Raw genomic sequence first — 56514 nt, forward strand, 5'->3', positions numbered from 1 at the left:
GGCAGCTCCAGGAAGCGGTCGGCCAGCGACAGCCAGGACTGCGAGCCATCGGTCAGCTTGGCCGCGATGACCGTGTCCAGCAGCAGGTTGATCTGCGCCACCGAGGAGCCGAACAGGGTCGGCACCATCAGCGTCATCACCTTGCGCACGCCCGGGTGGCTCCAGCCCCAGCGCGGCAGGGTCAGCAGGTTGATGCCTTTCAGCGAGGGCAGCTGGAACAGCAGCTGCAGGATGCCGGCGGCGAGCACCGCCCAGCCCAGCGCCAGGATCTGCTTTTCCGGGGTGCCGCCCAGCCGCGGCGCCAGCCACAGCGCACCGGCGATCATGCACAGGTTGAGGATGACCGGGGTCAGCGCCGGCATGGCGAAGCGCTGGAAGCTGTTCAGCGCGCCACCGGCCAGCGCGGTGAGCGAGACGAACAGCAGGAACGGGAAGGTCAGGCGGAACAGGTCGACCAGCAGGCCCTGCTTCACCGGGTCGGTATCAACGCCACTGGAGAAGACCGAGGCCAGCTGCGGCGCGAAGATCAGCGCCAGCGCGGTGACCAGCATCAGCACCCCGCCCAGGGTCCCGGCGGTGCGGGCCATCAGTTCACGCAGCTCGGCGTGGCTGCGGGTTTCCTTCACTTCCGTGAACACGGGCACGAAAGCAGTGGCGAAAGAGCCTTCGGCGAACAAACGCCGCAGGAAATTGGGTACCCTGAAGGCGACCCAGAAAGCATCAGTGATGGCGTTGGTGCCGAACGTGGTGGTCACCACGAAGTCCCGGACAAGTCCGAGAACGCGCGAGACCATGGTCATGCTGCTGAACGACAGCAGGCCCCGCAACAACTTGGGTGAACTCACTCAGCGTCCCTCTTGACAATCGACTTGACGTGCATTTCTTACGCCATCATACTAGCTAGCTTGCTGTTCCCATAACACCGATTTTTTCAGGAAACCACCACCGTGGCCAATATCAAGTCCGCCAAGAAGCGCGCCAAGCAGACCGTCGTGCGCAACGCGCGCAACGTGGCTCAGCGCTCGATGCTGCGCACCGCTGTCAAGAAAGTGATCAAGGCGCTGGACGCCAACGATGCCGCCGGCGCCGAAGCCGCCTTCGCCGTTGCCCAGCCGATCCTGGATCGCTTCAGCGCGCGTGGCCTGATCCACAAGAACAAGGCTGCTCGCCACAAGAGCCGCCTGAACGACCGCATCAAGGCCCTCAAGGCCGCCTGATCCGGCGTTGCCGCCCTGCCCCTCGGGGTTGGGCAGCAGACAAAAGCCCGGCCCTGGCCGGGTTTTTTGTTGCCTGCAGTTTCCACCCTGTAGAGCCGAGCCCATGCTCGGCTGGCCGCGCGAACAGCGGCCGAGCATAGGCTCAGCCCTACAGAAGAGCGGCAACCAACAAAAAACCCGGCCGAAGCCGGGTTTTTCGAGCGGAACCACAACACCATTACTGGGCGTCGCGGGCTTCCTGCTCTTCTTCCTTCTGGCGATCGAAGAAGGCCATGATCCGGCTCATGATCGGGAAGGTGCCTTCACGACCCAGCGCGGAGACCAGGAACCACGGCTCCTTCCAGCCCAGCTCGGCGACGATCTGCTCGGCCGCGGCCTTGGCCTCGTCCTCGAACATCAGGTCAGCCTTGTTCAGCACCAGCCAGCGCGGCTTGTTCAGCAGTTCCGGATCGTGCTTTTCCAGCTCGCGCTCGATCGCACGCACCTGCTCCACCGGGGAAATGCCTTCCACGCCACCTTCCATCGGCGAGATGTCCACCAGGTGCAGCAGCAGGCGGGTGCGCTGCAGGTGGCGCAGGAACTGCGCGCCCAGGCCGGCACCGTCCGCCGCGCCTTCGATCAGGCCCGGAATATCGGCAATCACGAAGCTGCGGTAGTTCTCCACCTTCACCACACCCAGGTTCGGGTACAGCGTGGTGAACGGATAATCGGCCACCTTCGGGGTCGCCGCCGAAACGGCGCGGATCAGGGTGCTCTTGCCGGCATTGGGGAAGCCCAGCAGACCGACGTCGGCCAGCAGCTTCAACTCCAGCTTCAGCGTGCGCTCTTCGCCCGGCTCGCCCGGCAGCGCCTGGCGCGGCGAGCGGTTGGTCGAGCTCTTGAAGTGCATGTTGCCCAGGCCGCCGCGGCCACCCTTGGCCACCAGCAGGCGATCGCCGTGCTGGGTCAGATCGCCGATGACTTCATCGGTGGCGACGTTGATCACCACGGTACCGACCGGCACAGTGATGGTCAGGTCTTCGCCGCCCTTGCCATAGGCCTGGCGACCCATGCCGTTCTCGCCGCGCTGCGCCTTGAAGATGCGGTCATGGCGGAAGTCGACCAGGGTGTTCAGGTTCTCGTCGGCGCGGATGTACACGCTGCCGCCCGCACCGCCGTCGCCGCCGTCCGGGCCGCCGAGCGGAATGAACTTCTCGCGACGGAAGCCAATGCAGCCGTTGCCGCCGTTGCCGGCGAACACTTCGATTTCTGCTTCGTCTACCAGTTTCATTGTTTCGATGCCTGCGATGGGCGCGGCCTGCCTGCCGTCGCCTTGAATGTCACGCCGGCCGCGGGCCGGCAACCCGGCACAGCCGGTCTTGCGTTCACTCTAACGAAAAGCCCCGCCGAAGCGGGGCTCTCCATGCAGCGTGCTCTTCATCCAGCACGGCCATGCCGGGGCATGGGTGCCGGCGATGCCTGGATCAGGCGTCGGCCGAGACGATGCTGACGGTACGACGCTTCTTGGCGCCCTTGACCGAGAACTCCACCTTGCCGTCCACGAGGGCGAACAGGGTGTGGTCACGGCCCAGGCCAACGCCCGAACCCGGGTGGAACTGGGTGCCGCGCTGACGCACGATGATGTTGCCGGCTTCGATGGCCTGGCCGCCGAAGATCTTGACGCCCAGGTACTTCGGGTTGGAGTCGCGACCGTTGCGCGAGGAGCCTACGCCCTTTTTATGTGCCATGACTGCTTCTCCTGATGCTTAGCCGGCGATGCCGGTGATCTCGATTTCGGTGTAGTACTGACGGTGACCCTGACGCTTCATGTGGTGCTTGCGGCGACGGAACTTGATGATCCGGACCTTGTCAGCACGACCCTGGGACAGGACCTTGGCGGTGACGGCAGCGCCCTTCAGCGCATCGCCCAGCTTCACGCCATCGCTGTCGCCCAGCATCAGGATGTTGTCAAACTTGATCTCGCTGCCGACTTCGACTTCGAGCTTTTCGACGCGGAGCTTTTCGCCCTGCGCCACGCGGTATTGCTTACCGCCGGTGACCAGTACTGCGTACATGACCAGACTTCCTCTGTAGTTATTGTGGTCTATGGACTGCCGCCGTCGAGGGCGGACAGGAGCGGGATTGTACGCAGATCAGCGGGCGCGGGTCAAGTCAACCCCTGAACGGACCGGGCGCGCGAGCCGGACCGGGGTCAGATCCCTTTTCACAACGTGAAAAGGGATCTGACCCCTGCCTGTCGGCCCGTCTCACAAGGTGAGACACCGGGCTGGCATTGTCGCCCATTGCCCCCATCTGGTCACCTCGGTAGGCTGACCGATTGCCGTTCCCTGCTGGCCCGGCACCCAGCCAACGCCCCCACAACCGGATTCCCCATGGCGATGGATTTCATCCGCATCCGCGGCGCGCGGACGCACAATCTCAAGAACATCGACCTCGACCTGCCCCGCGACAAGCTGATCGTGATCACCGGCCTGTCCGGTTCGGGCAAGTCCTCGCTGGCGTTCGACACCATCTATGCAGAAGGCCAGCGCCGCTACGTCGAGTCGCTGTCGGCCTATGCGCGCCAGTTCCTGAGCGTGATGGAAAAGCCGGACCTGGACCACATCGAGGGCCTGTCCCCGGCGATCTCGATCGAGCAGAAGTCGACCTCGCACAACCCGCGTTCGACGGTGGGCACGATCACCGAAATCTACGACTACCTGCGCCTGCTGTACGCCCGCGTCGGCACCCCGCGCTGCCCGGACCACGGCTACCCGCTGGAAGCGCAGACGGTCAGCCAGATGGTCGACCAGGTACTGACCCTGGACCCGGAACAGCGCTACATGCTGCTGGCGCCGGTCATCCGCGACCGCAAGGGCGAGCACGCGCAGGTGTTCGACCAGCTGCGCGCGCAGGGCTTCGTGCGCGTGCGCGTGGACGGCGAGCTGCATGAAATCGACGCGGTGCCGCCGCTGGCGCTGCGCCAGAAGCACACCATCGAGGCGGTGATCGACCGCTTCCGCCCGCGCGAGGACATTAAGCAGCGCCTGGCCGAGAGCTTCGAGACCGCGCTGAAACTGGGCGACGGCATGGCCTCGGTGCAGAGCCTGGACACCGCCGATGCCGCGCCGACCCTGTTCTCCTCCAAGTATTCCTGCCCGGTCTGCGACTACTCGCTGCCGGAGCTGGAACCGCGCCTGTTCTCGTTCAACGCACCGATGGGCGCCTGTCCCGGCTGCGATGGCCTGGGCATGGCCGAATTCTTCGATCCTTCGCGCGTGGTGGTGCACCCCGAGCTGTCGCTGGCCGCCGGTGCGGTGCGCGGCTGGGACCGCCGCAATGCCTACTACTTCCAGCTGATCGCCTCGCTGGCCAAGCACTACAGGTTCGACGTCGACGCGGCGTGGAACTCGCTGCCGGAGAACGTGCAGCAGGCCGTGCTCTACGGCAGTGGCGATGAAGCGATCACCTTCACCTACTTCACCGAAGCCGGTGGCCGCACCCAGCGCAAGCACCGCTTCGAAGGCATCATTCCCAACCTCGAGCGCCGCTACAAGGAAACCGAATCGCCGGCGGTGCGCGAAGAGCTGTCCAAGTACATCAGCGAACAGCCGTGCCCGGAATGCCATGGCGCCCGCCTCAACAAGGCGGCACGCAACGTGTTCGTGGCCGACCGCCCGCTGCCGGACCTGGTGGTGCTGCCGATCGACGAGGCGCTGAAGTTCTTCAGCGAGCTGAGCCTGCCGGGCTGGCGTGGCGAGATCGCCTCGAAGATCGTCAAGGAAATCGGCGAACGCCTCGGCTTCCTGGTCGATGTGGGCCTGGATTACCTGACCCTGGAACGCAAGGCCGACACCCTGTCCGGTGGCGAGGCACAGCGCATCCGCCTGGCCAGCCAGATCGGCGCCGGTCTGGTCGGCGTGATGTACGTGCTCGACGAGCCGTCCATCGGCCTGCACCAGCGCGACAACGAACGCCTGCTCGGCACCCTCACCCGCCTGCGTGACCTGGGCAACACGGTGATCGTGGTCGAGCATGACGAGGATGCGATCCGCCTGGCCGACTATGTGCTGGACATCGGCCCGGGCGCGGGCGTGCATGGCGGCGAGATCGTCGGCCAGGGCACCCTGCAGGATATCCTGGAGGCACCACGTTCACTGACCGGCCAGTACCTGTCGGGCAAGCGCGCGATCGAGATTCCTGCGCGCCGGCACAAGCCGAACCCGAAGATGACCCTGCACCTGCGCGGGGCCAGCGGCAACAACCTGAAGGGCGTGGACCTGGCGATTCCGTCGGGCCTGCTGACCTGCGTGACCGGCGTGTCCGGATCGGGCAAGTCGACCCTGATCAACGACACCCTGTTCTCGCTGGCCGCCAACGAGATCAATGGTTCCTCGCACCCGATCGCCCCGTACAAGGAGATCGATGGCCTGGACCTGTTCGACAAGGTGGTGGACATCGACCAGTCGCCGATCGGCCGCACCCCGCGCTCGAACCCGGCCACCTACACCGGCCTGTTCACCCCGCTGCGCGAGCTGTTCGCCCAGGTGCCCGAAGCGCGTGCGCGTGGTTATTCGCCGGGCCGTTTCAGCTTCAACGTGCGTGGTGGCCGCTGCGAGGCCTGCCAGGGCGATGGCCTGATCAAGGTCGAGATGCACTTCCTGCCGGACGTGTACGTGCCATGCGATGTCTGCCACGGCAAGCGCTACAACCGCGAGACGCTGGAGATCCTGTACAAGGGCTTCAACATCAACGACGTGCTGGAAATGACCGTCGAGGATGCGCTGAAGCTGTTCGAGCCGGTGCCGTCAATCGCCCGCAAGCTGGAAACACTGGTGGACGTGGGCCTGAGCTACATCAAGCTGGGCCAGAGCGCGACCACGCTGTCCGGTGGTGAAGCGCAGCGCGTGAAACTGTCCAAGGAGCTGTCGCGCCGCGATACCGGCCGTACCCTGTACATCCTCGACGAGCCGACCACCGGCCTGCACTTCCACGACATCGAAGCGCTGCTGGGCGTGCTGCACAAGCTGCGCGACGAGGGCAACACGGTGGTGGTGATCGAGCACAACCTCGACGTGATCAAGACCGCCGACTGGATCGTCGACCTGGGCCCGGAAGGCGGCCATCGCGGTGGCACCATCCTGGTCACCGGCACGCCGGAAGACGTGGCGGCCTGCCCGCAGTCGTACACCGGCCAGTTCCTGGCCCGCATGCTGCCCTCCACCAGCGCGCGCCCGGAACAGCCGGCCGCGGTGGCCAACAAGCCCGATGCCCGGCCGCCGCGCAAGGTGAAACCTGAGAAGCCGGCGAAGAAGGCGGTGGCCGCCAAGAGCACCGGCAAGGCCAGCAAGAGCACGACGAAGAAGAAGGACGCCTGATGAGCAGCGAACACAAGATCCTGGCCCGCATCCCGATCAGCGTGCGCTGGCGCGACATGGACAGCATGGGCCACGTCAACAACGCCAAGTACATTTCCTACCTGGAAGAAGCGCGCGTGCGCTGGATGCTGGGCGTGGACGGCGTATCGATGACCGACCGCATCGCACCGGTGGTGGCCGCGACCAACGTCAATTACAGGCTGCCGATCGTGTGGCCCAACGACATCCTGGTCGAACTGTTCGTCGAGCGCCTGGGCAACAGCAGCGTGACCATCGGCCACCGCATCGTCGACCAGCAGGACGATTCGAAGCTGTATTCGGACGGCAACGTGGTGGTGGTCTGGATGGATACGCAGACCGGCAGGAGTGCGCCGCTGCCGGAGGCGATCCGCAGCGCGTCGACCTGACGCGCATCGGGGAGTGCCGGCCGCTGGCCGGCAACCTCCAGATGTATCACGGATGCCGGCCAGCGGCCGGCACTCCCGATCCAATTCAAAGGACTGACATGATCCACCAGACTGAACTGCGCGACCTGCTGCCCGGCATGGTCCCTTTCCCCACCGACGTCTTCCCCGCTGACCAGGCGTGGCTCGGCCAGCACCTGCTGCCGCTACTGAAGATCGACCTGGGTGTGCTGCGCCCGGAACTGGCCGGTCAGGTGGCAACGATGCTGTGCCCGATCGAGCCGTATGACGGCTGCATCGGTGAGACCACCGAAGCGCACCACAACGATTTCACCGGCACCAACTGGATCGCCTTCGAACTGACTGCCGACAACGAGATGCGTTTCCTCGGCAACGAGGGCTATTTCATCGGCGACCAGGTGGATGACAAGTACACGCGCGAACACATCGCACAGATGCGCGAAAGCTATGCCAAGGCGCGTGACTACCATGCCGCCCATGGCCGCCTGGCCTGCTACTCGCGCTTCGGCAAGGGCGAGCCCAGCGAGCGTGACTACCTGGATACGCTGGGTGGCCCGATCGGTTTCGGCAACTGGACAGAGACTGCAGAGATTCCTGCCGCCTTCGAGCTTGGCTTCACCGAGGCGGCCGATGACCCCGACGCACCGGACGATGCCGAAACGGTGATCATCACCCGCAATGGCAACAAATTCTTCGCCGTGGCCGACGTAGCCGGCTACAACTGGTGCGCCACCGGTGCCGACGCGATCGTGATGCTCTACGAGCCGATCAGCCGCACGGTGCTGTTCTCGTACGACTGGTCGTAAGCCTGTTTGGTAGTGCCGGCCGCTGGCCGGCATACCCGAGTTGCCGGCCAGCGGCCGGCACTACCATCCCGCTACGGCGTGGCCTTGCGCACGGTCAACGTTGCGCTCGCTTCGCTCCCCCCTTCCAGCTGCAGCCGCAGCGGCAGCGCCTGCCCTTCCTTCAACGCGCCCTTGCCCTGCATCAGCATCAGGTGCAGGCCACCGGGCTTGAGCTCGGCACGGGCGCCCGGTGCCAATGGCAGGCGTTCAATGGCCCGCATCCGGCTGACCCCGTCGACGATCGTGGTCTCGTGCAGCGACACATCTCCGAAGCCACTGCTGGCCGCGCCAGTGATCACCACCGCCTTGCTGCAGCCGTTGTGGATCACGCCGTAGCCGGCGGTCATCGGCATCGCCGGATTCGGTGGCAACCGCGCCCAGCCCTGCTCCACCGTGACGCAGCCAGATTCCGCGGCCGAGGCCGATGCTGCGGCCGCACACAGAACCAACAGTACGCCAACGAATGGTTTGGTTATCATCGCCCAGGTTCCTTCTTCGCAACGAGACCGCAGCATGACGACGCTCATCGAGGTGATCAACCATGGCCCCATCCGCGAACTGCGCCTGGCGCGGCCGCCGGTCAACGCACTGGACACCGAACTGTGCCGGCAGTTGATCCATGCCATCGAGCTGGCCATGGTCGAAGACGCGCACGGCATCGTGCTGTCGGGCAGCGAGCGCATCTTCACCGGCGGCATGGACGTGCCGCACCTGCTCTCGCATGGCGATGACAAGCACAAGCTGCAGGACACCTGGAACGCCTTCTTTGGCGCCGTGCGCACGCTGGCCGAAAGCCGCATCCCGGTGGTCGCGGCGATCACCGGCCACGCCCCGGCCGGCGGCTGCGTGCTGGCCCTGTGCTGCGACTACCGGGTGATGGCGCGCAGCGCCGATCCGTCGCGGCCGTATGCCATCGGCCTGAACGAAGTCCAGGTCGGCCTGATCGCACCGGAGGGCATCCAGCGCCTGTTGCGCCGTGCCGTGGGGGTGCACCGTGCCGGCGTGCTGCTGACCACCGGCTCGCTGGTGCCGGCCGAACAGGCGCTGCAGATCGGCCTGGTTGATGAACTGGCCGAAGGCGACCTGGTGGTGGCGCGCGCCATCGCCTGGCTGCAGAACCTGATCAAGCAGCCGCGCCAGCCGATGCTGCTGACCCGCGCCATCGCCCGCGCCGACCTGCACGAAGCGCTGCACCCGGACCTGATCCAGCTGGACCGCTTCGTCGAGGCCTGGTTCGCCCCGGATGCACAGAACGCGCTGCAGGCCCTGGTGGCGCGCCTGGGCAAGTAAATGTAGTGCCGGCCGCTGGCCGGCAACCGCAGGCGCCCCAAGAGGATCATGAGGCTGGTGGCCAGCGGCCGGCACTACCGATGATCGGCCAGCGCGCGGCATCGGGGGCAGATCCCGTTCGCGAAGCGAAAGGGATCTGACCCCTGACCGGTATAATCAGGCCCTCTTTCACTGCTTTGGCCGCCCCCTTGAACGACACGCCCGAACCCGTCGTCTCCGAGCTGATCGACCTGCTCACGCTGGAGCGGCTGGAGGACAACCTGTTCCGCGGGCAGAGCCGCGACATCGGCACCAAGTACGTGTTCGGCGGGCAGGTGCTGGGCCAGGCGCTGGCCGCCGCGCAGGCCACGGTCGACAACGGCCGCCACGTGCATTCGCTGCACGCCTATTTCCTGCGCGCCGGCAACATCGACCACCCGATCGTCTACGACGTGGACCGCACCCGCGATGGCGGCAGCTTCTCGGTGCGCCGGGTCACCGCGATCCAGCACGGCAAGGTGATCTTCTTCTGCGCGGCCTCGTTCCAGCAGGCCGAAACCGGCGCCGAGCACCAGCACAAGATGCCTGAAGTGCCGCAGCCGGAAGACATCGAACCGAACCGGCCGCTGCCGGCTGAAGTGCTGGAACGGCTGCCTATCAAGGTGCAGCGCTGGCTGTCGCGTGGCGGTCCGTTCGAGTTCCGCCACGTCTACCCGCGTGACGAACTGAACCCGCCCAAGCGCCCGCCCTACCACCAGGTGTGGCTGCGCCTGAGCGAACCGGTTGGCGATGCACCGGAGCTGCACCAGGCGCTGCTGGCCTATGCCTCCGATTTCCACCTGCTGGGCACGGCGACCTTCCCGCACGGCATCAGCTACTACCACCCGCACGTGCAGATGGCCTCGCTCGACCACGCCATCTGGTTCCATCGCCCGTTCCGCGCCGACGACTGGCTGCTGTACTCGCTGGACAGCCCCAGCGCGCAGGATTCGCGCGGCCTGGCCCGCGGCCAGTTTTTCACCCGCAACGGCGTGCTGGTGGCCAGCACCGCGCAGGAAGGCCTGATCCGCGTCGTTCCCGACCAGGCTGCGGCCGCCGCCGTGCCGGCCAAGGAGTAAACCCATGCGCCAGATCTTCAGCAGCCAGCGCGTGGAAACCGTCGAGGGCGTGGCCGAGCTCCTGCGCGAGCACGGCATCGAGGTCAAGGTGACCAACGGGCGCTCGTACAAGACCCGCCGCCGCGGCCAGTTCAGCTATACCGACCTCGGCAACGCCAATGCCTATCCGGCGGTGTGGATCGTGCGCGCCGACGATCAGCCGCGCGCGCGCGAAATCCTGCGCGAGGCGCGCCTGCTCGACACCACCCGCCGCGACCACCCCACGGCCGAGTTCGCCTTCCGCGACGCGCCTGAAGCGGGCAGCGGCGGCCGCAGCTGGGCCTGGCGCATCCGCATCGCGCTGCTGGTGGTGATCGCCGGCGTGGCACTGGTGATCGGCCTGCGCCACCGCGGCGCCCCGGCGCCTGCGGCACCGGCCCCTGCCCCGCAGGCCCAGCCTCAGCAGGCGCAACCGGCCCCGGAGGCCGCGCCGGAAGAGGAAGAAGTGCGGGTCCGCATCCAGCCGTCCAAGTAAGGGGCGGTAGCGCCGGGCCATGCCCGGCGAGCACAGCGACCTGGCAGCGGGGCGGCGATTTCACCGTAACCCGTCAGGATTGGAGCCCCCTTGTTGTTCAAGGGGGTGCGCCAACGGCGCGGCGATGAAGTGGAATGCGCGGACCGCAGATGCATCAGCATCTGCGGTCACATTGGGCGCGCAGCTCCGTCTTGGGACACAATCCCAGCAGGAGTGCCGCCGCCATGACGACGTTCGCCGCATCGATCGACCAGACCCTGGAACGCGAACTGCCGGCCGCCGCCAGCGGTTGCCAGCACGCCTATGGCCGAATCGTTCTGGCCTGCCAGAACACGGTCACTGCCATCGCGCTGGCCATCACCCGCGACCGCCAGGCCAGCGAGGACATTGCTCAGGAAGCCTTCGTGAAGGGCTGGCAGCAGCTGCACCAGCTGCGCAGCTCGACCAGCTTCCTGCCGTGGCTGCGGCAGATCACCCGCAACCTGGCCCGTGACTGGTTGCGTGCGCAACGTGGCCGGCCCCTCTCCGGCGAGGCGGCCGAAGTGGCGCTGGGGATGGCCGCCGATCCGTCGCCGAGCACAGCCGACCGGTTGCAGCGTGTGGAAGAAGAGATCGCCGCCGAGGACATCATCTCCGCCCTGCCCGCCGACAGCCGCGAAGTACTGCTGCTGTACTACCGCGAGGGCCAGCGCTCGCAGCAGGTGGCCGACCTGCTCGGGCTCAGCGACGCGGCGGTGCGCAAGCGCCTGTCACGCGCCCGCGCCCTGGTGCGTGACGGCCTGTTGCAGCGCTTCGGCGAGTTCGCCCGCAGCAGTGCACCGAGCGCCGCGTTCGCCACCGCCGTGGTGTCGATGGTGCTGGTCGCAGCGCCGGGTACGGCCAGTGCTGCGATCCTGCTCAGCACTGGTGTCGGCATCGGTGGCAGCAAGCTCGGCCTGGGCGGCGCCAGCGCTGCCGGCGGGACCGCAATGGGCACGCTGACCGCTACGCTGGGCCAGCTGCACGTGATCCCGGCCGAAAACTGGGGGGCGATCGCCGGTGCCGTCATCGGCGGTGCGATCGGCAGCTACCTCGGTGCGCGCTTCCTGATGTCGTACACCGGGACCGAAGACGAACGTACGCAGGTGCGACGCTTTGTGCGTATCAACACCGGCACCGGCCTGGCCTGGTGCCTGGTAATGCTGGTGGCGACGTTGTTGCAGGTGCCGATGTGGAGCCAGTTGCTGCTGTTGGCACTGGGTCTGGCCGTGGTCAACTACCAGTGCCTGGTGCCGCTGCAGCGCCTGATGGCACCGATGATCGCACGTGATTCAGCGAGGCGCGGCCGCAGTGGAACCAACTGGAAATTCGAATCCCTGTATGGCCGCACCGGCATCATCGGCGCGAACGTGTTCGTGATCGCCCTGGTGGTGTATTCGCTGATGCGCAGCGGAAACCTGTAACGAACAACGCCGGCAGTGCGCCGGCGTTGTCGTGGATCATCGCGTTGAAACTCAGCGCTGCGGCTGCGGCTTCGGCACGCTGCCATCGCGCGGACCGCCATGACGCGGGCCGCCGTGCATCGGGCCCTTGGCTGCGTCGAACTCGGCCTTGCTCAACTGGCCGTCCTTGTTGGTGTCGGCGGCAGCGAACCAGGCATCACGGCGCTGCTTCATGCGCAGCTCGCGGTCGGCCTTGTCGAGGTAGCCGTCCTTGTTGAGGTCGAGCTGGTCGAAGCGCGCGGTCAGGCGCGGATCGGCCTTGGCTTCCTCGCGGCTGATGCGCCCGTCCTTGTTGACGTCCAGCTTGGCCCAGCGCTCGCCGCCGTGGCCACGGCGACCATGCTGCCAGCGCGGCAGTTCATCGCGCGAAAGCTTGCCATCCTTGTTCTTGTCCAGCTGGTCGAACTTCGCGGCCAGACGCGGGTTGACAGCGGCCTCGCTGCGATCGATGACGCCGTCGCCGTTGGTGTCCAGCTTGGCCAGGCGCTGTGTCGGCGCGGCCGGGGTATCGGCCGCCAGCGCGATGCCGGAAGCGGAGGTGGCAAGCAGCAGGGCCAGCAACAGGGGGGTACGGATCATGGGGTCACTCCTGGGAATGGGAATTGCGTCGGGGGTGATCACTTCACCCTCGGGAGACAACAACGCCCGGGCGCGACATCGGTTGACGCCGCGGCCGGTTCCATTCATCCGGCGGACAGTCGCCGCCACTGCGACGGGCTGGGGCTATGCTGTGCCCATGGCGATACACGGCGACAGAGACGACGAACTGCGGCTTTTCCAGACCGGCGAGCACCCCTGCGGGTACTGGTCGGACCGGGTGGCGCGCGACCTGGTGCTGGACCCGCACGATCGCCGCCTGGGCGGGCTGTATCCGCTGGCACTGAGCTGGGGCTTCCGCCGCAGCGGCGACCTGGTCTACCGGCCGCATTGTGCGCATTGCCAGGCCTGCGTGGCGGTGCGCATCCCGGTGGCCCGCTTCGCCCCGGACCGCAGCCAGCGCCGCTGTGCCGCCCGCAATGACGACCTGGAGGTGCGGATCACCGCCGCCACCGCCCGTGACGATCTGTTCGCGCTGTACCACCGCTACCTCACCCACCGCCACGCCAATGGCGGCATGGACGACCACGGGCCGCACGAGTTCGAGCAGTTCCTGATCGGCAGCTGGTCACACACCCGCTTCATGGAGATGCGCCTGCCCGGCCGCGACGGCCAGCCCAGCCAGCTGCTGGGGGTGGCAGTGACCGACGTCACCGAGCATGGCCTGTCGGCAGTCTATACCTTCTTCGACCCGGACCACGCCGCGCGCGGGCTGGGCACCTTCGCGATCCTGCAGCAGATCGAGTGGGCCCGCCGCGAGGGGCTGCCGCACGTGTACCTGGGCTACTGGATCCGCGGCCACCAGAAGATGGACTACAAGCGCCGCTTCCATCCGCTGGAGGCGTACGACGGCCGCCGCTGGCACGATTTCGACAACGAACTGGACGGGCGCTGACAAACCGCTGACACCGGGCCGGGTGCAGAATAGGGGGATGAACGCCAAACCCCTGATCTTCGCCCTGGCCCTGCTCTGCGGCGCCACCGCCCCCGCCTTCGCCACGTCCCCCGCGATGACCGAAAAGCCGTCCACTGCGCTGCGCCTGGCCACCTACAACACTTCGCTGTACTCCGACGACGCCGGCGGCCTGATCAAGGAGCTGGAAGGCGACAGCGAACACGCGCGCAAGATCGCCGCGGTACTGCAGCAGGTGCGCCCGGACCTGGTGCTGCTGAACGAGTTCGATTTCGACGACGCCCACCGCGCCGCCGAGCTGTTCCAGAAACGCTACCTGGAAGTGGCCCAGCCCGGCGGCGGCAAGCCACTGCACTTCGCCTACCGCTACCTGGCCCCGGTCAACACCGGCGTGCCGAGCGGCCTGGACCTGGACAACAACGGCGTGGTCGGCGGCGAAGGCCGCAGCCGCGGCAATGACGCCTGGGGATACGGCCTGCACCCGGGCCAGTACGGCATGCTGGTGCTGTCGCGCTACCCGATCGATGAAGCCAAGGTGCGCAGCTTCCAGCTGCTGAAGTGGAGCGCGATGCCCGGCGCAATCCGCCCGGTCGATCCACGTACCGGCCAGAGCTTCTACAACGACCACGTGTGGTCGCAGCTCCGCCTGTCCTCGAAGTCGCATTGGGACGTGCCGGTGAAGACCCCGGCCGGCGTGGTGCATGCGCTGGTATCACACCCGACCCCGCCGGTGTTCGATGGCCCGGAAAAGCGCAACGCTGCGCGCAACCACGACGAACTGCGCCTGTGGCAGGAGTACCTGTCCAGCGGTGACAAGCCGTGGCTGTGCGACGACAAGGGCCAATGCGGTGGCCTGGCGCAGGACGCGCGCTTCGTGATCCTCGGCGACCTCAACAACGACCCGGTCGATGGCGATGGCCGCCATGAGGCGATCGTCGAGCTGATCGAGAACGCCCGCGTGCTGCGCTACCCCACCCCGCGCAGCGTCGGCGGCGAGCAGACCAGCCTGGCTTATGCGGCCAAGGGCATCGAGCGCAAGGGCGCGCCGTTCCACGCCACCGGCGATTTCGGCCCGAAGTCCGGCACCATGCGCCTGGATTACGTGCTGCCCTCGACCGGTTTCGAGTATGTGGGCAGCGGCATCTTCTGGCCGGCCAATGAAAGCCCGGAGGCGAAGATCGCCGACGGCAGCGACCACCACCTGGTGTGGGTGGATGTGAAGCCGTAAGGCAGATTGCGCTGTAGAGCCGAGCCCACGCTCGGCTCCCGCGCGCGGCGCGGATTGAAAAGCGGCCGAGCGTGGGCTCGGCTCTACAGAAGAATCGCTCAGCGCAGGGAAAGCCGCCGGGCGTGGCCCGGCGCTACCGCTTTATGGACGCAGTTCGACGCCGATGGCGTCGGCGGCATCACGCGCGATTGCTCGCGCTTCGTCGATGGTCTCGGCGCGCGCCAGGGTCACGCCCACGCGGCGATGACCATGCACGCTCGGCTTGCCGAACAGGCGCACCGCGGTATCCGGCACCTGCAGCGCAGCTGCGACGTTGTTGAAGTACGGCACGCCCTCACCGTGCGCCAGCAGCGCGCACGAGGCCGACGGGCCGCTCTGGCGGATCACCGGGATCGGCAGGCCGAGGATGGCGCGCGCATGCAGCGCGAACTCACTCAGCTCCTGCGATACCAGGGTCACCAGACCGGTATCGTGCGGGCGCGGCGACACTTCGCTGAACCACACTTCGTCGCCCTTCACGAACAGCTCGACACCGAACAGGCCCCAGCCACCGAGGTCGTCGGTGATCGCGCGCGAGATCTCTTCCGCGCGCGCCAGTGCCGCGCTGGACATCGGCTGCGGCTGCCAGCTTTCGCGGTAGTCACCGTCCTTCTGCAGGTGGCCGATCGGTGCGCAGAACGACGTCCCGCCAGCGTGGCGCACGGTCAGCAGGGTGATCTCGTAATCGAAATCGATGAAACCTTCGACGATGCAGCGGCCAGCACCGGCACGGCCACCGGTCTGCGCGTAGTCCCAGGCCGGGGCGATGTCCGCCTCGCTGCGCAGGGTACTCTGGCCCTTGCCCGAGGACGACATCACCGGCTTGACCACGCACGGCAGGCCAATGGCGGCCACTGCGGCGCGGTACTCGGCCTCGGTATCGACGAAGCGGTACGGCGAGGTCGGCAGGCCCAGGGTCTCGGCGGCCAGGCGGCGGATGCCTTCGCGGTCCATGGTCAGGCGCGCGGCGCGCGCGGTCGGGATCACCTGCAGGCCCTGCTCCTGCTCCAGCTGCACCAGGGTCTCGGTGTGGATGGCCTCGATCTCCGGCACTACCAGGTGCGGCTGTTCCTGGGCGATCAGCGCGCGCAGCGCCATCGCGTCCAGCATGTCGATCACGTGCGCGCGGTGCGCAACCTGCATGGCCGGCGCATCGGCGTAGCGGTCGGCCGCGATCACTTCCACGCCCAGCCGCTGCAGCTCGATGGCCACCTCCTTGCCGAGTTCGCCCGAGCCCAGCAGCAGCACGCGGGTGGCGGAGGGGGACAACGGAGTTCCAAGCTTGGCCATGGCGGTTCCGGCAGCGATGTGAAGGCGGGTGGGCATTCTAGCTGGCCGGGCACCCGGACCATGGCATCCGACGGACGGTAGTCGACAAGTGATATCACTTTGATATCTTAATTCCGAACCCTCAAGGACGTACCGCCATGAAAGAGAAGTCGCTTGCCTCCCTCAACGGTCTCGGCACCCTGGCCGGATCCCTGCTGGCCGCGCTGGCCGGCGGCGCGCTGTTCGTGCTGGGGGTGGCGGCCAAGGCCAGCACCGGCTCGCCCAACCTGCTGCTGATGCTGGCCGGCGTGCTGGTGGTCGCTGCCGCAGTCTTCATCCTGGCCGGCCTGTACACCATCCAGCCCAACCAGGCGGCAGTGCTGAGCCTGTTCGGCAAGTACGTCGGTACCGTCAAGGACAACGGCCTGCGCTGGAACAACCCCTTCTACGCCAAGCGCCGGGTCAGCCAGCGCGTGCGCAACTTCGAGAGCGGCAAGCTGAAGGTCAACGAGCTGGACGGCAGCCCGATCGAGATCGCCGCCGTGATCGTCTGGCAGGTGGTCGACGCCTCCGAAGCGGTCTACAACGTGGACGACTACGAGAGCTTCGTACACATCCAGTCCGAATCCGCGCTGCGTGCGATGGCGACCAGCTATCCCTACGACCAGCACGAGGACGGCCAGCTGGCACTGCGCAGCCATGCCAGCGAGATCTCCCAGCACCTGAAGAACGAGCTGGCCGAACGCTTGGCCGATGCCGGCGTGCAGGTGATCGACGCGCGCATCAGCCACCTTGCCTACGCCGCCGAGATCGCCCAGGCCATGCTGCAGCGCCAGCAGGCCAACGCGGTGATCGCTGCACGCACGCGCATCGTGGCTGGTGCCGTCGGCATGGTCGAAATGGCCCTGGCCGAACTGCAGAAGAACGGCGTGGTTGAACTGGACGAGGAACGCAAGGCGCACATGGTCAGCAACCTGCTGACCGTGCTGTGCTCGGACCGCGGCACCCAACCGATCGTCAACGCCGGTTCGCTGTACTGAACCACCCTCGCAACGGGCGCCCCACCGACCCGCCAGGAGTTTTCATGAGTGAGAAGAAGGCCTATCCGCTGCGCATCAACGCCGAGGTCCTGGCCGCGGCACAGCGCTGGGCTGACGACGAACTGCGCAGCCTCAACGCGCAGATCGAATACGTGCTGCGCGACGCACTGCGCAAGGCAGGACGCCTGCCAAAACCCACGCCATCGCCGGAGGACAAGGAATGAGCACGCGCTGGAGTTACCAGACGATCGAAGTGAAGACCACGATGATGGGCACCCTGAAGGCCGAAGACATCCAGAGTGAACTGACCCGCCAGGGCCAGCTGGGCTGGGAACTGGTCAACGTCATCATCCCGGCCCCGATGCGCCCGGCCATGCTGGTCTTCAAGAAGGAGCAGTAGCCATGTCCCGTCATCGCAGACTGATCATGTTGTCACTGGCTCTGCTCAGTGCCCCGGCCTTCGCCGCTGAACCACAACAGGTGGCCAATCGGCTGCTTGACCACCTGCAGGCCGGCCAGATCGCCGACGCAGAGGCGATGCTGACCACGCAGATGGCCGAGGCCGTTCCCGCCGACAAGCTGGGCGCGCTGTGGAAGTCACTGGGTGACCTGCAGGAGCGAGGTGCCCCCGAAGTCAGTACGCAGCAGGGCATGCACCTGGTGGTAGTGCCACTGAAGTTCGCCAGCGGCCGCGTCAATGCGCAGGTAGCGGTGGATGCACAGGACAAGGTGGCCGGCCTGATGCTGCGGCCCGCCGCGGCCGACAAGGCACCACCGCCACCGGCCGATGCCCGCTACAGCGAAGTGGACTTCAGCGTGCCGCAGGCGCGCGGCGCCCTGTCTGGCACCCTGGCACTGCCGAAGGGAGAAGGCCCGTTCCCGGCGGTGGTGCTGGTGCATGGCTCGGGTCCGCAGGACCGCGATGAGACGATCGGTGGCAGTCGCCCGTTCCTGGATGTTGCCCGCGGCCTGGCCGCCCAGGGCATCGCCGTGCTGCGCTATGACAAGCGCACCTTCGCCCGCCCGCAGGATTTCGCCAATGACCGCTTCACCGTCGATGACGAGACCACGCTGGATGCGGAGGCTGCACTGGCCAGCCTGGCCGCCGACCCGCGCGTCGACCGCAAGCGCGTGTTCGTGATGGGCCACAGCCAGGGTGGCATGCTCGCCCCGCGCATCGCCAGCCGCTGGCCGCAGGCGCGCGGCGCGATCCTGTGGGCCGCACCTGCACGAACCCTGCTGGAACTGCTGCCGGAACAGAACCGCTACCTGATGGCACTGGACGGCAGCATCAGTGCGCCCGAGCAGGCCTTCCTCGACCGCCTTGACGCCCAGATCGCCGCAGCACGCAGTGATATACCGGCGCCAGCGAGCGAACTGCCACTGGGCGTTCCTCAATCGTTCTGGAAGAGCGTGGAGGCGGTCAACGCACGGGCCGATGCACAGGCCCTGCACAAGCCACTGCTGATGCTGCACGGCGGCCGCGATTTCCAGGTACCCGATGCCGACTGGGTGCTGTGGCAAAAGGCGCTGGCCGGCCGCGGCGACGTGCAGTGGCAGGCCTATCCGGCGCTCAACCACATCGGCATTGCCGGCAGCGGCCCCAGCTCGCTGCAGGAATACGCGCAACCGGGCCATGTCGATGCGACGCTGATCGATGACGTGGCCACCTGGATCAAGGCGCAGCGATGAGCGGCAGCGACCCGAAGCGCTTCGACGTGGCGGAGAGCTCGCCGTTCCGCGTGCTGTGGGTGGTCCTGCCGCTGCTGCTGGCCTTCGCCATCAGCGTCTACGCGCAGCTTCACACCGCCCGCGCCAACGCGCCGTGGGTGGAAGTGACCCTGTCGCCGCCGTGGTTCCGCATGGGCGGCAGCGCGGCATGGAGCCTGGCGGTGATCGCCGCGCTCGGCATCGGGCTGGGCCTGGCCTTCTTCAGGCGCCGGGTTGAGTTCGATGGCGACATGCTGGACGTGCGTTCAACGATGTACCGGCGACGGGAGCCGGTGGCGCAGCTGCGCCTGGACCAGGCCGAGGTGGTCGACCTCGGCCACGATCGCCGCTACGGCATCCGTTTCAAGACCAACGGCTATTCGATGCCGGGCTTCCATTCCGGTCATTTCCGCCTGCAGGGCGGTGGCAAGGGTTTTGCGCTGGTCACCGACCGCAGCCGCGTCCTGGTGCTGCCGGTACGCGATGGCAGCACCCTGCTGCTCAGCCTGGACCGGCCACAGGCGCTGCTGGAGGCACTGCGCAAGGTGGCCGCACCGGCACCGCAGCAGTAAGCTGGGGCGATGCAACGACGCCCGCCCCTGCTGATCAATACCGAAGCCATCGAGCTGTGGCCCGCCGATCTGCTGCGCGCACGCAGCAATGCCGATGCACGCCTGCTGGCACAGGCGCAATGGGTGCTGCGGCGCAAGCGTGATGGCCGTTACCTGGCGGCAGTGCTGGCGCGTGGCGTGCATTCGCTGGTACCGCGCCTCCCGCGCGAGCCCGGTGTCGAGGACGCTCTGGCGCTGCTGGATGCACGCAATGCGCGGCCGTTCGCCACGTCACTGGAAGATCAATGGCTGCCACTGGCCGGGCTGCAGCAGCGCCTGCAGCAGCTCGGCCTGGACCCGCAGCGTTACGCCGACGACAGTGGCCTGCCGCTCGAACCCGAACCCTGCCTGCTGCACTTCGCCGGCCGTGATCGTTTCGCTCGCCCCCTTTGGCTGCGCCGCGACGCCGCACAGGGCTGGCGACGCATGCGCCTGCACGCAGCGCAGGATGGCATCGCACTGGATGCCATCTCCGGCTTCCGCAGCCACGCCTACCAACTGGGCATTTTCGAACGGAAGCGCGCGCGCGGCCTGAGCGTGGCGGAGATCCTGAAGGTCAATGCGGCGCCGGGCTTCAGTGAACATCACAGCGGCTACGCGCTGGACATCGGAACACCGGGCGATGCGCCGGCCGAGGAATCGTTCGAAGTGACCGCCGCATTCGCGTGGCTGCGGTCGCACGCGGGCGGTCATGGCTTCCAGCTGAGCTATCCTCTCGACAACCCGCACGGCATCGTCTACGAACCGTGGCACTGGTGCTGGAAGCCGGCCAAAGGCTGAGCTCCTCGCGGCGGTCGGAAGGCGAAATTCATGGAGCTGTCCGGGTGGGTGGGCTGCGCAGGGTACGCCGCAAGCACGTCCCTGCAGGCTCGGTTGACGCATCCATGCGGTTCATGCCCCCGTCAGCGGACCCAACCCGCCTTCGACAGTTTTCCGCGGCCTGTTGGGACGACCGTGGGGTCGGATACGTTTATCGAAGGAAAACCGATCCGACACCATTCTTGTTTGTCGATACCTGACAGATGTGTCGACCAAGGTCGACACCTACCCACAGCACACGGAATCTGTCGGAGGTGGGGCAGTGTTGCTGTTGCTTCGGCCTTTGCCGTTGCTTGAAGGCCTCTGCGGGTGCCGGGCGCCGCCCGGCCGACTTCCGCCACTTGCGGTGGCAGCGCCTGCCCACTAGCCTTCGGCCGTCGTTCACCACCCAAGGACCGCCCGTGAAACACCGTCATCTCCTGCTGGCCTCGGCAATCGCCGCCGCCACGCTGGCCCTGGCCGCCTGCAAGAAGGAACCCACCCCAGGCACTGATACCGCCAGCAGCAGCGCTCCGGCCGGCGAAACCGCCGACCAGTTCGTGGCCCGCATCAATGCCGAATTCAAGGCCGCCTACCCGGAGATGACCTCGGCGCAGTGGCTGTCCTCCACCTACATCAACAGCGATTCCGAACGCATCGCGGCCAAGGCCAACGAGCGCTCGCTGACCCAGCTCAACAGCTGGATCGAGCAGGCCGCCAAGTTCGATGGCAAGCCGATGAGCGAAGACAGCAAGCGCGCCATCCACCTGCTGAAGCTGATGTCCTCGATGCCGGCGCCGCGCGACCCGGCCAAGCTGGCCGAGCTGACCCAGATCGCCACCCGCATGGAAGGCAGTTACGGTGCCGGCAAGTACTGCACCGATGCCAATGATCCGAACTCCTGCCGCCAGCTTGGCGAGCTGGAGCAGGTGCTGGCACGCAGCCGCGACTACGACAAGCAGCTCGATGCGTGGCAGGGCTGGCACAGCACCACCAAGAGCATGCGCGGCGACTACCAGAAATTCGTCGGCCTGGTGAACGAAGGCGCCAAGGGTATGGGCTTCACCGATGCCGGCCAGATGTGGCGCAGCGGCTACGACATGCCGCCGGAGCAGATCGGCCCGGAAACCGACCGCCTGTGGGAGCAGGTCAAGCCGATGTACGAGCAGCTGCACTGCTACGCACGCGGCAAGCTGGACAAGACCTACGGCAAGGACAAGGCCGAAGTGGGCAACGGCCTGATCGCCGCGCACCTGCTGGGCAACATGTGGCAGCAGGACTGGTCGAACCTGTGGGACCAGCTGGAACCGTACCCGGGCGCCGGTAGCCTGGACATCACCGCGGCGCTGGAAAAGCAGTACCAGACCAACCTGAGCGCGGCGCTGGCCAAGGCCGGCAAGGACGCCAACGTCACCGCGCAGTACAAGGCGCAGCGCGAGGCCGAACTGCGTACCGCCAAGCAGATGACCGAGCGCGCGCAGGACTTCTACGTGTCGCTGGGCATGCCGTCGCTGCCGCAGTCATACTGGGAAAAAACCCAGTTCATCAAGCCCGATGACCGCGACGTGGTCTGCCACGCCAGCGCCTGGGACATGAACATGGAAGGCGATGTGCGCACCAAGATGTGCATCAAGCCGAACGAAGAGAACTTCACCACCATCTACCACGAGCTGGGCCACATCTATTACGACCTGGCCTACAACCCGCTGCCGCCGCTGTTCCAGGGCGGTGCCAATGATGGCTTCCATGAAGCGATCGGCGACACCATCGTGCTGGCGATGACGCCCAAGTACCTCAGCTCGATCGGCCTGGTCGACGCGCCGACCGAGAGCCGCGAGGCGGTCATCAACAACCAGATGCGCATGGCGCTGTCCGGTGTGTCGTTCCTGCCGTTCGGCCTGATGATCGACCGTTGGCGCTGGGGCGTGTTCGACGGTTCCATCACTGCCGACAACTACAACAAGGCGTGGTGGGACCTGAAGGCCAAGTACCAGGGCGTGGCCCCGGCCAGCACCCGTGGCGAGGAGTTCTTCGACCCGGGCGCGAAGTACCACGTGCCCGGCAACACCCCCTACACCCGCTACTTCCTGGCGCGCATCCTGCAGTTCCAGTTCTACAAGGGCCTGTGCGACGCGTCGGGCTACAAGGGCCCGCTGCATGAGTGCACCTTCTACGGCAACAAGGAAGCCGGCCAGAAGTACTGGGCAATGCTGAGCAAGGGTGCCAGCCAGCCGTGGCAGGCCACGCTGAAGGAGCTGACCGGTACCGACAAGCTCGATGCCGGCCCGATGATCGAGTACTTCACCCCGGTCAACGAGTGGCTGAAGCAGCAGAACGAAGGCCAGATGTGCGGCTGGCAGGCCAACGCGGCCCCGGCGGCGAAATGAGGAAAAGGGCGGGTCCGCAAGGATCCGCCCCTTTCCATGTTGTAGAGCCGAGCCATGCTCGGCTGTTTTTCAAGCGTGCTGCATGGCAAGCCGAGCATGGCTCGGCTCTACAGCATGCGTGCGATCAGCTGTTCTTCTTCGCCGCCATCGCCGCGGCCAGCTCGGCCTTGAACTCCTCGAAGGTCTGGCCCTTCTCCTTGGCTTCGGCCTGTGCGGCATCGCGCAGTGCGTCGGAGTACATCAGACGTACTGGCGTGCCATTGCGTTCGTGCAGCTCACCGGCCTGCATGATCAGCGCCAGCACCTGCGCAGCGCTCTCGCTATGGCCGGCAATGCGGCCATCCATGCCCAGCACCCATTCGCCGTCGCGGCGCACGACACCGGCCAGCAGGGTGCGCTGTGCATCGCGCAGTTCCGCATGCGGCTCCACCGGCGAGGCTTGGGCAGCGGCCTTGTTGGCGGCCTGCTTTTCCTGGCGACGGCGCTGGTCGCGGCGGGTCTTGGAGCTGGTGGACATGGTGCGGTACCGCTGCGAAAGGGGGGCGCAAGGATAGCGCACCCCGCCCACCACGCCGCTTCACGCCCCTCAGTCCAGCACTTTGCCGTGCCGCCAGTAGCCCATGAAGGTGATCGCGCGGCGGTCCAGCCCGCAATCGCGGACCAGATGGCGACGGATCGCCATCACCGCTCCCGCCTCGCCTGCCACCCAGGCATACAGCGGCCCGGCCACGCTGGCATCCGCCTGTTCCCAGAGGATCTGCGCGTCGACATCGATCTCCTCCAGTTCGTCACCGACAGACACCGCCGAGACCGCTGCCAGCCGCGCCTGGACCGCCTGCAGCAGCGGTTGGCCGTGGGCCGCCTGACCACGCGGCAACCAGACCAGCTCGGCCGTGGACGGCGCCTTCAGCGGCACCGCGTCGCCGGCCTGCGCCACTTCCAGCAGCGCCAGCGTGCGTGGCGGATCGGCCAGCGCGGCCAGTTCCTCGAGGATGCCAGCCACTGCCGGCAGCGCGGTTTCATCCGCCACCAGCAGCACCTGGCCGACACCCGCCGGCGGTTTCCATTCCCAGCCTTCGCTGCTGTCGGCACAGTCGGCATCGGGGGCCAGCAGCACTACGCGGTCGCCCGGCCGCGCGTGGATGGCCCAGCGCGAGGCCGGCCCCGTCTCGCCATGCAGTACGAAATCAACGTCGACCTCGCCCTGCTCGGCACGCAGCTGACGGATGGTGTAGGTGCGAATGGGCGGGCGCTGATCGTCCGGCAGCGCCCGGTAGCGCGGATACCAGTCCTCGCCGCTGGGCACCTGCGGCACGTCCTGGCCGGGCAAGGGGAAGAACACCTTGATGCGCTGGTCCGGGCCTTCGGTCTTCATCCGCGCCACGTCGGCACCGGTGAACACCATGCGGTCCAGGGAAGGGGAAAGAACGCGGCGCTCTTTCAGCGCCACCTCGAACAGGCGGTAGGTCTGCTGCGCAGCCATGGGAACCTCATGCAACGACATCGGATCGGCTGGCTGTCGTGCATCCACGCACCGGCTGGCTGGAGTCCCCAGCCTAGTCCGGTCATTCCTCGCCGCAAGCCTTTCGGGCATCGCGGCCCGCCCTACCCCTGCGCGCTGCTCAATGGTCCGTGCAGGCTGCCTGCGCCGCGCGTTCACGCTGGTGTTCCCAGTACCAGAACACGAAGCCGGCAGCGAAGAACGCGGCCTGCCCCAGCGCCAGGTGCAGCGGGCTGGCACTGAGCAGCGGCGACACCACGCCCGCCACCACCGTGCTGATCATCAGCTGCACGAAGGCCTGCAGCGACGACGCCAGGCCACGCTGGTGCGGGTACATGTCCAGCACCGCCAGGGCCAGGATCGGGAAGATCAGCGACATGCCCATGCCGCCCAGGAAGATCGGCAGCACCGCCCACGGCAGCACGAACTGCGGCGACAGCGCCACGTAGCCGACATTCAACAGCGCCGACAGCGCGCACAGGCTGAAACCGATGGCGACCTGGCGTGTGGGCGTGGTGTGCCCGGCCATGCGCCCGGACAGGAACGAGCCGGTGGTCATGCCGCCGATGGTGGGGATGAACAACCACGCGAAACCGCCCTCGCCCAGGTGCAGGTGCTGCATCACGAACACCGGCGCCGAGGAGATGTACAGGAAGATGCCGCCGAAACCGATGCTGCCGGCCAGCGCCAGGCGCAGGAAGCGCGGGTTGAAGCCGATGCGCACGTAGTCACGCAGCAGCACGCGCGGCGACAGCGGCACCCGCGCCTCGACCGGATGGGTTTCCGGCAGGAAGCGCGCGGTGGCCGCCAGCAGGACCAGTGCGAACACCACCAGGAACCAGAAGATCAGCGGCCAACCTGCGCCACTGAGCAGGATCCAGCCACCGATGATCGGTGCGATGGCCGGGGCGATGCCGAACAGCATCGACACCTGGCTCATCAGCCGCTGGGCATCGTGGCCGTGGTACAGGTCGCGGATCACCGCGCGGCCGACGATCATGCCGACACCTGCCGACAGGCCCTGCAGCGCGCGGAACGCCAGCAGCGTGCTCAGGTCGGTGGACAGCGCACAGCCGACCGAGGCGCCGACGAACACCACCAGGCCGCCCAGGATCACCCGCTTGCGGCCCCAGGCATCGGACAGCGGACCGTGCGCCAGGCTCATCAGGCCGTAGAACAGCAGGTACACGCTGATGGTCTGCTGCACCGCCACCTCGTCCACCGCCAGGCGCTGGGCCAGCTGCGGGAACGCCGGGAAGATGGTGTCGATCGAGAACGGGCCGAACATGGCCAGGCCGGCAAGCAGCAGGGCCATGCGGCGGGTGGAGGGGGCAACAGCGGCGGTCATGGAGGAAACGTCCGGCAGGGCCATGCGGGGCAAGCACGGCGGGCGCCGGTCCCGCAGCAACGGGGACGGCGCCAGATGAATTCGGGTATCCGCCCATCATAGGTGGGGATTGCGCTTGATGCCATGCAGCACTGCACAAAACGCACGGCCGGGCCATCGGCCATTCAGGCGCGGCGGTCAGGGGGCGGAGGCGGCCGCCGCGCCCGCAACGGGCTATAATCAGCGGGCAACACGGTGGGAGAAGCGGAACACCGCTGCCGAAGGCGCAACGCCCGTAATCGCTCAGGCCCGATACCACCCGTAACACAACTCTGGAGAGACCGGTTCGATCCGGCGCCGAAGGGGCACGAAGCTGCGGTTTTCCGCGCTTTTAAACTCTCAGGCAAAAGGACAGAGGGGCGCCCCGCAGACCGCCGACCGGCGGCTTGTGCCCGTGCGTGTGCCCTTTCCTGACGGATCCTTCGCCATGTCCCAGAACACCCCTTCCCTGCGTGAGCTCGAGCACCACAACGCGTTCGTCGAGCGCCACATCGGCCCCAATGACGCCGAGATCGCGCAGATGCTCGACGTCGTCGGCCACGCGTCGCTGGATGCGATGACCGATGCCATCGTGCCGGCCAAGATCAAGTCGCCGGCGCCGCTGGCGCTGCCGGAGTCGATGACCGAAGTGCAGGCACTGGCGAAGATCCGTGCGATCGCCGACAAGAACACCGTGCTGCGCAGCTTCATCGGCCAAGGCTACTACGGCACCCACACGCCGAACGTGATCCTGCGCAACATCCTGGAAAACCCGGCGTGGTACACCGCCTACACCCCGTACCAGGCGGAAATCTCGCAGGGCCGCATGGAAGCGCTGATCAACTTCCAGACCCTGTGCGCCGACCTGACCGGCATGGAAATCGCCAACGCCTCGCTGCTGGACGAAGCCACCGCCGCTGCTGAAGCGATGACCCTGGCCAAGCGTTCGGCCAAGTCCAAGTCGGACACCTTCTTCGTGCACGACGCCGTGCATCCGCAGACGCTGGAACTGCTGCGTACCCGCGCCGAGCCCATGGGCATCGTGCTGCGCGTCGGCACCCCGGCCGAAGCGCTGGAAGCGGAAGCCTTCGGCCTGCTGCTGCAGTATCCGGATACCTTCGGCCAGGTGGGCGACTACAAGGCGCTGGTCGATGCCGTGCACGCACGCGGCGGCCTGGTGGCCGTGGCCACCGACCTGCTGGCCCTGACCCTGCTGGCCGCCCCGGGCGAATGGGGCGCGGACATCGTGGTCGGCAACAGCCAGCGTTTCGGCGTGCCGTTCGGCTTCGGTGGCCCGCACGCCGCCTTCATGGCCTGCCGTGACGCCTACAAGCGCTCGATGCCGGGCCGCCTGATCGGTGTTTCGGTCGATGCCCAGGGCAACCCGGCCTACCGCCTGACCCTGCAGACCCGCGAGCAGCACATCCGCCGCGAGAAGGCGACTTCCAACATCTGTACCGCGCAGGTGCTGCTGGCGGTGATGGCCTCGATGTACGCCGTTTACCACGGCCCGGAAGGCCTGACCCGCATTGCCCGCCGCACCCATCGCCTGGCCTCGATCCTGGCCGCAGCGCTGCGCAATGCCGGCGTGCAGGTCGGTGGCGATTTCTTCGACACCCTGCATGTCACCGGCGTGCATGCCGATGAGATCCATGCCAAGGCCCGCGCCGCCGGCTACAACCTGCGCGCGATCGACAGCGACTCGGTCGGCATCAGCCTGGACGAAACCACCACCCGCGCCGACATCGTTGCCGTGGCGGCCGTGTTCGGTGCCTCGCTGGACGTCGACGCGCTGGATGCCAGCACCGCCGACGCGCTGCCGGCCGGCCTGCTGCGCCAGTCCGCGTTCCTGACCCACCCGGTGTTCAACACCCACCACAGCGAGCACGAGCTGCTGCGCTACCTGCGTTCGCTGGCCGACAAGGACCTGGCGATGGATCGCACGATGATCCCGCTGGGTTCGTGCACCATGAAGCTCAACGCCACCGCCGAGATGATTCCGGTGACCTGGCCGGAGTTCTCGCAGATCCACCCGCTGGTGCCGGCCGACCAGGCGCTGGGCTACAAGGAACTGATCGACACGCTGGAAGCGATGCTGGTCGAATGCACCGGCTACGACGCAGTCAGCCTGCAACCGAATTCCGGCGCGCAGGGTGAGTACGCCGGCCTGCTGGCGATCCGCGCCTACCACCGCTCGCGCGGCGAGGGCCACCGCGACATATGCCTGATCCCGGATTCGGCACATGGCACCAACCCGGCTTCGGCGCAGATGTGCGGCATGAAGGTCGTGGTGACCAAGACCGACGCCAACGGCAACGTTGACGTCGAGGACATCCGCCTCAACGCCGAGAAGTACAGCGACCGCCTGGCCGCGATCATGATGACCTACCCGTCCACGCACGGCGTGTTCGAGGAAGAAGTTGTCGAGATCTGCGAGATCATCCACAAGCACGGCGGCCAGGTGTACACCGACGGCGCCAACATGAACGCCCTGGTCGGCGTCGCCAAGCCGGGCAAGTGGGGTTCGGACGTTTCACACCTGAACCTGCACAAGACCTTCTGCATCCCGCACGGCGGTGGTGGCCCGGGCGTCGGCCCGTGCGCGGTCAAGGAGCACCTGGCCACGTTCCTGCCGGGCAAGCTGGGTGACAACGGTCCGGTCGGCATGGTCAGCGCCGCCAGCTTCGGCAGTGCATCGATCCTGCCGATCAGCTGGATGTACATCGCGATGATGGGCCGTGAAGGCCTGCGCAAGGCCACACAGGTCGCGCAGCTCAACGCCAACTACATCGCCAAGCGCCTGGCCCCGCACTTCAAGACCCTGTACACCGGCCGCAACGGCCTGGTGGCGCATGAGTGCATCCTGGACGTTCGTCCGCTGGAGAAGACCAGCGGCATCGGCGCCGAGGACGTGGCCAAGCGCCTGATCGACTTCGGCTTCCATGCCCCGACCCTGAGCTTCCCGGTGGCTGGCACGCTGATGGTCGAACCGACCGAGAGCGAGTCGCTGCACGAGCTGGACCGCTTCATCAACGCGATGATCCAGATCCGCGAGGAAATCACCGCGATCGAAGACGGCCGCCTGGACCGCGAGGACAACCCGCTGAAGAACGCGCCGCACACCGCGACCGCGGTGACCGCCAGCGAGTGGACCCATGCCTACCCGCGCGAACTGGCCGCCTTCCCGCTGGCCAGCCTGAAGCAGAGCAAGTACTGGCCGCCGGTGGCCCGCGTCGACAACGTGTACGGCGACAAGAACGTGATGTGCGCCTGCATCCCGGTCGATGCCTACAAGGACGATGAAGTCGAGGCGTAAGCCTTCGACCCATAGGAAATGAGAACGGCCCGCGCAAGCGGGCCGTTTTCATGAGGGCGTGTGGACCAAGGCCCACACCCACAACAAGTCGATCACGGGTCCGGCATCTGCCCCAGGCTCAACTGCCACGACACCCCGAAGCGGTCCTGCACCCAACCGTAGCGGTTGCTGAAGTCATAGTCGCCCACCGGCATCAACCAGTGGCCGCCCTCGCCCAGCACGCGCGCGGCGCGATCGAACTGCTCGGCGCCGGAGCACTCCACGAACAGCGAGATCGATGGCGAGAAGGTGAAATCGTGCACGTCCAGGCTATCGAAGCACAGGTAGTGGGTGCCACCGAGCAGGAAGATGGCCTGGCGGACCTGCCCGGGCACGCCGGCGCCGGCGCCGGCGCCATCAGGATGGCGTTGCAGGGCCAGCAGGCGGAAATCGGCAAAGGCTTCGGCGTACAGGGCCAGCGCGGCCTCGGCCTGGCCGGTGAACATCAGGAAGGGACGGCTGCGCAGCATGCGGTACTCCCGGTCGACGGGCCGGTGACGGCCCACGCAAGCAGGATTACACGCCGAATGTATGCCCTCTGTAGAGCCGAGCCCATGCTCGGCTGACATCTGCCCGAACGGCAGCCGACCGTAGGGTCGGCTCTACGGGATCACGCCTCGCGCATGCGCCGGGCGATGGCACTGCCGGCCGCGATCGTAGCGGTCAGCGCCACCATCGACAGGAACTGCAGGCGGGTGTGCGACTCGCTCAGCAGCAGGCCGAAGATCAGCGCCAGGATCGCCAGCGCGCACACCGTCAGCCACGGGAAACCGGCCATGCGGAACGGCAGGCGGGTGCCCAGGCGGTCGGCACGGCGGCGCAGCACCAGCTGCGAGACCAGCGACAGCGTCCACACCAGCAGGCAGGTGGAACCGACGATGTTGAGCAGCACCGGCAGCACCCGGTCCGGGAACAGCAGTTCCATCACGGTGGCGGCGAAACCGAACAGCACGCTGGCCAGCACGGCAATCACCGGCACCTGGCGCGGATCGGTCCAGCCCAGCACCGCCGGTGCCTCGCGACGCTGCGCCAGCGAATACATCATGCGCGAGGCGCCGTAGAGGTTGGCATTGAGCGCCGACAGCAGCGCGATCACCGCGATCAGGGTGATGGCGGTGCCCGCGCCCGGGATACGGGCGATATCCAGCACCGCAGCGAACGGCGATTTCAGCGCCTCGCTGGTCCATGGCACCACAGCGATGATCACGCTCAGCGAGCCGATGTAGAACACCAGGATGCGCCAGGCCACCGTGCGGATCGCACGGGCAATGCTGCGTTCCGGGTCTTCGGTCTCGGCAGCAGCGACGGCCACGATCTCGGTGCCGCCAAAGGCGAACACCACCACCAGCAGCGCGGCACCGATGCCGGCCAGGCCCTTCGGTGCGAAACCGCCATGTTCGGTGAAGTTGCTCAGGCCCGGTGAGGTGACCTGCGGCAGCCAGCCCATCAGCAGCGCCACGCCGATGGCAATGAAGGCCAGGATCGCCGCCACCTTGAGGATGGCGAACCAGAATTCGAACTCGCCGAAGTTCTTCACCCCGAGCAGGTTGATCGCAGTGAAGAACAGCATGAAGGCCAGCGCCGCCATCGGTACAGGTACCGCTGGCCAGACGGTGGCCAGCAGACCGGCCGCCCCCACCGCTTCGGCAGCGATCACGATCACCAGCTGCACCCACCACAGCCAGCCCACGGTGGCACCGGCGGTGGCGCCCATGGCATCGGCGGCATAGACCGAGAACGCGCCACTGGTCGGTTTGGCCGCCGCCATTTCGCCCAGTGCGTTCATCACGATGATCACCAGCGCGCCAGCGACCAGATACGACACCAGCACCGCCGGACCGGCCGCCTGCACGCCCACGCCCGAGCCGAGGAACAGGCCGGCGCCGATGGCGCTGCCCAGGCCCATCATGATCAGCTGGCGGGGCTTGAGCGAATGCCCGAGGCGGGACGGCGAAGCGGTCGGAATCGAGTTGGGCATCGGCGGGGCTGGCGGCGGGCTACAGGGGCGACACCTTACCCTGTCCCATGCCCGCGGGGATAGGCACAGCGCAGCAGGCCGCTCAGGCCAGTGCAGGCTCGCCGACGTTGCCGCCGATACGGGCACGGTAGGCGCGCGGCGAGAAACCGGTTTCAGCCTTGAACTTGCGGGTGAAGGCGCTCTGGTCGCTGAAACCGCAGGCCTGGCCGATGCTGGCGATGCTCTCGTCACCGTGCAGCAGGTGCATGGCCATCTGGATCCGCAGCCGGGTCAGCACCTGCTGCGGGGTCATCTGGAACACCTTGCGGAAGCTGCGCTCCAGCTTGGACAGCGAAAAGCCGGTGATGTCCAGCAGAGTCTGCATGCGCACGTTCTCGGCGTAGTGCGCGTTGAGGTGGGCCAGTGCCAGCCGCAGCTGTTCGTACTGGGTACCCAGGCTGTCCTTCTGGCCAAGGTCGCGGGAAATGCCGATCAGCCCCTCGATGGCCCCATCGACCACCAGCGGGCGCTTGCAGGTCAGGCACCAGCCCGGTTCGCGGTTGGCGAACAGGTGCAGCTCCATCAGGTTCTCGATGACCTCACCGGACAGCACGCGGGCGTCCTGATCGACGTAGTCCGCACTGAGGCCGGTCGGGTAGATTTCGGCCGCCGTGCGCCCGATCACGTCCTTGCGCGCGCGCAGGCCCAGCCGCCGCAGCATGGTCTGGTTGACGTGGGTGTAACGCCCCTGGAGATCCTTGATGAAGAACAGCACATCCGGGATGGCGTCGAACAGGGCTTCGATGTCGGCGGGCTCGACTCGCATGCCGCAAGCATAGCCGAGGCCCCTTGCCGGTGCGATCACCCTTGCGGGACTTGCGCTTAACGCTGCCAGGTCCACCGTGGGGGCCAGCCCCGACTGGAGAACCGGCCATGCCCCGCGGTGACAAGTCCGCCTATACCGAAAAGCAGAAGCGCCAGGCCGAGCACATCGAGGACAGCGAGCGCGAGCGTGGTGCCAGCGAAAGCGCTGCCGAACGCATTGCCTGGGCCACCGTGAACAAGCAGGATGGCGGCGGCAAGCGCAGCGGCAGTGGGCGCAAGGTGGCGAAGAAGGCAGCGGCGAGGAAGGCCGCCAGCAAGGGCGCTGTGAAGAAAACAGCGGCGAAGACGGCGCCGGCCACGAAAAAGGCGGTAAAGAAAACGGTGGTCAAGAAGACCAGCACCGCCGCCTCACGTAGTGCTGCCGCGAAGAAGGCAGCGAAGACCCGTGCGGCGAAGAAGACCGTGCGCAAGGTAGCGGCGAAGAAAGCGGCACGTACCCGCACCCGCAGTTGAGCGCACCGTTCAGTGCGACAACGTCGTCATCCACGCGGCAACTTCGGCTGCCGCTGCATCAGCGCGCGCCTGCAGCAGCAGATGTGGGCCCTCCAACGACACATGGCGGGCATCGGGCAACAGGGCCTGCAGCTCGGCCACGCTGGGCGGCCACAGCAAGCGGTCCTGCGTGGCGTGCAGGCACAGCGTCGGCAACACGAGTTCCGGCAGCAGTGCACGAACGTCCACCTGCAGTGTCGCCGCAGCACGTTGGCGCAGGGTTGCAGCCGGTACCCGCGTGATTGCCAGGCCCAGCTCGCGCAGGTTCGCGCGCGTCCGCCACTGCCCCAGCAGCAGCCGGGCCATCAACGCGAGTGGCGGCAACGGCCACGCCGGAGCCAGTATCCGTGCGCTTGCCGCAGGCAGCGGCACCGGCCGCCGTGCGAAGGTCGTACTCAGTACCAACCCACGCAATCCAGGCAGCCCGGCCGCCGCCAGTTCAATGGCCAGTGGCCCGGCGAACGATTCGGCCAGCAGCACGAAAGGAGATGCGGGAAGCTGCGGGCGCAGGATCGACGCCAACGTGGTGTAGTCCTGTTGCCCCCGCGCGGGCAACGGCAGCACCTGCATCTGGATGCCTCGCGCCTGCATTGCCTCCACGAAGTGTGCCGACAGCAGGCTGGTGCCATCCAGGCCCGGCAGCATCACGACCGGCAGCATCACAGCATTCATCACGTTGATCACCCTTCAGGTTTCTTCGCACGGCTCCCTGCCTGCAGCTTCACTCATTGGCTCGACCCAAGGAAGTGCACGGCGGCGCACGCGGCGCTACGCTGGTGGTCCCGAGGGAACGGACAAGGCGGCATGCGCAAGCCACGCTGGCTCAGCTGGACCGGCATTGCCATATGCACACTCTATCTCGCGCTGACCGCCTGGCTGGTGCTCGATGCCCAGGCCAACAGCGATCCCAAGAGTGTCTACATCCTCATGCAGCTGCCGGTGATGCTGCAGACCGCAGCACTCGACGTCATCGGCATGGGTGGGTGGCTTTCCGGAAAGACCTGGACGACCGTCTACCTTCTGGTGATGCCCCCTACCCTGGCCGTGCTGTATGCCGTGGGGGCCATGCTCGGCAGTGTTCTTGAACAATGATGACGGTGTGCCCCTCTGTCTGGGCAGGCAATGGAAATACGGCCGCCCAAGGCGGCCGCATTCCTGTCACCGGGTCAGCAGCCTGCTCAGGCTGCGCGACGCGACACGGCTGAAGCCGCTGCGCCTTCCACCCTGAACACCGACACCGACGTGGTCAGTGCATGCGCCTGCTCCTCCAGCGCGCGGCTGGCCGCGGTCGCTTCTTCCACCAGTGCAGCGTTCTGCTGGGTCACCTGGTCCATCTGCACCACCACCTGGTTGACCTGCTCGATACCGGCCGCCTGTTCCTTGCTGGCCGCTGCGATGTCGCTCATCAGCTGGGTGGTGCGCGAGCTGGCCTGGGCCACGCGCGCAATGGCGGCTTCGGATTCAACGGTGACCGCCAGGCCACTCTTCACCTTGGCAGCGGCGTCTTCGATCAGTTCCTTGATCTCTTTGGCGGCCACGCCGGCACGCTGCGCGAGCGTGCGCACTTCGCTGGCAACCACGGCAAACCCACGGCCCTGCTCGCCCGCACGGGCGGCTTCCACCGCAGCATTCAGCGCCAGGATGTTGGTCTGGAACGCGATGCCGTCGATCACCGTGGAGATCTCCGAGATGCGTGCCGATGACTGATCGATCTCGCCCATCACCGATGCCATCTGTGCCATGGCCTGCTCGGTCTCGCGCACTGCGGCACCGGCGGCATGCGCTTCGCTGTCGGCCTGACGGGCCAGCTCGGCATTCTGGCGCACGGTGGAGGTCAGCTCCTCCATCGATGCTGCGGCCTCTTCCAGGTTGGCGGCCTGCTGCTCGGTGCGGCGCGACAGGTCGTTGTTGCCGGCGGCCAGTTCCTGCGCTGCGTTGTTGATGCTGTCGGCGGCCACCTGGATGCCCCGCACGATGCCGGTCAGCTGCGCGGTGGTTGTGTTGGCGTCGTCGCGCATGCGCGCGAACACTCCGTCGTACTCGCCCTCCATGCGCGCGGTCAGGTCGCCGTGCGAGATTGCACGCAGCACGTCGGAGACGTCGGCGATGCTGGCCTGCGAACTGGCCATCATGCCGTTGAGGTGCTCGACCATCGCCTTGAACTGGTACTGGAACGCTGCGGCATCGCCACGCATGCTGAAATCACCGGCGCGTGCGGCGCGGGCCAGTTCATCGATCTGCGCGTTGATCGCCATCAGGCTCTGCTTCACCGCCGCCAGGGTGCGGGTCAGTGTGCCCTTCTCGCCCGGGTAGTCCGGCAGATCACGGCTGAGGTCACCGATGGCGTAGCGCTGCATCACCTCGGCCATCAGCAGCTCAACCTGCACGTGCGATTCGACCAGGCTGTTGGTGGCCTGCACCATGCGGCCGAAATCACCGGGGAACGCACTGGCATCCATGCGATAGCGGATCGCACCGGCCTCATGCTGTTCGGCCATCTGCAGCTGCGCGCCGATCGCCGCCTGCACGCTCTGCCGCACGCTGGCCATCGCCTCGCCCAGCTGGGTCAGTTCGTCACGGCCACCAAGGCGGAACTCCTGGTCCAGTTGGCCCTTGGACAGGCGCTCGGCCAGGTTCACCGCGCGGGCCAGCGGGCCGGTCAGGCTGCGGCCGATCATCACCGAGGCACCGATGCCCACCAGCAGCGCGACGCCGCCCAGCACCAGCAGCTGCAGCAGGCTGCGCTCGCCCAGCCTGATCGCCTCGGCGGCTGCATCGCGGCTTTCCTTCTCTTCGAAGTCCACGCCATCGGACAGCGCCTTGTTCCAGCCATTGGCGGCTTCCTGCACCGGGCCCAGGGTCAGCGCCACGGCGCCCGGGTAGTCACCCTGCTCCATCAGTTCGCTGGTCTGCTTGTTGAGCGGGCGCGCGACGGCACGCTTGGCCGCGATGGTTTCCGCGATGGCCTTGCCCTGGGCGTCGCTGGGCAGCGCCTGGTAGGCGGTCCAGCTGGCCTCGTAGCGCTTGACCAGATCGGCGATGCGCTGCTCGTCGTGTCCGCGATCTTCGCCCTGGCGGATCAGCATCTCGCGGCGCACCACCATCATCTGGTTGTTGGTATCGAGCATCTGCGACAACAGACGCACCTTGGCCACGCTGATGTCGACCACCTTCTGCATCGCGCGCTTCTGCACGACACTGGCGGTGGCGCCGGTGGCCACCACGGCGGCAACCAGCAACAACAGCAGGCCAAAGCCCAGCCCAAGACGCCAGGCAACCCTGACATTCCTCAAGTAGTTCATCGGTACATCCAAAACGGGGGGATGCGCCCCTATCGGCCGCGCCGCCGGCATTCTTGACCGGCAACATGCACGGGCGTCGGCAGCCGTTCACCTTGGTGATGCCACGCACTACGCTTCTGCGACAAGGGCCCGGGCCACGCCAGGGCTACCCTGCTCATGCCGGCATCAGGATGCTTTCACGGGGGCTGCGCAGCCTCTGCGGGCAGGGTGGAGCTGCCATCTGCCGGAGACCTCCATGCCCGTACACCGCCCTGCCCTGCTCGCCCTGTCCTTGCTGGTGTCTCCCGCCTTCGCGCAGGTGCCGCCGCCGGCCCAGCTGCCGGAGCCCATTGCCGAGAAGGCCGGACCCGATACCGCGGCGCGCTCGCCGCTGCACGCCCAGGTGCTTCTGGATCGCGCCAATTTCTCCCCGGGCGAGATCGACGGTGAGGTCGGCAGCAATCAGCGCCGCGCGGTGTCCGGTTTCCAGGCCGCACAGGGGCTGACGGTGACCGGTGAGCTGGACGATGCCACCTGGAAAGCACTGCAGGCCGATGCGACCACACCGCTTGCCAGTTACACATTGACCGCCGATGACGTGGGAGGCCCGTTCCAGCCGGTCCCGAAAGGACCGGCCGCCCAGGCCAAGCTGAAAGCACTGGGCTACAGCAGCGTCGAGGAATCACTGGGCGAGCGCTTCCATGCCTCGCCGGCATTGCTGAAGGCACTCAACCCCGGCGTCGATCTGGCCAAGGCCGGCAACCGCATCCAGGTGCCCAACATCGCACCGGGGGCGTTGCCGAAGGCGGCCAGGATCGTGGTCGACAAGTCCGATTCCACCCTGCAGTTGCTGGATGCGCAGGGCAAGGTGATCGCGCAGGTGCCGGTCTCTTCCGGCAGCCAGCACGATCCGCTGCCGATCGGCGAATGGAAGATTCTCGGCGTGTATCGCGACCCGCCATTCCATTACAACCCCAAGCTGTTCTGGGATGCGCGCAAGGGCGACAAGAAGGCCACGCTGCCGCCCGGTCCGAACAATCCCGTCGGCCGGGTCTGGATCGATCTGTCCAAACCCCACTATGGCCTGCACGGAACGCCGGTGCCTGGCCATGTCGGCAAGACCGAATCGCATGGCTGCGTGCGCATGACCAACTGGGATGCGCTGCGTGTGGCCGATGCGGTGGATACCTCCGTTCCCGTGGTGATGCAGGAGTGAGCCGATGCGTCTTTCGCAGCTGATCGTGCTGGGCGTGCTGCTGGGTGTGGGAGTGGGCTGGTGGCTGCGCCGCGATGTGGGTGAACCGGTGGCCGTTGTGGCGCCCGCATCGCAACCAGCGGTGGCTGCTGCACCGGCGAAGGCGTCGGCAGTGCCGCACGTGAATGCTCCAGCATCCGCATCCTTGCCAACGTCAGCCAGCGCCAGCGATGCACCCGTGGATCTGCTGCTGCCGGTGCAGGGGGTACTGCCCTCGCAACTGCGCGACACCTTCACCGATGCACGCAGCGAGGGCCGCGTGCACGATGCAATCGACATCATGGCGGATGCCGGTACGCCGGTGCGGGCCGTGGCCGACGGCACGGTGGAGAAGCTGTTCGACAGCAAGCGCGGTGGGCTGACCATCTACCAGTTCGAGCCCAGCGGACGCTGGTGCTACTACTACGCGCACCTGCAGCGCTATGCCGATGGCCTGGCCGAAAAGCAGGTGATCAAGCGCGGCGAGGTGATCGGTTATGTGGGCAGCACCGGCAATGCCAGCGCGGAGGCCCCGCACCTGCATTTCGAAGTACACGTACTGGGGCCGGAGAAGCAGTGGTGGAAGGGGGAATCGATCAATCCGTATCCGCTGCTGAAATCGGCTGCTTCGACGCCCGGCGCTGCCAGCGCCGCAAGGTGAACGTGAACACCGCCAACGCGCCCCCAGGAATCAGCAGGAACAGTGCCGCCACCTTCCAGAAGAAGAACGGCCACAGCCAGACGTAGTCCAGGTCGGTCAGCTTCAACAGGTCCAGTGGGGGCTGCAGTTCGATCACGGCCGCCCTGCCCGCCAGCGCCGGGTCCACCTCCAGCACGGTTACCCGCAGCCATGAGCGTCCGCGTGGCAATGCATCGCCGCGGCCATAGCCGAAGTAGGACGCCGTGAGGCCGCTGGATTCAACCGATGCCAGCCTGCGGTTGATGCCCTGCCCGGCCACGCCCGAACGCTCTCCCGCGCGGAAATCTCCATGATCGGTGGGAGTATCGATGCGCAGCAGAACTTCAGGGTCAGCCTGAGTACCGTCTGCGGCATAGCGCAGTCGCAGCCGCAGTTGGTCATCGATGAAGCGGTAGACGGTGACCTCGGCCGTCGCGCCGGGGCTGAGCAGCAGCGGCAGGGTCTGGGTACGCGAGGCCAGATGGTTGGCGATCGCGCCGAGCGCCAGAACCGCGCAGGCGATGCCCCACAGGCTCCACAACACCCACAGGGTGACCCGCACCACGGTCTCGCCTTTCACGCTGACATCCTGGTCATCGCTTCGCTTCCTCGCCGGCACTGGCGACACAGTAACGAAAAAGCCCCGCGTTCGCGGGGCTTCTTCTTTCTGCGACGCCAGGCATGGCCCAGCGCTACCGGTCACTCACTCAGGCGAACGGATCCTGCAGGACCATGGTGTGGTCGCGGTCCGGGCCGGTGGAGACGATGCTGATCGGGCAACCCGCCAGCTCTTCCAGCGACCGCAGGTAGGCACGTGCGGCCGGCGGCAGCTCGTCCCAGTGGGTGATGCCGTGGGTGTTCTCGCTCCAGCCCGGGAACTCCAGGTACACCGGGGTGCACTCTTCCCAGCCCTGCGCGTCCAGCGGCGCGTACTCGGTACGCTTGCCGTTGTATTCGTAGGCGATGCAGACCTTCAGCTTTTCCATGCCGTCCAGCACATCCAGCTTGGTGATGCACAGGCCGCTGATGCCGTTGATGGCCACTGCGCGCTTCAGCGCGACGATGTCCATCCAGCCGCAACGACGCGGACGGCCGGTCGAAGCACCGTACTCGGCGCCGCGGTCACGGATGCCCTGGCCGACTTCGTCGTCCAGCTCGGTCGGGAACGGGCCGCCGCCGACGCGGGTGGCGTAGGCCTTGGCGATACCCAGCACATAGTCGATCGAATCGGCGCCGACGCCGGAACCGGCCAGCGCACCACCGACGGTGGTGTTGGAGCTGGTGACGTACGGGTAGGTGCCGTGGTCGATGTCCAGCAGCGCGCCCTGCGCACCTTCGAACAGCACGCGCTTACCCTGCTTGCGCAGGTCGTGCAGGATGCCGGCCACGTCGGACTTCATCGGCTGCACGTATTCGCCGAAGGCCAGCGCTTCGTCGAAGGTCTTCTGGAAGTCGACCGCATCGGTGTTCAGGTACTTGGTCAGCACGAAGTTGTGGTAATCCAGCGCGGTGCGCAGGAGTTCTTCCAGCTGCTTCGGGTAGTGCAGGTCAGCGATGCGGATGCCGCGACGCGCCACCTTGTCTTCGTAGGCCGGGCCGATGCCACGGCCGGTGGTGCCGATCGCCTTGCCGCCGGCAGCGCGCTCGCGCGCCTGGTCCAGGGCGATGTGGTACGGCATGATCAGCGGCGCGGCCGGGGAGATCTTCAGGCGCGAACGCACTTCCACACCGGAGGCTTCCAGCTCGGCGATTTCCTTCTGCAGTGCGGCGGGCGAGATCACCACGCCGTTGCCGATCAGGCACAGCGCATCGTCACGCAGGATGCCCGACGGGATCAGGTGCAGGACGGTCTTCTTGCCGTTGATGACCAGGGTGTGGCCGGCGTTGTGGCCGCCCTGGAAGCGCACGACGGCGCCGATTTCCTCAGTGAGCAGATCGACGATCTTGCCCTTGCCTTCATCGCCCCACTGGGCACCCAACACTACGACAGACTGACCCATGACGGGCTCCTCGATTTGTTGCGGCCATCGGGGCCGCGGACGGGTAAACCGTGGCGGGGCTGGCCAGCACCTGCAAGGCGGCTCCAAACGGGGAGCGGCCGGCGATGGAAGGCCCAGACACGGAAAAAGCCGAACGGGGAGGCCCGTCCGGCTTTTGTGCATTATCCGGGTTTCCGGGGTCGGGTGCCACCTTTCCGACGGACGGCTTCACCGGCCGGTCAGGCCGGCGTCTCATGTAGAGCCGAGCCCATGCTCGGCTGCCTTTCCGCCGCTGCGCGGCGCCGCCCGAGCATGGGCTCGGACGCTACAGGGCGGGGTTCAGTGCCGTGCCCACCACAGCAGGCTCAGGCCGGCCAGCAGCACCAGCCCGCCGAAGCTGCGCAGCGCCGGGCTCGGCATGTCCAGCAGGCGCTCGGCCATGCGCTTCCAGGCGAACGGTGCGACGAACAGGAACAGGCCTTCCAGCACCGCCACCAGGCAGACGGCGGCGAACAGATCTTTCATGGGGGGGACTCCGGAAAAAACACGGGGCCCGGCATTCAGCCGGGCCCCGTGGGGTAACGCCCTGCGACCTCAGCGGTCGTTCTTCAGGTACTGCAGGAACGGGTCGTTCTTGTCCAGCACGATCACGCCGTTGCCGTCGGTCATGGAGCCACGGTAGGCCTCCAGGCTGCGGTAGAACGCGTAGAACGACGGGTCGGCCGAGCCGGCCTTGCCGTAGATGCGGGCGGCGTCGGCATCGCCTTCACCGCGCAGGCGCTGGGCATCACGCTCGGCCTCGGCGATCAGTACGGTGCTGTCACGGTCGGCCTGGGCGCGGATGGTCAGCGACTGCTCCTCGCCCTCAGCGCGCAGCTTGGCGGCTTCCTGCTTGCGCTGGGCGCGCATGCGCTCGTACACGTCGTTGATCACCTGGCTGTCGGTCGGCAGGTCCACCTGCTTGATGCGCAGGTCGATCATCTGCATGCCCAGGCCGGCCACGGCTTCGTTGATCCCCTTCAGCTGCTCGGCGATCAGCTCGCTGCGGTCGCCGGAAACCAGCTGCTGCAGGGTGCGCGAGTTGATCTGGTTGCGCAGCGAGTCGGTGATGATCGGTGCCAGACGGGCATTGGCGATACGCGGATCGCCGCCGGTGGCACGGAAGTAGTCACCCACGTTGGAGATGTAGCCGATGGCGAAGAAGTCGACGCTGACGTCCTTCTGCTCAGCAGTGAAGTAACGCGCCGGGGCGGTGTCGAGCACCTGGAAGCGGCGGTCGAAGACTTTCACCGTTTCCACCACCGGCACCTTGAAGTGCAGGCCCGGCTTGATGTCCGAACGCACCACCTTGCCCAGGTTCAGCACCATGGCGGTCTGGTCCTCACGGACCACGTACACCGAGCCGAGCAGGCCCAGCACCACCGCCACGATCACGGCGATCCAGATAGGACTCTTCATCGGCTGCCCTCCTCACGGCCGCTCGGTCGCCCGGTCGGGCGGCCCACCGGCCGGCCCGGATCACGGGACTGTTCCACCGCTGCGCCCGGCAGCGACGGCATCACCACCTCCGGGTTGGTCACCCCCGGCGGGGCCGAGGTGGTGGGACGGGTATCGCCGGTCATCGGCACGTAGATCAGCTGGCGGCCATCGCCACCGATCACCTTGCGGTTCTCGCTCAGCACCTGCTGCACGGTCTCCAGCCACAGGCGCTTGCGGGTCACTTCCGGGGCGTCCTTGTACTGGGCCTGCAACAGGCTGAAGCGCTGCGCGTCACCCTCGGCCTTGGACACCACGGCCTGCTTGTAGCCTTCGGCGGTGGTACGGGCACGCGAGGCCTGGCCTCGGGCTTCCGGCACGACCTTGGCGGCGTAGGCCTGGGCTTCGTTGATCAGGCGTTCCTTGACCTGCTGGGCGCCATTGACCTCGTCGAAGGCCGGCTTGACCTCTTCCGGCGGACGGGCGTCCTGCAGGGTCAGGCCGGTCACGGTCAGGCCGGTCTTGAACGCCTTCAGCAGCGCCTGCAGGCGCTCTTCGGCGGCCACGGCCAGCGGGCCACGGTTGTTCAGCACGGCGTTGAGGTCGGCGCGGCCGACTTCCTCGCGCACCGCGCTCTGCGCCGACTGCTCCAGCACCTGGTTGGCATCCACGGTGCCGAACAGGTACTGCTGCGGGTCGTCGATGCGGTACTGGACGTTCAGCGAGACGTTGACGATGTTCTCGTCGCGGGTCAGCACCGGCACCTGGATCGAGAAGGTCTTGATCTCGGTGGCATTGACCTTGGTGACCGATTCGATCGGCCACGGCAGCTTGAAGTTCGGGCCGGGCTGCAGGATGCGCGAGAACTGGCCGAAGCGCAGCACCACGCCACGCTGCTGTTCGCCGATCAGCTGGAAGCTGGAGAACAGCACCAGCAGCACCACGGCCGCCACCACCCAACGCACGATGCCGCCGTCGAACAGGTCCTTCAGTGGTCCGGGCAATCCGCCCCAGCCACCACCATTGCCACCGCCGCGTGACCCGAACGGCCCGCGTCGATTGTCCTCGGGGCCTTGTCCGCCCTTGTTGCCGCCGGGTGTATTCCAGGCCATGCACGCTCCATCAAGATTTGGGCTGCGGCACGGGCCCTTCCCGCACCGCCAGCCGTGAAACCATCACCGATCATACAAGATGGGGCGGATCGGCAGGATCGAAAGGGGGGCTACGGGGTAAGGTGGCGTTTTCCTCGAAGTCAGGCAACGCCGATGGCCCCCACCACCCCGTTCACCGCCTTCCGTATCGAAAACGACGACGCCGGCTACCGCAGCGGCCTGGCCCAGCTGGGTGTCGACGACCTCAACCCCGGCCAGGTGCTGATCCGCGCCCACTGGTCCTCGGTCAACTACAAGGACGCCCTGGCCGGCACCGGCAAGGGGAAGATCCTGCGCCGCTTCCCGCTGGTCGGGGGCATCGACGTGGCCGGCACCGTAGTCGCCAGCGCCGATCCTGACTGGCGTGAAGGCGACGCGGTGCTGGCCACCGGCTGCGGCCTCAGCGAAACCCGCGACGGCGGCTACAGCCAGTACGTGCGGCTGGAGTCGCGTGCGGTGATCGCCCAGCCGGCCGGGCTGACCCCTCGCGAGGCGATGGTGCTGGGCACCGCTGGGTTCACTGCGGCGCTGGCCCTGCTGCGCATGCAGGACAACCGGCAGACCCCGGAACTCGGCCCGCTGGCGGTCACCGGTGCCAGCGGCGGTGTCGGTGCGCTGGCGCTGTCGATCTTCAGCCGTGCCGGCTACGCCGTCCACGCTGTCAGCGGCAAGCCGGACCAGGCCGATTTCCTGCACAGCATCGGCGCCTCCGAGGTACTGCCACGCGAGGCACTGTCCAATACCGGCCCGCTGCAGTCGGCACGCTTCGGCGGTGGCCTCGACAATGCCGGAGGCGACATGCTGGCCAGCCTGCTGGCGCAGACCGTGCCCTACGGCAGCGTGGTCAGTGCCGGTCTGGCCGCCAGCCCGACGCTGGACATGACCGTGATGCCGTTCATCCTGCGCGGTGTCTCGCTGCTGGGCGTGTCCTCGGCCAATGCGCCGCGCGGGCTGCGCGAAGAGGTGTGGTCGCGACTGGGCAGTGACTGGAAACCGCAGCACCTGGACCGCATCTGTACTGCCGAAGTCGGCCTGGATGGCCTGCCCGCCGTGTTCGAGCGGATGCTGGCCGGCGGCTCGCTGGGCCGCACCGTGGTGCGGATCGACTGAACGTCGCAGGCAGGCGACGGACGGCAGGCGGTCCCCTCCCGCCGGTAATGTGCCCGCACTACACTGCGGGCATTACATGGGGAACAACATGGCACGCATTCTGATCGTCGACGACTCACCGTCGCAGCTGTTGGGGATACAGCGCATCGTCGAGAAGCTCGGGCACCAGATCCTGACCGCCACCGATGGCGCCGCCGGGGTCGAAACCGCCAAGGCCGAGCTGCCCGACCTCGTCCTGATGGACGTGGTGATGCCCAACCTCAACGGCTTCCAGGCCACCCGCACCCTCGCCCGCGACGAGGCAACCCGCCACATCCCGGTGATCCTGGTGACCACCAAGGACCAGGACACCGACCGCATGTGGGGCATGCGCCAGGGCGCCAAGGCCTACATCACCAAGCCGTTCTCGGAAGACGAACTGTCCGAAGTGCTGGAACGGGTGTTCGCCGGGCAGGGCTGAAACATTCCGGTGGGTGCCAACCTTGGTTGGCACGCCTTGAACGGCCGAAAAGCGTGTGGCCCCAGGTCCGCCCCCACCAGAATCCACCTCAGATCGTTTCGCCGAACGCCTTGGCCAGGTTCCGGTATGCCTTCTTCTGCGCCTCATCGGTCGCGGCCGGGGCCACGATCTCGATCTCGACGATCTGGTCGCCATCCGGATTGCCCGGCAGGCCACGGCCACGCAGGCGCAGCTTGCGCCCGGCATCGGAATCGGCCGGAATCTTCAGCTCCACCGCACCGCCCAGGGTCGGCACGCTGATGCTGGTCCCCAATGCGGCCTGCCACGGTGTGACCGGCAGCGTATAGAGGATGTTGCGGCCATCGACCTCGAACTGCGGGTGCGCGGCGTACTCCACTTCCAGCAGCAGGTTGCCGCCATGATTGCCCTGCCCGGCCAGCCGTATCACCTGGCCCGGACGGATGCCCTTGGGCACGCGCACGTCCAGCTGCTTGCCGTTGACGGTGATGCGCAGGCTGTCACCGTTGTAGGCCGCCTCCAGCGGTACCGACAGCTTGGCGCGGGTATCGCGATTGGGCGCATGGCCCTGGCTGCTGAAGCCCGGCCCGGGACCAGCGCCGCCACCGCCACGCTGGCGCGCGAACAGGCTTTCGAAGAAGTCGCTGAAGCCGCCGTTGGGGCCGCCGCCGCCGAACACTTCCTCGAAATTGAAGCCCCCGGCGCCGCCGTAGTTCGGCGGCACGTTGAACTCCTCGCCCGGGCGATAGCCCTGCGCGCGCAGCTGGTCGTAGGCCGCGCGCTTCTCCGGATCACGCAGCGCCTCGTAGGCCTCGTTGACCGCCTTGAACTTGTCTTCGGCCCCGGCCTCCTTGCTGACGTCCGGGTGGTACTTGCGTGCCAGCCGGCGGTAGGCGGTCTTGATCTCCGCCTCGCCCGCGCTCGGTTCCACCCCCAGGGTGGCGTAGTAATCCTTGAATTCCATCCATCTACCTCGATTCGCTTCGGCCGCGCCGGTGGCGCCGCCCCGGGTTCATTCTACGCGCCGGCGATGCTACGCCGCCCCTCGTGCGGCCCTGGTGAGGCCGACTGATCCTGCGCAATGCGGCTGCCATCCCCATGCCCCAGGCTGTGACTGGAAGCCTGCCCCGCCAGGCCTGAAGATGGGGCCTGCACGCCGGTTTTCCAATGTCTTGACGCCCCTGTCCCACGCCGGCCTCTAGCCTGCCCCTGCAAGGAGTCCACCATGACCATCCACGTTGGCGACCGCATTCCGGAAGTGACCCTCAAGCGCATCCGCGAGGGCATCGAAACGCTCGATACGCATTCGCTGTTCGACGCGCGCAAGGTGGTGCTGTTCGCCGTGCCCGGTGCGTTCACCCCCACCTGTTCGGCCCGTCACCTGCCCGGCTACGTCGAAAAGTTCGAGGCCTTCCGCCAGCGCGGCATCGACGTCTACTGCGTGGCGGTCAACGATCCGTTCGTGATGAAAGCCTGGGCCACCGACCAGCACGTGCCCGACGGCCTGCTGATGCTGTCCGACGGCAATGCAGAACTGACCCGCGCGCTCGGCCTGGAGCTCGACGCCAGCGCCTCGGGCATGGGCATCCGCTCGCGTCGCTTCGCGCTGTACGTGGTCGATGGCGTGGTGCGCGCCGCCTGGGTTGAACAACCCGGCCAGTTCGAAGTCTCTTCAGCCGAGTACGTGCTGGAGCACCTGCCCACCTGATTCTCCACCGCAAAAGGAAACGGCCAGCCATGTCCAGCAAGCCAGCCAAAGCCCCCAAGCCCGCCGCGAAGGTTCCCGGCATCAGCGACCGCAAGACCCTGCGTGATCGCGCCCGGCGCAACATCGAGGATGGCGCGATCACCGACAGCTACAGCGCCGACCGCAAGGTGGTGATCAAGCTGCTCAACGACGCGCTGGCCACCGAGTACGTCTGCGTGCTGCGCTACTACCGGCACTATTTCATGGCCAAGGGCATGCTGGCCGATGCGGTGAAAGCCGAGTTTCTCGAGCATGCACAGCAGGAACAGGCGCACGCCGGCAAGCTGGCCGAGCGCATCGTCCAGCTCGGCGGCGAACCTGATTTCAACCCCGATACGCTCACCGCGCGTTCGCATGCCGAGTACAAGGAAGGCAGCGACCTGCGCGACATGGTGCGCGAGAACCTGGTGGCCGAGCGCATCGCCATCGACAGCTATCGCGAGATGATCAACTTCATCGGCGACCGCGACACCACCACCAAGCGCATCCTTGAGGAAATCCTGGCGCAGGAAGAGGAACACGCCGATGAATTCGCCGACCTGCTGGATGGGTGGATCGGGGAATAGCGGTTACGCCAAGGGCTCGCGGCCATCTACGGTGTTGTAGGGCCGAGCCCATGCTCGGCTTACCTCTGCATGCACGTCGCAGGAGCAGCCGAGCATGGGCTCGGCTCTACAACAGCGTGGCAGACATACGGGACGTGCCAACCAAGGTTGGCACCTACCGGAGTACGGTGAACCGCACCTGCGTCCACGCGCCGTCGGCCGCCAGTGCGGTCAGGGCATGCGCGCCCGGTTCGGCGAACTCGCGCTGCATCAACTGCGCACCATGAGTCTGCGCGATCCAGCGACCGTCCAGCAGCCAGTCCACCGTCTGCTCGCTGCCCAGCGCGCGCAGCTGCAGGCGTACGCCATGTTCGGCGTTGGGTGCACGCGCCAGTACGGCGCCATCATTGAGGCCATCGATGTGCAACGCGACGCTGGCCTCACGCCCATCATCACGGCAGTCCGGCGACAGCGCCGGCAGCTGGGAGGCCTCGCGCGTGGCCTTGGGCAGCCACGGTGACAGCAACGCTGGCCAGCGCGCGATCTCGCGCGCGACTTCTTCGTGCGGCAAGCGGCAATCGGCTGACACGCGCAGACCGCTGCGGGCGTCTGCCAGGAAACGCTGCCGCCCCGGCTGCCAGCGTCGTGCCTCGCGCTCGGGGAAGGTCGGCGGTGCTGCGCCATCGAGCAGGTAGGCCGACATCCTGCGCTGGCAGAGCGCAGCAGACAGGTCTTCGGCACGCTCACCGGTCGGCCAGCAGACGTCTTCCTGGCTGACGCTGGCCGGCATCGGCGCGGACGCCGAGTCACCGCGTTGGCGTGGCAGGCTGTCCACCACCTCGAACATCAGTGGCAGCGCGGTGACCGCGCCGTACTGGCCCGGCAGAGGCGTGCCGTCCGGCCGGCCCACCCACACGCCCACGGTGTAATGGCGGGTACTGCCGATGGCCCACGCATCGCGGTACCCGTAACTGGTGCCGGTCTTCCACGCCACGCGCGGGCGGCCACCGACATCGAACGTACCGACGCTGTACCCCGGGCGCGGATTCGATTCCAGCATCTCGCGCACGATCCAGCTTGCGCCGGGCGAAGCGAGACGTCGCTCGATCATCGGCTCGTCATCGGTGTAACGCACGCGCCCGGCGATGCCATTGCGGTTGAGCGCGGCGAACGCGCCGACCAGATCTTCCAGCCGCGCGCCGGTGCCGCCCAGGATCAACGACAGGTTGGGCGTGCTGCCCGGCGGAAAGCGCAGCTGGATGCCGGCATGCGACAGGCGTGCGGCAAAGCGCGCGGCCCCGACCCGCTGCAACAGGTCCACCGACGGCACGTTGAGTGACAGCCGCAATGCGCTGGAGGCGCCAACAGGCCCATTGAAGGCCATATCGAAATTGCCCGGGCGATAGCTGCCGAAACTCTGCGGCGCATCGACCAGCAGGCTCTCCGAATGGATCAGGCCATCATCCAGTGCCATCGCGTAGAGAAATGGCTTGAGCGTGGAGCCGGGCGAACGCCAGGCCTGCACCATGTCCACGTGGCCAAGCCGCTGGCGGTCGCCAAAGGACAACGTACCGACATAGGCACGCGCCTGCAGGGTCTGGTTGTCGACCACCAGCAGCGCGGCCGAGGTACGCTCGGGCAGCGTCGAGAAATAGCTGGCCACGCGCTCTTCCAGCGTGCGCTGCAGGCCGATGTCGATGCTGCTCTGGATGCGTGCCTGGCCCGGATGCGCCGAATGCAGGCGCTGCGCCAGCAGCGCGGCATGCAGCGGCGGCCGCAGCGAGCGCGCCACCACGTTCTCGATGCGCGCGTCTTGCACCTCTTCCGGTGTCCACGCGCCCAGTTCGGCCATGCGGGTCAGCACCTTGTCACGCGCCTTCTGCGCCGCTTCCGGGTGACGATCCGGGCGCAGCCGGCTCGGTGCCTGCGGCAGCACCGCCAGCAACGCGGCTTCGGCATGCGACAGCTGCGCCGCCGGCTTGCCCAGATAGGCCCAGCTGGCCGCTTCCACGCCCTCGATGGTGCCGCCGTAGGGCGCGCGCTCCAGGTACAGGGCCAGGATCTGCTGCTTGCTCAGATGCACTTCCAGCTGCACCGCGCGCAGCATCTGCTTGAGCTTTCCCCAGGGCGTGCGCGTATGCGGATCGAGGATGCGTGCGACCTGCATGGTCAGGGTCGAGCCACCGGAGACGATGCGGCCGCCGCGCAGCAGCTGGCCGCTTGCCCGCAGGATCGCCAGCGGATTGATGCCCGGATGGCGCCAGAACCAGCGGTCTTCGTAGGTCAGCAATGCCTGCAGGTACAGCGGCGAGACGCTGTCGATGGAAGCCGGATAGCGCCACACGCCCTCGGCATCGGGGAACGCACGCAGTGGTGTGCCGTCTGCAGCCACCACCAGGGTGCTGGTGTCGCGCTGCTTCGGCAAGGGTGGCGGGAAGGCGAAATCCAGCACCAGCAGCAGCGCCAGCAGCGCCGCGGTACCCCAGCGCAGCCACGGCCACAGCGGCTGCAGCCGGCGGCGCAGGGCCGCCAGCCGGTTTTTCATTGCGTCTTTCATTGCACATTGCCCGCAGGACGGGCCGCGCCTGCGCGGCCCATCCGTGGGATCACGGCTGCACCACCGTGATCGTGGTCGGGTTGCTGCGGCCAACGCCACGCAGCTGCGGCCGGTACATGTCCTCCACCAGCGGCGGCGGCACCGAGTAGGTACCCGGGGTCACCGCACGCACCAGGTAGAACACGTTGGCCTTGCTGCCACGCGAGAGCTTCAGCGCGGCCACGTAGCGATCGTCGCGGAACTCTTCGTGCTTGGTATCGGCTGCTTCACTGCGGTCGCTGATGGTGATGCCATCGACCACCACGTCAGCCCACTGCTTGGCATCACCGAGGTTGAAGTTCTCGATCTCCAGGCCCGCCGGCAGCAGGTCGGTCAGCAGCGCATCCGGCATGGTGGTGTCGGCAGTGACGGTGACGCGCACGATCAGCGCTTCGCCTTCCTTCAGCGGGCGCGGCGTCCACGGCTTGCCATCGGTGCCGAAGTAGCTGCGTTCAACACCCAGCACGCTGTTGTCCGGCGCCGGTGCGCTGCGCGGGATGCCGGCCACGTCGATGCTGGCAAACATCGGCGGCTGGCCCTGCGGGGTGAAGCGCACGCCGCTGGCCAGTTCGGTGGCGCTGAAGTTGCGGCCGAATAGTTTGCGCTCGCCGATGGCTTCGCTGTTGCCGCCGATCACCAGCTCACCGGCCACCAGCGCCTTCTGGTTGGCAGCCAGCGCCTTGCCGAGGCGGGCGATCGCCACCTGTTCCTGCGTGCTCAGCCACATCCAGCCGGCATTGCGGCGCGCATCCAGGCCACGGCCGAGATCGACGGCACGTGCGTCCCAGGCGGGCTTGGCCAGCTTGTTCTCGTGCGTCAGCGCGATCATCAATGCGTCATCGCGGATCGCGCTGCCGTAGTCGCCGAAGTACGACGGGCGCTCGCTGCTGGACTTGGCGAACGCCGCCGCCAGTGCCGCCTGGCCACGCTTGGCATCGCCCTGCAGCGACAGCGCCACACCCAGATGGACCAGCGACAGGCCACCAACCGCCTTGCTGCGCTCGTTGTCATACAGCGTGCGCAGGGTGCCCAGCGGTGCGCGGTTGACCCGCGCCAGCACGTAACCCGAATACGCCTGGTTGGCGAACTTCAGCTTCTCGCGGTCATCCTGGCCGTAGAACTGGTTGCCGCCGGACAGCAGATCCTCGCTCAGGCGGTTGAGCGCCTTCTGCAGCACGTTGTCGGGCACGGCGAAGCCGGCGTCCTTGGCATCGAGCAGGAACTCGGTGATGTACGGGGTCAGCCACGGGTTCACGTAACCGTCGTCACCCCACATCGAGAAGTTGCCATTGGCTACCTGCATCGACGCCAACCGACCGAACGCGCCTTCCATGCGTTCGCGGCGTGTCTTTGCATCCAAGCCATCGGCGCCGAGCATCGACGACGTCGCCTGGTCCAGGATCAGCGCGGCGTAGCCCTTGCTGGTGGTCTGCTCGGCACAGCCGTAGGGGTAGTTCAACGCGCCCTGCAGGGCGCTGGCGAACGGAATCGGCGGCAGCGGGCTGACCAGCAGCCGTGCGTTCACCGACTCGGACATCAGGCCCTCGGTCAGGCTGTTGTCGAGGCTGACCGCGGCCAGCGGATCCAGCGTGCGCACCTGCGAACGCAGCACCTGTGGCCACGCCGCACGTACCGGCAGGTCATAGCGGCGATCGGCCCTGAAACCATTGCCATCGACCCGCACGCGCACCTTGGCCACGCTGTGGCCCTCGCGCGCCGACAGCGGGAAGCTGAGCGTGCTCTTGGCATCGGCGTTCAACTGCACGCTGCGCGTGCCTTCAGCCAGTGCCAGCGGGCCCTCGGTCTCCACCCGCACGTTGAACGCACCCGGCTTGCCGGTGAAGTTCTGCACGTCCAGGGTGACGGTGCTGCGGTCGCCCGGGGCGAGCACGCGCGGCATGCTGGCTTCGGCCAGGATCGGGGCACGCACCACGGTTTCCACATCGCGCTTGCCGTACTGGTCATCGCTGTAGACCAGCGCCGATACCCGCAGCGTGCCGTTGAAGTCCGGCACCTTCAGGCGGATGCGGGCATTGCCCTTGGCATCCAGTTGCACCGGGCCGGAGAACAGGTCCACGGTCTGCACGCGTGCGGTCGGGCGCTTGGCCTGCGGAAGTGCCTGCAGCGCCATGTCGCCGCCGAACTTCAGCTTGCCGGCGCCGCCGTCGAAGCTTTCGATCACCCGGCTGTAGATGTCGTAGGCATCGATGCCGAGGCGACGCTGGGCGAAGAAGTGCGCGCCGGCATCGGGCACCGGGAAACGGGTGATGTTGAGGATGCCCACGTCCACCGCCGAGACGGTGACGTGCGCCATCTTGCCGGCCAACTGTGGTGCGCTGACCGTCACCGGCAGGTCCTGCTCAGGGCGCATCTGCTTGGGCGCCGCCAGGCCGACCGCCACGGTGCGGCCCTTGCGGTCCATCGGCACATGCACCACGCCCACGGCACGGGCCGGGGTGATCTTGCTCGGCGCACTGCCACCACGGAACACCAGCGCGGTGATGTAGACGTCGTGGCGTTCCCAGTCGGCGGTGACCGGGATCTTGAAGGTCGAACCCGGCTTGGCGTCGATGTCCTGCACGTACAGCATGCGGTCGGTCTCGACCATCAGGATGCCCTTGCCGGCATGCGGCGGGGTCACCGTCACCTCAAGCGTGTCGCCTGCCTTGTAGCCGGTCTTGTCCAGGCCCAGCTTGATCTTGTCAGGGCGTGCATCCAGCCCCCGGTTGTCATCCCCCCAGCTCCAGCCCGCACGGAACGGATAGCGGCTGGTCAGACCGGTAGACGGATCGAACACGTCCACCCGGTACTCGCCCCACTCCACCGGGAAATCAAAGGCCACCGCGCTGCCGCCGGCATCGACGGTGCGCGTTTCCTTGTTCTCGAAACGGCGGGTGAAATCGTAGTCCCAACGGTTGTCGTTGAAGGTCCAGTGGTAATCGCGCAGTTCGCGCACCAGGGTGATCTTCAGACCCTTGGCCGGCTGCGGCTTGCCCGCTGCATCCACGCGCATCAGCTCGAAGCGCGCATTGCCGTTGGCATCGGCACCGTCTTCGGGATTGAACAGCGGGCGCACGCCCACCAGCGCATTGGCCGGCCACATCACCCGCTTCAGGGTGCGGGTGACGGTACGGCCGCCGGTCTCGTACAGGCTGCCGGACAGCACCACCGCGATCGGCGCCTTGGCCTTGGCCGCCTCTTCCGGCAGGGCCACGTCCTCGCGCAGCTGGCCATTGGCCGGCAGCGTGGTGTCGATCACATCCTTGGCTTCGCGCGGCAACTGCAGGGTCGGGTCGCCGAAGAAGTAGCCCGGTAGGCCTTCCACCGGCTGCTGCTCGGCGGCCACCGCCATGCGCGCCGTGAAGCGGTTGCCATCGGCGGGCGCACCGTACAGATAGGCGCCATTGGCCTGCAGGCGCAGCTCCTCGCCCGGCTTCAGCGTCTTCTGCGCGCTGTCCAGGTCCAGCTTCATGCGCTCGGGCAGGAACTCTTCGATGCGCAGTGTCATGCCCTGGATCGCTTCCTTGCTGGCCGGGTCGGTACGGAATTCCACCTGCCAGCGCCCGGTCGGCGCCTCAGCGGGGATGACCTGCTCGAAGTTGATGTAGCCCTGCTCGCCCGGTTGCAGGCGGGTCTCGCGGAAGGTCTTGCCGTCGGGCTGCTTCAGGCGCAGGAACACCGGTTGCGCCTTGACCGGCTTGCCATCGTTGTCGCGCAGCAGCGCGGACAGGCGCACGGTCTCGCCCGGGCGGTACAGGTCGCGGCCGGACCAGGCATAGACATCGAACCAGGCGTTGTCGCGGCCGGCCACGGCGAATTCGCTCAGGTCCAGCGCCGGCTGGTTGAACGGCAGGAAGCTGGTGTCCTTGCCGCTGCTGGCGACCAGCACGTGGGTGGCGTCCAGGGTGTAGTTCAGCAGCGCATTGCCGTTGCCGTCGGTGCTGCCCTTCAGCACCACCTCGCCCTTGGCATCGAGCACGCGCAGGTCGATGCCCTTCAGCGGCGCACCGTCCTTCAGGCCGGCGGTGTGCACGAACAGCTTGTCCTTGTACGCCCGGGTGTGCAGGCCGATGTCGCTGACCGAGAAGAACGCGGTATCGAACTCGCCCTCGTAGTCGCCGGTGCGCTTGAGCAGGGCGAAGTACAGGCCCGGCTCCTGCAGTTCCTTGATGTCCTGGGTCGGCAGGTAGGTCAGCACCCGCTCGTTCTGCTTGCCGCCGAGGATGAAGCGGTTGACGTAGACTGGCTCGGCCAGCTTGTTGATCGGGCTGCGCTCGTAATCGCTGCTCAGTTCCCAGCTGCCGCGGCGGCCGCCGCGCTGGTACTGGCTGAAGAAGGTCGGCAGGTCCTTCTCGCGCACGCGCAGGAACTCGACGTCGACCTCCGGCACGTTCACCGACACCACCGGCAGGCCGCGGCTGTCCTTGGCCGGCAGCACGCTGCCCTGCGAAGCGAAGCCGACCACCGGCTTCAGTTCGCCGCTGAACACCTTCTGCTTCAGTTCCTTGCCCAGGCGGCTGCCATCGGCGGCAAGCAGGTCCGGCGAGACCACCAGGCTGAACTCCTTGCCGGCCTCGACGAACGGGTAGCGCAGGGTCAGGCCGTCATCAGACAGCGTCCAGCTGCTGTCGTCGGTGCCGACCTTCTCCTCGAAGCGCACCAGCGTGTCGAAATCCTGGGTGCCGACCAGCGGGCGCGAGAACTCCAGCGCCAGCGACAGGCCGTCATTCTTCTGGTCCGGGTACGCGCGCAGCAGGGTGAACTCCTTCACCTGCTCGGCCTTGGTGGTGATGGCTTCACCGCTGGCCTTGGGCAGCTGCCCGCTGTCGTTGCGGCAGCCGGCCAGGCCCAGCAACAGGCCTCCTGCCAGCACCGCCGCCGCCCATCCCCACCGCTTCCGCCGTGCCGGACCGCTCATGTCGTCACTCCTTGATCGAGGTGGCCATTATAGGCAGGCCGCGTCAAGGTGTTGACGCGGATTCGGCAGGAATGCATCGGAACGGTAGCGCAGGGCCATGCCCGGCGGTCCCGGTAGCCGCCAACCTTGGTTGGCGTTGGGCCCGTGCCAACCAAGGTTGGCACCTACCAAGGCGCGCCCTACCCCGGCAGGTACAGGTCCACGTAGTCGGTCACCGGCATCGCTGCCAGCGCCACCGGGTCCAGCGATGCGGCCAGGATGCGCTGCTGCTGGGCGGTCGGGAAGCGGTGGGCCAGGTGCCGGCGGAACTTGTCCATCAGCAGCGGAATGCCCTCCTCACGTCGGCGCGCGTGGCCCAGCGGGTATTCCACCAGTACCTCGGGCAGCTCGGTACCGTCGCTGAAGCGTACGCTCAGGCCGTTGGCGATGCTGCGCTTGTCCGGGTCCAGGTAATCGGCGCTGAGCTGCGGATCCTCATGACAGGCCATCTTCGCGCGCAGTGCGTCGATGCGCGGGTCGGCGGCGACGTCATCCTCGTAGTCCTCGGCCGTCAACCGCCCGTGCAGCAACGCGATGGCCACCATGTACTGCACGCAGTGGTCGCGGTCGGCCGGATTATGCAGCGGGCCCTGCTTGTCGATGATGCGGATGCAGGCTTCCTGGGTGCGGATCGCGATATACGCGATGTCCTCGACCCGCCGCCCCATCGCGCGCAGCTGCTGGTGCAGCGCAATCGCCGCCTCCACGGCTGTCTGGCCATGGAATTCGGCCGGGTAGCTGATCTTGAACAGCACGTTCTCCATCACATAGCTGCCCAGCGGTCGCCCCAGCGTCAACGCCTGGCCGTGCATGGATACAGCCTCGAAACCCCAGGTCGGTGCACTCAATACGCTGGGATAGCCCATCTCGCCACTGGCCGCCATCAGCGCCAGGCGCACGCCCCGGCTGGTCGCATCACCCGCCGCCCAGCTCTTGCGCGAGCCGGTGTTGGGCGCGTGCCGGTAGGTGCGCAGCGCCTGGCCATCGACCCAGGCCAGCGACAGCGCATTGAGCATGCGTTCGCGATCCAGCCCCAGCAGCTGCGCAACCACTGCGGTGGTCGCGACCTTGACCAGCACCACATGGTCCAGCCCGACCCGGTTGAAGGAATTCTGCAGCGCCAGCACGCCCTGGATCTCGTGCGCCTTGATCATCGCCAGCAGCACGTGGTGCATGGTCGGCGGCGGGCGACGCAGGGCCTGCGCGTTGCGCCCCAGCCAGTCGCAGACGGCCAGGACGCCGCCGAGATTATCGGATGGATGGCCCCACTCGGCGGCCAGCCAGGTGTCATTGAAGTCGAGCCAGCGCACCATCGCACCGAGGTTGAAGGCGGCCTGCACTGGATCCAGCACGTAGTGCGTGCCCGGTACGCGCGCGCCGTTGACCACGCTGATGCCCGGCACCAGCGGCCCAAGCAGCTTGCTGCAGGCCGGGAAGGACAGCGCCTCCAGCCCGCAACCGAGCGTGTCGAGCAGGCAATGGTGTGCGGTCTGGAACGCCAGCGGTGAGTCGATGCGGGCGTCGCGTACGTAATCGACGATGTCCACCAGCAGCGCATCCCACGCTGCACGCCCGTTGGATGGGGTGTGGCTGTCAGACATTGTCGATCTCCTCGTTGCGGTGCGCGGTTACCCACGCACCATGCCAACCAAGGTTGGCATCTACCAAAGCAATCGGTCTCTGCGACCCAGTAGTCGCCAACCTTGGTTGGCGTTTACCGGCGCATCATTCGGCCGGCACCCGCACCTTGCCGTCCATCAGCACACGGGCGCTGCGACTCATGATGGCCTTGGTCACCGTCCACTGGCCGTCAACGAGCGCGGCCTGCGCACCCACGCGCAGCGTGCCGGACGGATGGCCGAAGGTCACCGCTTCGCGTTCACCACCACCGGCCGCGCGATTGACCAGGGTGCCCGGAATCGCCGCTGCGGTACCGATCGCCACGGCGGCGGTCCCCATCATCGCGTGATGCAGCTTGCCCATCGACAGCGCACGCGCATGCAGGTCGATCGCCGAGGCCGGAATGGCCTTGCCGCTGGACGACACGTAGTCCTGTGCCGGTGCCACGAAGGCGACCTTCGGTGTGTGCTGGCGGGTTGCCGCGTCTTCCAGGTTCCTGATCAGGCCCATGCGCAAGGCGCCGTAGGCGCGGATCTTCTCGAAGCGCTCCAGCGCTGCCTTGTCTTCGTTGATCGCCGGCTGCAGCTCGGTGCCGGTGTATCCCAGGTCGGCAGCATTGAGGAAGATGGTCGGGATCCCGGCGGTGATCATCGTCACCTCGAAACTGCCCACGCCCGGCACATCCAGGGTATCCACAAGGTTGCCGGTCGGGAACATCGCGCCGGCATCGCCATCGTCGGATGGGTCGATGAATTCCAGCTGGATCTCGGCGGCCGGGAAGGTCACGCCGTCCAGCTCGAAATCGCCGATCTCCTGCACTTCGCCATCGCGCATCGGCACGTGGGCGATGATGGTCTTGCCGATGTTGGCCTGCCAGATGCGCACGGTGCACAGGCCATCGCGCGGCACGCGGGCGGGATCGATCAGGCCATTGGCAATCGCGAACGGGCCAACTGCGGTGCTGAGGTTGCCGCAGTTGCCGCTCCAGTCAACGAAGGCGGTATCGATCGAGACCTGGCCGTACAGGTAGTCCACATCGTGGTCCGGCACCGAAGAAGTGGAGATGATCACGCACTTGCTGGTGCTGGAGGTGGCACCGCCCATGCCATCGGTCTGCTTGCCATACGGATCGGGCGAGCCGATCACACGCATCAGAAGTGCATCGCGTGCGGCGCCCGGCACCTGCGCGGCTTCGGGCAGGTCCTGCAGGCGGAAGAACACGCCCTTGCTGGTGCCGCCGCGCATGTAGGTGGCGGGAATACGGAGTTGCGGGAGGAATGTCATTGA

General features: G+C 67.1%; 51 protein-coding genes and 1 riboswitch (1 of these 52 only partly in view). Of the genes, 26 read left to right on the forward strand and 25 right to left on the reverse strand.

Annotated elements, in window-relative coordinates; translation table 11 throughout:
- Positions 1 to 830 carry the 5' portion of a murein biosynthesis integral membrane protein MurJ gene (gene murJ / locus AASM09_RS16735; RefSeq protein ID WP_100443650.1) on the reverse strand. 775 nt of this gene lie to the left of the window's left edge, so only the first 830 of its 1605 coding nucleotides appear in the window; its start codon is at positions 828 to 830; the stop codon falls past the left edge of the window.
- A 117-nt stretch (positions 831 to 947) separates the two neighbouring features.
- Here murJ and rpsT point away from each other — a divergent pair, with 117 nt between their 5' ends.
- Complete coding sequence (gene rpsT / locus AASM09_RS16740) at positions 948 to 1217, forward strand: 30S ribosomal protein S20 (RefSeq protein ID WP_005408560.1); 270 nt, start codon at positions 948 to 950, stop codon at positions 1215 to 1217.
- 217 nt (positions 1218 to 1434) lie between these two features.
- Here the strand turns inward: rpsT and cgtA are convergent, their stop codons facing one another.
- From cgtA to rplU, 3 genes are all read right to left on the reverse strand, one after another.
- Entirely contained in the window at positions 1435 to 2487 is a 1053-nt protein-coding gene (gene cgtA / locus AASM09_RS16745) for an Obg family GTPase CgtA (RefSeq protein WP_100443651.1), read from the reverse strand.
- A gap of 193 nt (positions 2488 to 2680) precedes the next feature.
- Positions 2681 to 2944: a 50S ribosomal protein L27 gene (gene rpmA, locus AASM09_RS16750; RefSeq protein ID WP_005415704.1), complete on the reverse strand. Its 264-nt coding sequence runs from the start codon at positions 2942 to 2944 to the stop codon at positions 2681 to 2683.
- Positions 2945 to 2962: 18 nt separating this feature from the next.
- Complete coding sequence (gene rplU, locus AASM09_RS16755) at positions 2963 to 3271, reverse strand: 50S ribosomal protein L21 (RefSeq protein ID WP_006424709.1); 309 nt, start codon at positions 3269 to 3271, stop codon at positions 2963 to 2965.
- A gap of 318 nt (positions 3272 to 3589) precedes the next feature.
- On the opposite strand from rplU, the gene uvrA reads away from it, so the two are divergent.
- The 3 genes from uvrA to AASM09_RS16770 all read left to right on the forward strand — a co-directional run bounded on the left by uvrA (position 3590) and on the right by AASM09_RS16770 (position 7805).
- Positions 3590 to 6574, forward strand: coding sequence for an excinuclease ABC subunit UvrA (gene uvrA / locus AASM09_RS16760; protein WP_343368547.1), 2985 nt, complete (start codon positions 3590 to 3592; stop codon positions 6572 to 6574).
- On the forward strand, positions 6574 to 6981 hold the full coding sequence (locus AASM09_RS16765; RefSeq protein ID WP_049427655.1) for an acyl-CoA thioesterase: 408 nt from the start codon (positions 6574 to 6576) through the stop codon (positions 6979 to 6981). Before uvrA ends, AASM09_RS16765 begins: the two co-directional genes overlap by 1 nt.
- A gap of 98 nt (positions 6982 to 7079) precedes the next feature.
- The gene (locus AASM09_RS16770; RefSeq protein WP_049427656.1) at positions 7080 to 7805 is read left to right on the forward strand and encodes a hypothetical protein; all 726 of its coding nucleotides are present in this window, start codon (positions 7080 to 7082) and stop codon (positions 7803 to 7805) included.
- Positions 7806 to 7876: 71 nt separating this feature from the next.
- On the opposite strand, the gene AASM09_RS16775 is transcribed toward AASM09_RS16770, so the two are convergent.
- On the reverse strand, positions 7877 to 8323 hold the full coding sequence (locus AASM09_RS16775; RefSeq protein WP_049427658.1) for a copper chaperone PCu(A)C: 447 nt from the start codon (positions 8321 to 8323) through the stop codon (positions 7877 to 7879).
- 34 nt (positions 8324 to 8357) lie between these two features.
- On the opposite strand from AASM09_RS16775, the gene AASM09_RS16780 reads away from it, so the two are divergent.
- The 4 genes from AASM09_RS16780 (at position 8358) to AASM09_RS16795 (ending at position 12187) form a co-directional block, all read left to right on the forward strand.
- Complete coding sequence (locus AASM09_RS16780) at positions 8358 to 9134, forward strand: enoyl-CoA hydratase/isomerase family protein (RefSeq protein WP_049427659.1); 777 nt, start codon at positions 8358 to 8360, stop codon at positions 9132 to 9134.
- Between the two features lie 176 nt (positions 9135 to 9310).
- Entirely contained in the window at positions 9311 to 10231 is a 921-nt protein-coding gene (gene tesB, locus AASM09_RS16785; protein ID WP_005408551.1) for an acyl-CoA thioesterase II, read from the forward strand.
- A gap of 4 nt (positions 10232 to 10235) precedes the next feature.
- Positions 10236 to 10745 carry a pathogenicity-like protein gene (locus tag AASM09_RS16790; protein WP_100443652.1) on the forward strand — a complete coding sequence of 170 codons (510 nt, stop codon included), beginning with the start codon at positions 10236 to 10238 and terminating at the stop codon, positions 10743 to 10745.
- A 224-nt stretch (positions 10746 to 10969) separates the two neighbouring features.
- A complete protein-coding gene (locus tag AASM09_RS16795; RefSeq protein WP_049427811.1) occupies positions 10970 to 12187 on the forward strand; it encodes an RNA polymerase sigma factor in 1218 nt (405 codons plus the stop codon).
- 51 nt (positions 12188 to 12238) lie between these two features.
- On the opposite strand, the gene AASM09_RS16800 is transcribed toward AASM09_RS16795, so the two are convergent.
- Positions 12239 to 12805 (reverse strand): EF-hand domain-containing protein, encoded by a 567-nt coding sequence (locus AASM09_RS16800; protein ID WP_049427813.1) that lies wholly within the window; start codon positions 12803 to 12805, stop codon positions 12239 to 12241.
- Between the two features lie 157 nt (positions 12806 to 12962).
- On the opposite strand from AASM09_RS16800, the gene AASM09_RS16805 reads away from it, so the two are divergent.
- Together AASM09_RS16805 and AASM09_RS16810 are read left to right on the forward strand one after the other, a co-directional pair.
- Positions 12963 to 13718 carry an arginyltransferase gene (locus tag AASM09_RS16805; RefSeq protein WP_049427815.1) on the forward strand — a complete coding sequence of 252 codons (756 nt, stop codon included), beginning with the start codon at positions 12963 to 12965 and terminating at the stop codon, positions 13716 to 13718.
- A 37-nt stretch (positions 13719 to 13755) separates the two neighbouring features.
- Complete coding sequence (locus AASM09_RS16810; protein ID WP_049427817.1) at positions 13756 to 14964, forward strand: endonuclease/exonuclease/phosphatase family protein; 1209 nt, start codon at positions 13756 to 13758, stop codon at positions 14962 to 14964.
- Positions 14965 to 15105: 141 nt separating this feature from the next.
- On the opposite strand, the gene purT is transcribed toward AASM09_RS16810, so the two are convergent.
- Positions 15106 to 16293: a formate-dependent phosphoribosylglycinamide formyltransferase gene (gene purT / locus AASM09_RS16815; RefSeq protein ID WP_049427818.1), complete on the reverse strand. Its 1188-nt coding sequence runs from the start codon at positions 16291 to 16293 to the stop codon at positions 15106 to 15108.
- A gap of 137 nt (positions 16294 to 16430) precedes the next feature.
- On the opposite strand from purT, the gene AASM09_RS16820 reads away from it, so the two are divergent.
- From AASM09_RS16820 to AASM09_RS16850, 7 genes are all read left to right on the forward strand, one after another.
- Positions 16431 to 17312: an SPFH domain-containing protein gene (locus tag AASM09_RS16820; RefSeq protein WP_019659308.1), complete on the forward strand. Its 882-nt coding sequence runs from the start codon at positions 16431 to 16433 to the stop codon at positions 17310 to 17312.
- Positions 17313 to 17356: 44 nt separating this feature from the next.
- Complete coding sequence (locus AASM09_RS16825; RefSeq protein WP_005408543.1) at positions 17357 to 17536, forward strand: hypothetical protein; 180 nt, start codon at positions 17357 to 17359, stop codon at positions 17534 to 17536.
- Positions 17533 to 17712: a DUF4177 domain-containing protein gene (locus AASM09_RS16830; RefSeq protein WP_049427821.1), complete on the forward strand. Its 180-nt coding sequence runs from the start codon at positions 17533 to 17535 to the stop codon at positions 17710 to 17712. The genes AASM09_RS16825 and AASM09_RS16830 overlap by 4 nt, the downstream gene beginning before the upstream one ends.
- A 2-nt stretch (positions 17713 to 17714) precedes the next feature.
- Positions 17715 to 19004, forward strand: a complete 1290-nt coding sequence (locus tag AASM09_RS16835; protein ID WP_238378634.1) for an alpha/beta hydrolase — start codon at positions 17715 to 17717, stop codon at positions 19002 to 19004.
- Positions 19001 to 19594, forward strand: coding sequence for a PH domain-containing protein (locus AASM09_RS16840; protein WP_049427823.1), 594 nt, complete (start codon positions 19001 to 19003; stop codon positions 19592 to 19594). The genes AASM09_RS16835 and AASM09_RS16840 overlap by 4 nt, the downstream gene beginning before the upstream one ends.
- Positions 19595 to 19603: 9 nt before the next feature.
- Positions 19604 to 20413: a M15 family metallopeptidase gene (locus AASM09_RS16845; RefSeq protein WP_049427825.1), complete on the forward strand. Its 810-nt coding sequence runs from the start codon at positions 19604 to 19606 to the stop codon at positions 20411 to 20413.
- 440 nt (positions 20414 to 20853) lie between these two features.
- Positions 20854 to 22818, forward strand: coding sequence for a M2 family metallopeptidase (locus tag AASM09_RS16850; RefSeq protein WP_049429959.1), 1965 nt, complete (start codon positions 20854 to 20856; stop codon positions 22816 to 22818).
- Positions 22819 to 22942: 124 nt separating this feature from the next.
- Here AASM09_RS16850 and AASM09_RS16855 read toward each other — a convergent pair whose 3' ends face one another.
- The 3 genes from AASM09_RS16855 to AASM09_RS16865 form a co-directional block, all read right to left on the reverse strand.
- On the reverse strand, positions 22943 to 23335 hold the full coding sequence (locus AASM09_RS16855; RefSeq protein ID WP_008265644.1) for a hypothetical protein: 393 nt from the start codon (positions 23333 to 23335) through the stop codon (positions 22943 to 22945).
- Positions 23336 to 23404: 69 nt separating this feature from the next.
- Positions 23405 to 24301, reverse strand: coding sequence for a siderophore-interacting protein (locus AASM09_RS16860; protein WP_049429960.1), 897 nt, complete (start codon positions 24299 to 24301; stop codon positions 23405 to 23407).
- Between the two features lie 139 nt (positions 24302 to 24440).
- Entirely contained in the window at positions 24441 to 25667 is a 1227-nt protein-coding gene (locus tag AASM09_RS16865) for a multidrug effflux MFS transporter (protein WP_049429961.1), read from the reverse strand.
- 301 nt (positions 25668 to 25968) lie between these two features.
- A riboswitch (glycine riboswitch) is annotated at positions 25969 to 26071 on the forward strand.
- Positions 26072 to 26133: 62 nt separating this feature from the next.
- On the opposite strand from AASM09_RS16865, the gene gcvP reads away from it, so the two are divergent.
- Positions 26134 to 29001: an aminomethyl-transferring glycine dehydrogenase gene (gene gcvP, locus AASM09_RS16870; protein ID WP_343368548.1), complete on the forward strand. Its 2868-nt coding sequence runs from the start codon at positions 26134 to 26136 to the stop codon at positions 28999 to 29001.
- A 92-nt stretch (positions 29002 to 29093) separates the two neighbouring features.
- On the opposite strand, the gene AASM09_RS16875 is transcribed toward gcvP, so the two are convergent.
- The 3 genes from AASM09_RS16875 to AASM09_RS16885 form a co-directional block, all read right to left on the reverse strand.
- The gene (locus AASM09_RS16875; RefSeq protein ID WP_049429963.1) at positions 29094 to 29510 is read right to left on the reverse strand and encodes a VOC family protein; all 417 of its coding nucleotides are present in this window, start codon (positions 29508 to 29510) and stop codon (positions 29094 to 29096) included.
- Positions 29511 to 29650: 140 nt separating this feature from the next.
- Entirely contained in the window at positions 29651 to 31018 is a 1368-nt protein-coding gene (locus AASM09_RS16880; RefSeq protein ID WP_049429964.1) for an amino acid permease, read from the reverse strand.
- An 82-nt stretch (positions 31019 to 31100) separates the two neighbouring features.
- Entirely contained in the window at positions 31101 to 31823 is a 723-nt protein-coding gene (locus tag AASM09_RS16885; RefSeq protein WP_049429965.1) for a helix-turn-helix transcriptional regulator, read from the reverse strand.
- A 107-nt stretch (positions 31824 to 31930) separates the two neighbouring features.
- On the opposite strand from AASM09_RS16885, the gene AASM09_RS16890 reads away from it, so the two are divergent.
- Positions 31931 to 32335, forward strand: coding sequence for a hypothetical protein (locus AASM09_RS16890; RefSeq protein WP_049429966.1), 405 nt, complete (start codon positions 31931 to 31933; stop codon positions 32333 to 32335).
- 9 nt (positions 32336 to 32344) lie between these two features.
- On the opposite strand, the gene AASM09_RS16895 is transcribed toward AASM09_RS16890, so the two are convergent.
- Positions 32345 to 33046 carry a serine aminopeptidase domain-containing protein gene (locus AASM09_RS16895; protein ID WP_049429968.1) on the reverse strand — a complete coding sequence of 234 codons (702 nt, stop codon included), beginning with the start codon at positions 33044 to 33046 and terminating at the stop codon, positions 32345 to 32347.
- 132 nt (positions 33047 to 33178) lie between these two features.
- Here AASM09_RS16895 and AASM09_RS16900 point away from each other — a divergent pair, with 132 nt between their 5' ends.
- Positions 33179 to 33466 (forward strand): hypothetical protein, encoded by a 288-nt coding sequence (locus AASM09_RS16900; RefSeq protein ID WP_049429967.1) that lies wholly within the window; start codon positions 33179 to 33181, stop codon positions 33464 to 33466.
- An 86-nt stretch (positions 33467 to 33552) separates the two neighbouring features.
- Here the strand turns inward: AASM09_RS16900 and AASM09_RS16905 are convergent, their stop codons facing one another.
- On the reverse strand, positions 33553 to 35676 hold the full coding sequence (locus AASM09_RS16905) for a methyl-accepting chemotaxis protein (protein WP_100443653.1): 2124 nt from the start codon (positions 35674 to 35676) through the stop codon (positions 33553 to 33555).
- Positions 35677 to 35911: 235 nt separating this feature from the next.
- On the opposite strand from AASM09_RS16905, the gene AASM09_RS16910 reads away from it, so the two are divergent.
- Together AASM09_RS16910 and AASM09_RS16915 are read left to right on the forward strand one after the other, a co-directional pair.
- Positions 35912 to 36871 (forward strand): L,D-transpeptidase family protein, encoded by a 960-nt coding sequence (locus AASM09_RS16910; protein ID WP_049427622.1) that lies wholly within the window; start codon positions 35912 to 35914, stop codon positions 36869 to 36871.
- Positions 36872 to 36875: 4 nt separating this feature from the next.
- Positions 36876 to 37550, forward strand: coding sequence for a M23 family metallopeptidase (locus AASM09_RS16915; RefSeq protein WP_049427621.1), 675 nt, complete (start codon positions 36876 to 36878; stop codon positions 37548 to 37550).
- Here the strand turns inward: AASM09_RS16915 and AASM09_RS16920 are convergent.
- The 5 genes from AASM09_RS16920 to hflK form a co-directional block, all read right to left on the reverse strand.
- Positions 37486 to 38148: a hypothetical protein gene (locus AASM09_RS16920; protein WP_049427620.1), complete on the reverse strand. Its 663-nt coding sequence runs from the start codon at positions 38146 to 38148 to the stop codon at positions 37486 to 37488. The genes AASM09_RS16915 and AASM09_RS16920 overlap by 65 nt on opposite strands.
- Before the next feature lie 127 nt (positions 38149 to 38275).
- Complete coding sequence (locus AASM09_RS16925; RefSeq protein ID WP_049427619.1) at positions 38276 to 39568, reverse strand: adenylosuccinate synthase; 1293 nt, start codon at positions 39566 to 39568, stop codon at positions 38276 to 38278.
- 318 nt (positions 39569 to 39886) lie between these two features.
- Positions 39887 to 40072, reverse strand: a complete 186-nt coding sequence (locus AASM09_RS16930; protein ID WP_049427618.1) for a DUF2065 domain-containing protein — start codon at positions 40070 to 40072, stop codon at positions 39887 to 39889.
- Between the two features lie 69 nt (positions 40073 to 40141).
- On the reverse strand, positions 40142 to 41005 hold the full coding sequence (gene hflC, locus AASM09_RS16935; protein ID WP_010482785.1) for a protease modulator HflC: 864 nt from the start codon (positions 41003 to 41005) through the stop codon (positions 40142 to 40144).
- Positions 41002 to 42135, reverse strand: coding sequence for an FtsH protease activity modulator HflK (gene hflK / locus AASM09_RS16940; RefSeq protein ID WP_100443654.1), 1134 nt, complete (start codon positions 42133 to 42135; stop codon positions 41002 to 41004). Before hflK ends, hflC begins: the two co-directional genes overlap by 4 nt.
- Positions 42136 to 42288: 153 nt before the next feature.
- Between hflK and AASM09_RS16945 the strand changes: the two genes are divergently transcribed.
- Both AASM09_RS16945 and pilH read left to right on the forward strand, forming a co-directional pair.
- Positions 42289 to 43284, forward strand: coding sequence for a YhdH/YhfP family quinone oxidoreductase (locus AASM09_RS16945; protein WP_049430077.1), 996 nt, complete (start codon positions 42289 to 42291; stop codon positions 43282 to 43284).
- Between the two features lie 88 nt (positions 43285 to 43372).
- A complete protein-coding gene (pilH, locus tag AASM09_RS16950) occupies positions 43373 to 43744 on the forward strand; it encodes a twitching motility response regulator PilH (protein WP_005410644.1) in 372 nt (123 codons plus the stop codon).
- A gap of 88 nt (positions 43745 to 43832) precedes the next feature.
- Here pilH and AASM09_RS16955 read toward each other — a convergent pair whose 3' ends face one another.
- Positions 43833 to 44726, reverse strand: coding sequence for a DnaJ C-terminal domain-containing protein (locus AASM09_RS16955; RefSeq protein WP_043399085.1), 894 nt, complete (start codon positions 44724 to 44726; stop codon positions 43833 to 43835).
- A gap of 261 nt (positions 44727 to 44987) precedes the next feature.
- On the opposite strand from AASM09_RS16955, the gene AASM09_RS16960 reads away from it, so the two are divergent.
- Positions 44988 to 45470: a peroxiredoxin gene (locus AASM09_RS16960; RefSeq protein ID WP_049430076.1), complete on the forward strand. Its 483-nt coding sequence runs from the start codon at positions 44988 to 44990 to the stop codon at positions 45468 to 45470.
- A 29-nt stretch (positions 45471 to 45499) separates the two neighbouring features.
- The gene (locus AASM09_RS16965; RefSeq protein ID WP_049430075.1) at positions 45500 to 46075 is read left to right on the forward strand and encodes a ferritin-like domain-containing protein; all 576 of its coding nucleotides are present in this window, start codon (positions 45500 to 45502) and stop codon (positions 46073 to 46075) included.
- Between the two features lie 154 nt (positions 46076 to 46229).
- On the opposite strand, the gene pbpC is transcribed toward AASM09_RS16965, so the two are convergent.
- From pbpC to prpF, 4 genes are all read right to left on the reverse strand, one after another.
- On the reverse strand, positions 46230 to 48611 hold the full coding sequence (gene pbpC, locus AASM09_RS16970) for a penicillin-binding protein 1C (protein ID WP_049430074.1): 2382 nt from the start codon (positions 48609 to 48611) through the stop codon (positions 46230 to 46232).
- Between the two features lie 49 nt (positions 48612 to 48660).
- Positions 48661 to 53568: an alpha-2-macroglobulin family protein gene (locus AASM09_RS16975; RefSeq protein WP_049430073.1), complete on the reverse strand. Its 4908-nt coding sequence runs from the start codon at positions 53566 to 53568 to the stop codon at positions 48661 to 48663.
- A gap of 179 nt (positions 53569 to 53747) precedes the next feature.
- Positions 53748 to 55208, reverse strand: a complete 1461-nt coding sequence (locus tag AASM09_RS16980) for a bifunctional 2-methylcitrate dehydratase/aconitate hydratase (RefSeq protein ID WP_049430072.1) — start codon at positions 55206 to 55208, stop codon at positions 53748 to 53750.
- A gap of 124 nt (positions 55209 to 55332) precedes the next feature.
- The gene (gene prpF, locus AASM09_RS16985) at positions 55333 to 56511 is read right to left on the reverse strand and encodes a 2-methylaconitate cis-trans isomerase PrpF (RefSeq protein ID WP_049430071.1); all 1179 of its coding nucleotides are present in this window, start codon (positions 56509 to 56511) and stop codon (positions 55333 to 55335) included.
- Positions 56512 to 56514 lie beyond the last annotated feature (3 nt).

Source organism: Stenotrophomonas maltophilia (genome assembly GCF_039555535.1).
Classification (GTDB): Bacteria; Pseudomonadota; Gammaproteobacteria; order Xanthomonadales; family Xanthomonadaceae; genus Stenotrophomonas; species Stenotrophomonas maltophilia_Q.

Bases quoted from the DNA above. Each gene is read 5' to 3' on its own strand.
- cgtA (WP_100443651.1), bottom strand. From the start codon at position 2,487: ATGAAACTGGTAGACGAAGCAGAAATCGAAGTGTTCGCCGGCAACGGC.
- rpmA (WP_005415704.1), bottom strand. From the start codon at position 2,944: ATGGCACATAAAAAGGGCGTAGGCTCCTCGCGCAACGGTCGCGACTCC.
- rplU (WP_006424709.1), bottom strand. From the start codon at position 3,271: ATGTACGCAGTACTGGTCACCGGCGGTAAGCAATACCGCGTGGCGCAG.
- uvrA (WP_343368547.1), top strand. From the start codon at position 3,590: ATGGCGATGGATTTCATCCGCATCCGCGGCGCGCGGACGCACAATCTC.
- AASM09_RS16765 (WP_049427655.1), top strand. From the start codon at position 6,574: ATGAGCAGCGAACACAAGATCCTGGCCCGCATCCCGATCAGCGTGCGC.
- AASM09_RS16770 (WP_049427656.1), top strand. From the start codon at position 7,080: ATGATCCACCAGACTGAACTGCGCGACCTGCTGCCCGGCATGGTCCCT.
- AASM09_RS16775 (WP_049427658.1), bottom strand. From the start codon at position 8,323: ATGATAACCAAACCATTCGTTGGCGTACTGTTGGTTCTGTGTGCGGCC.
- AASM09_RS16780 (WP_049427659.1), top strand. From the start codon at position 8,358: ATGACGACGCTCATCGAGGTGATCAACCATGGCCCCATCCGCGAACTG.
- AASM09_RS16790 (WP_100443652.1), top strand. From the start codon at position 10,236: ATGCGCCAGATCTTCAGCAGCCAGCGCGTGGAAACCGTCGAGGGCGTG.
- AASM09_RS16795 (WP_049427811.1), top strand. From the start codon at position 10,970: ATGACGACGTTCGCCGCATCGATCGACCAGACCCTGGAACGCGAACTG.
- AASM09_RS16800 (WP_049427813.1), bottom strand. From the start codon at position 12,805: ATGATCCGTACCCCCCTGTTGCTGGCCCTGCTGCTTGCCACCTCCGCT.
- AASM09_RS16805 (WP_049427815.1), top strand. From the start codon at position 12,963: ATGGCGATACACGGCGACAGAGACGACGAACTGCGGCTTTTCCAGACC.
- AASM09_RS16810 (WP_049427817.1), top strand. From the start codon at position 13,756: ATGAACGCCAAACCCCTGATCTTCGCCCTGGCCCTGCTCTGCGGCGCC.
- purT (WP_049427818.1), bottom strand. From the start codon at position 16,293: ATGGCCAAGCTTGGAACTCCGTTGTCCCCCTCCGCCACCCGCGTGCTG.
- AASM09_RS16820 (WP_019659308.1), top strand. From the start codon at position 16,431: ATGAAAGAGAAGTCGCTTGCCTCCCTCAACGGTCTCGGCACCCTGGCC.
- AASM09_RS16825 (WP_005408543.1), top strand. From the start codon at position 17,357: ATGAGTGAGAAGAAGGCCTATCCGCTGCGCATCAACGCCGAGGTCCTG.
- AASM09_RS16830 (WP_049427821.1), top strand. From the start codon at position 17,533: ATGAGCACGCGCTGGAGTTACCAGACGATCGAAGTGAAGACCACGATG.
- AASM09_RS16835 (WP_238378634.1), top strand. From the start codon at position 17,715: ATGTCCCGTCATCGCAGACTGATCATGTTGTCACTGGCTCTGCTCAGT.
- AASM09_RS16840 (WP_049427823.1), top strand. From the start codon at position 19,001: ATGAGCGGCAGCGACCCGAAGCGCTTCGACGTGGCGGAGAGCTCGCCG.
- AASM09_RS16845 (WP_049427825.1), top strand. From the start codon at position 19,604: ATGCAACGACGCCCGCCCCTGCTGATCAATACCGAAGCCATCGAGCTG.
- AASM09_RS16855 (WP_008265644.1), bottom strand. From the start codon at position 23,335: ATGTCCACCAGCTCCAAGACCCGCCGCGACCAGCGCCGTCGCCAGGAA.
- AASM09_RS16860 (WP_049429960.1), bottom strand. From the start codon at position 24,301: ATGGCTGCGCAGCAGACCTACCGCCTGTTCGAGGTGGCGCTGAAAGAG.
- AASM09_RS16865 (WP_049429961.1), bottom strand. From the start codon at position 25,667: ATGACCGCCGCTGTTGCCCCCTCCACCCGCCGCATGGCCCTGCTGCTT.
- gcvP (WP_343368548.1), top strand. From the start codon at position 26,134: ATGTCCCAGAACACCCCTTCCCTGCGTGAGCTCGAGCACCACAACGCG.
- AASM09_RS16875 (WP_049429963.1), bottom strand. From the start codon at position 29,510: ATGCTGCGCAGCCGTCCCTTCCTGATGTTCACCGGCCAGGCCGAGGCC.
- AASM09_RS16880 (WP_049429964.1), bottom strand. From the start codon at position 31,018: ATGCCCAACTCGATTCCGACCGCTTCGCCGTCCCGCCTCGGGCATTCG.
- AASM09_RS16885 (WP_049429965.1), bottom strand. From the start codon at position 31,823: ATGCGAGTCGAGCCCGCCGACATCGAAGCCCTGTTCGACGCCATCCCG.
- AASM09_RS16890 (WP_049429966.1), top strand. From the start codon at position 31,931: ATGCCCCGCGGTGACAAGTCCGCCTATACCGAAAAGCAGAAGCGCCAG.
- AASM09_RS16895 (WP_049429968.1), bottom strand. From the start codon at position 33,046: ATGAATGCTGTGATGCTGCCGGTCGTGATGCTGCCGGGCCTGGATGGC.
- AASM09_RS16900 (WP_049429967.1), top strand. From the start codon at position 33,179: ATGCGCAAGCCACGCTGGCTCAGCTGGACCGGCATTGCCATATGCACA.
- AASM09_RS16905 (WP_100443653.1), bottom strand. From the start codon at position 35,676: ATGAACTACTTGAGGAATGTCAGGGTTGCCTGGCGTCTTGGGCTGGGC.
- AASM09_RS16910 (WP_049427622.1), top strand. From the start codon at position 35,912: ATGCCCGTACACCGCCCTGCCCTGCTCGCCCTGTCCTTGCTGGTGTCT.
- AASM09_RS16915 (WP_049427621.1), top strand. From the start codon at position 36,876: ATGCGTCTTTCGCAGCTGATCGTGCTGGGCGTGCTGCTGGGTGTGGGA.
- AASM09_RS16925 (WP_049427619.1), bottom strand. From the start codon at position 39,568: ATGGGTCAGTCTGTCGTAGTGTTGGGTGCCCAGTGGGGCGATGAAGGC.
- AASM09_RS16930 (WP_049427618.1), bottom strand. From the start codon at position 40,072: ATGAAAGATCTGTTCGCCGCCGTCTGCCTGGTGGCGGTGCTGGAAGGC.
- hflC (WP_010482785.1), bottom strand. From the start codon at position 41,005: ATGAAGAGTCCTATCTGGATCGCCGTGATCGTGGCGGTGGTGCTGGGC.
- hflK (WP_100443654.1), bottom strand. From the start codon at position 42,135: ATGGCCTGGAATACACCCGGCGGCAACAAGGGCGGACAAGGCCCCGAG.
- AASM09_RS16945 (WP_049430077.1), top strand. From the start codon at position 42,289: ATGGCCCCCACCACCCCGTTCACCGCCTTCCGTATCGAAAACGACGAC.
- pilH (WP_005410644.1), top strand. From the start codon at position 43,373: ATGGCACGCATTCTGATCGTCGACGACTCACCGTCGCAGCTGTTGGGG.
- AASM09_RS16955 (WP_043399085.1), bottom strand. From the start codon at position 44,726: ATGGAATTCAAGGATTACTACGCCACCCTGGGGGTGGAACCGAGCGCG.
- AASM09_RS16960 (WP_049430076.1), top strand. From the start codon at position 44,988: ATGACCATCCACGTTGGCGACCGCATTCCGGAAGTGACCCTCAAGCGC.
- AASM09_RS16965 (WP_049430075.1), top strand. From the start codon at position 45,500: ATGTCCAGCAAGCCAGCCAAAGCCCCCAAGCCCGCCGCGAAGGTTCCC.
- pbpC (WP_049430074.1), bottom strand. From the start codon at position 48,611: ATGAAAGACGCAATGAAAAACCGGCTGGCGGCCCTGCGCCGCCGGCTG.
- AASM09_RS16975 (WP_049430073.1), bottom strand. From the start codon at position 53,568: ATGAGCGGTCCGGCACGGCGGAAGCGGTGGGGATGGGCGGCGGCGGTG.
- AASM09_RS16980 (WP_049430072.1), bottom strand. From the start codon at position 55,208: ATGTCTGACAGCCACACCCCATCCAACGGGCGTGCAGCGTGGGATGCG.
- prpF (WP_049430071.1), bottom strand. From the start codon at position 56,511: ATGACATTCCTCCCGCAACTCCGTATTCCCGCCACCTACATGCGCGGC.